Raw genomic sequence first — 57,671 nt, 5'->3', positions numbered from 1 at the left:
GCCTGAAGGAATCGCTCGAGGGTGGCCGCGTGCCACTTTACCGTGCGTTCAACAAGGTGTGGTCCAGCGCATATCTGGATGTGCCCGCCGATCAGGGCGGCGAAGGACATGAGGCCGCAGCACAAGACCGGTTGAAGGCGATCACGCCGCTTAACCGTCAGGCACTGCTGCTGACCACGCTCGAAGACTTCACGGTCGAAGAAGCGGCAGAGGTCATGGAGATCAGTGTCGCCGATATCGAAAGCATGGTTCAGGAAGCGGTCACGGAAATTGACAGCGAAACCTCGACCAGCGTGCTGATCATCGAAGACGAGCCGCTGATTTCGATGCAGCTGGAAGATCTGGTGACCTCTTTGGGTCACGAGATTTGCGGCACCGCCGCCACCCGGACGCAGGCACAGGAAGTCGTTGCCAAGCGTACCCCGGGACTGGTGCTGGCCGACATCCAGCTGGCTGACGGGTCTTCGGGCCTCGACGCTGTGGACGATATCCTGTCCATGAACAGCGTGCCGGTGATCTTCATCACTGCCTATCCAGAGCGGCTGCTGACCGGCGACCGTCCCGAACCCACCTATCTGGTGACCAAGCCGTTCCAGGAACAGACAGTGCGCGCGGCGATCAGCCAGGCGCTGTTTTTCGGGTCGAGCCGCCCGCTGGGCTAAACCAGCTGCCACAGACAAACACAAGGGCCCGTCCGGTGAAAGCCGGGCGGGCCTTTTGCTATGTCAGGTCAGGAGGGCCGTGAGAGCCGCTGAGAAGCCACGTGATTGGCTTTCGCTAGCTTTGACTACCACCAACCGCTCAGTGCGCGTGAGCGGCGGGGTTGGCCTTGCGCAGTTCGAACTCGCTGCGTTCGCGGATCGGCAGCAGCAGGCTGCACCGCACACCCTCGGGATCGAAACTTATCTCGACCGGATGACGCAATTCATGCGCGACAATCTTCTCGATCAGATCGGTGCCAAAGCCGCGCTTCGAAGGCGCTCCGACTGTCGGGCCACCGCTCTCGACCCAATCGACACGCGCCAGTGCTTCGCTGGTCCGCTCCCATGATATCGTTACCGTCCCGCCGGGCCTGCTGAGTGATCCGAATTTGGCGGCATTGGCGGTGAGTTCATGCAATGCCAAACCCAGCGACAGCGCATCATTTGGCGCCAGTTCGACCTCTGGCCCAGACATGGAAACCGTGTGATCGGCATCGTCGGCATAGGATGCCAGTTCAGCCTCGATCACCGAACGGATCGGAGTGGTCCCCCATTCCGATTGGGTCAGCAAGTCATGCGTGCCCGACAACGACCGGATGCGCCCGTCCAGTCCTTCGGCAAACTCGTCCAGCGAGACAGCGCGCCGCCGTGTCAGCGACAGGATCGACAGCACATTGGCCAAGGTGTTCTTGACCCGGTGGTTAAGCTCACGCGTCAGTGAATCGCGGATCGAGTTCTGTTCGGCAAACCAGTTGATCGACCGGCGATCTTCCAGCGCCTGCTGCGTCAGCAACCGCGCGACCAGCATTAGCAGGCTGGCCACGGCGATGCCGAACAACAGCGTTACCATCGACATTGACGACAGCGTTTGCGCCTGTCCCGAGCGCACGACCAGCATCATCGGGCGATTGGCGAGATTGACCTCACGCTCCACCATTTCACCCTGTTCGCCCACCGGGTTAATACCGGCCAGCAGGGTGCGTTTGCCGTCATTCAAATCATACAGTTCTGCCGCCATTCCTTCGGAGTTTACCAGAGCGGCTGCGGCTTCAATAAATTGTGGGGCATTGAACGGGCTATAGATAAAACCCTTGAGACGGCGCTGCCCCCCCGCTCCGTCGAAAACCGGCATATAGATCAGGAATCCAGCGTCGCCTTGTTTTTCACTCCCCTCCTGTACCAGCACGATGCGACCGCTGGCCGATGGTCGCATCGAGCGCAGCGCCTCATCCATAGCTGCGCGCCTGACAGGATCTGAATACATATCATAGCCCAACGCCCGGCGGTTTCGCAGGGTATCGGGCTGGAGAAACAGGATCGGCGTCAATTGGCTACGCGGGGCTTCGCTCAGGCTGGGACGCACCTTGGCGTCATCTATCCATTCACTTTGCAAACGCGTTTCGAAGGCTGGCAAATCATTCGCTGAAATAACAGGTGCCCAACCGATCCCTTCTGCCCCGCGATAATCGGAATCCAGCCGCAGTTCAGACACAAACCGGCGGAACAGATCAGCATCGATTTTTTCCTGTGTCGTGAACAATGCCGCCCCGGCGCGCAGATAGGATGAACTGGTAAAGGCGCGGCGTTCGATTGCCGAAGCCATCGCCTGGGAATGACGATTCAGATCCGCCGTTTCGCGGCGCCGCTCACCCTCTTCGATAGCAAACACGCTCAGCATGGTGATCGCTGCGACAAGCAGGAAAATCACCACGGGCACAGCTATCGGGTATTCCAGCAGCCACCGCCGTCTGCGCGAATTGTCCTGATGTTCTTTTTGAACCAAAACTTCCTCAACAATCCGGTCGCGACCCGAGCTTAGTATGTCGGGAGCGGCGAATAGTTCCGATGGACAGCCTGCAAAACTGCGGGAACCATCGGGCACCCGCGCCGTTACGCCTGCACCAATGGGATCACGTGCGCGCGGCGGCTTCCGGGCCGACTTACGCGACATTACGAATAGGGAAGTATCAGTCTCGATATGATGCCAGACAGGTTCAAGACCAACGATCAGGCTTCGCCTGCAGTTCGTCCAGGTGATAAATCTGAGAAAGACAATCCGGAGTGGGCCAATGGCCTGCGCCAGCTGTATGATTCGGTTGTGGAAGAACCTCTTCCCGACACCTTCAAGGATTTGCTATCGCAATTGGATGCGAAGGCCTGATGAGCGAATCTGAGCGTACGGCCTCCGAGCAGGCCGATTTCAAGCGTGAGCTGACGGGCGTAGTGCCGCATCTGCGTGCCTTTGCCCGCGGCCTGTGCGGCCGTGCCGACATGGCTGACGATCTGGTGCAGGAAGCCTTGCTGAAGGCGTGGGCTGCGCAAGAGCGTTTCCAGCCCGGCACCAGCATGCGCGCGTGGACCTTCGTCATCCTGCGCAATGCCTATCTCACCGATATGCGCCGCAATCGTTTCCGCGGCGAATATGACGAAGGCGTGGCCGAGCGTATCCTGACCGCACCTGCGGGCCAGGAAGAGCCGATCCACCTGTCCGATCTACATCGCGCATTGCTGACGCTGCCTGCTGAACGGCGCGAGGCCTTGCTGTTGGTTGGCGCTGGCGGGTTCTCTTATGAAGAAGCGGCAAATATCTGCGGCTGCGCAGTCGGCACGATCAAAAGCCGCGTCGGTCGTGCCCGCGCCGCACTGAACGCAATGCTGAGCGATGGCGACATTCCGCAGCGCTCGCTGGACGACGATACCGCACACCGCGCGATCCTCGAAGAACTTGACGAGGTCGCGGCGGGCAATGGCGTCGCGTCGCGCAGCTGACCACTACCGCTTCGGAGGCGATCTCCGCCCGCTTGCGCAGCATCGCCGCGCACGGCAGATAGGGTAACGATGGCCGCGTCCGAAAACCCTGCCCCGCCCAGCGAAACACCGCCGCCCGCGCGCGCGCGGCATAGTCGGCGTGCGGCCTTTGCCGAGCAGGAACTGCGGCTGATTTCCTCGTTGGTGCTGCTGATCGGGCTGGGGCTTTTTCTGGCATTGCCATTCGTTCTGTCCATCGGCTCGGTCGTTTTCCTGCCGCTGGTCACTGCCTTGGTGCTGACCGTGATCCTGTCGCCGCTGGCGGACAAGCTCAACGGTTGGGGACTGCCCAACGCGCTGGCCTCGCTGCTGTCGCTGCTCATTTTCTTCGCCATCCTGATTGTCGCGATGGCGCTGATCCTGCAACCGGCTGTGGCGCTGATCGACGGGATGCCCGAAATGGTCGACCGCGTCGGTCTGCGGTTTGCGCAATTGCGCGAAGAATTCGCGTGGATCGGCCAGATCAACGAAAAGCTCGCCGAGCTGATGGACCGGGAGGGCACCAGCCAAGTCGTGCTTGCCAGCCCCAGCCTGCTGGAAGAACTGGCCTTTGCCACGCCAAGCTTCGTGATCGAGACCATCCTGACGCTGCTGATGACATTCTTCATGGTGGAAGCACGGGTGCGCCTGCGCCAGCGGTTGCTGTTCGGACGGACCAACTTCGGCACCAGCCTCAAGGCGGCGCGCGTGTTGCGGGAAGTGCAGGACCGGGTCGCATCGTATATTCTGACCGTCGGCATGATCAATGTGGCCGTTGGCATCATCGTGGCCACGGGCGCCTGGGCGCTGGGCGTCGATGCGCCGATCATGTGGGGCGGGCTGGCCGCGCTGCTGAATTTCCTGCCCTATGTCGGACCAATCCTGATGGTCGCCCTGCTCTCGCTGTTCGGGATCGGGACAACCGAGACGGTGTTTATCGGACTGATCCCCGCCGCCGCCTATCTGGGACTGCACACGGTGGAGGCCAATGTCGTCACCCCGTCGATCCTGGGGGCGCGCTTCACCATGAACCCGGTGCTGATCCTGATCGCCCTGTCCTATTTCTCATGGGTCTGGGGTGTGTTCGGCGCGCTGCTGTCAGTGCCCATCCTGCTGATGCTGACCGCGCTGTTTGATCATGTCGGACGGCCCAATCTGGTGGGCTTCATCTTTGGCGAACCGCTGTTTGCAGGGACATTGCTGGACACGGACAGCACCGACGAGGCCTCTCCCACGTAAAAGCCCGCCGCAACTGGAGTTGCGACGGGCCCGAAATTTGCCTTGGCGTGGCTTAGCAGGGGTATTCCCAGCAAGTCCCACGCGCCAGATTCTCGCTGGCGAAGCTCCAGTTCAGCTTGCCATTGACCGCTTCGAGATATTTCGGACGGGCGTTCTGATGGTCGAGGTAATAGGCATGTTCCCACAGATCGATCACCAGCAGCGGGTTCACACCCTGATCGGCCAGCGTGTCGCCGTCATGCGTTTCTTCGATCGACAGCTTGCCATCCTTGACCGCCAGCCAGACCCAGCCGCTGGCAAAATGCCCTGCGCCCTTTTCCGACAGCTTCGTCTTCAACCCGTCAATCGAGCCAAAGGCGTCGTCGATCATGCTTTTCAGCTCATCCGACGCGCTGGTTTCTTCGCCGCACATCGAATGCCAGTAGAACCCGTGATTCCAGCTCTGCGCCGCATTGTTGAACAGGCCCTGCTCGCTGCCGCGGGCCGCCTTGATCACGTCTTCCAGGCTCTTGCCATCGTGATCGGTACCGTCGATCGCCGCGTTGGTTTTGTCGATATACGCCTGGTGGTGCTTGCCGTGATGGAACGACAGCGTCTTGGCCGAAACGGCCGGTTCCAGAGCGTCGTCATTGTAAGGCAGGTCGATAAGCTTGAAAGCCATAAGGGGTCCCCTGTGGTGCGTGTGAAAAAACCTGTGTGCTTCCCTAACGCCGCGCACGGCGATGGGTTGCACCTAGTAAAAAATACCGACGCGAAAAGGGGTGTGTTGCCCTTTTCATAAGGCGGTTTCGGCGGCACAAGCGGCAGGGCAAGGAGGCAATCGCATATCATGGCTCGCAAATTCTTTGGTACCGACGGCATCCGCGGGCGCACCAACACGGGGGTGATGACCGCCGCCACGGTCATGCGGGTGGGTCAGGCCGCTGGCACGCACTTCCTGCGCGGGGGGCACCGGCACCGCGTGGTGATCGGCAAGGATACCCGCCTGTCGGGCTATATGATGGAAAGCGCGCTGGTCGCCGGCTTTACCAGCGTGGGCATGGATGTGGTGATGACCGGCCCGCTGCCGACCCCGGCCATCGCGCTGCTCACCCGCGAAATGCGCGCCGATCTGGGCGTGATGATTTCCGCCAGCCACAATCCTTACGAGGATAATGGCATCAAGCTGTTCGGCCCGGATGGGTTCAAGCTGTCCGACGAATCCGAAGCCGCCATCGAATTGCTGCTGGGGCAGGAGCCGCTGCTGGTCGGGGCAGAGCGGATCGGCCGCGCGCGCCGGATCGATGATGCACGCGGCCGCTATATCCACGCGATCAAGCAATCGGTGGCAACCGACATCCGCTTTGACGGGCTGAAAGTCGTGGTCGATTGCGCCAATGGTGCTGCCTATCAGGTTGCCCCCTCGGCAATCTGGGAATTGGGCGCGGAAGTCATCGCGATGGGCGTCGAACCCAATGGTATCAATATCAACCGCGATGTCGGCTCCACTTCGCTGGACGCGATCAAGGCGCGGGTGGTCGAAGAAGGCGCGCATATCGGCATTGCGCTGGACGGCGATGCCGACCGCCTGATCGTGGTCGATGAAATAGGCCGCACTGTCGATGGCGACCAGATCATGGCGCTGATCGCCTCGCGGATGCTCGACAAGGGCGTGCTGACGGGCGGCGGCGTGGTTGCCACGGTAATGTCCAACCTCGGGCTGGAGCGGTATCTGGAAAGCATCGGCCTGACGCTGGAGCGGACCAAGGTGGGCGACCGCCATGTGCTGGAGCGGATGAAGGAAGGCGGCTTCAATGTCGGGGGCGAACAATCGGGGCATATGATCCTGCTCGACCATGCCACCACTGGTGATGGCACCGTTGCCGCACTGCGCGTGCTGGCCAGTCTGGTACGTTCGGGCAAGCCCGCCAGCGCGCTGCTCCATGTGTTCGACCCGGTCCCGCAAGTGCTGAAGAATGTCTGCTATGCGGGCGGGCGACCACTGGATAATGCCGCCGTAAAGCAGGTCATCGCTGAAGCCGAGGCCGAGCTGGCTGGCAAAGGCCGTTTGGTGATCCGCCCCTCCGGGACAGAGCCGGTCATCCGCGTCATGGCCGAAGGCGACGATGCCGCGCAGGTCGAGGCGGTGGTTGACCGGATCTGCGCTGCGGTCAGGGATGCCGCCTGATGCTGGCCATGCGGCCCGATTGCGAGCGTTGCGGTAGCGAGCTCCCCGCCGAGGCGTCCGGCGCGTTTATCTGTAGCTTTGAATGCACATTTTGCGCGACCTGTAGCGAGGAACTGGACGACACCTGCCCCAATTGCGGCGGTGAGCTGATGGACCGGCCCACCCGCGCGGCAAAGCTGCACGCCAAATTCCCGCCTTCGACAAAGCGGAAGTTTACACCATGAGCGTCCCCCCTCCCCGCATCCTGTCCATCGCCGGGTCTGACAGTTCCGGCGGCGCCGGTATTCAGGCCGATATCAAGACCATCGCCATGCTGGGCGGCTACGCCATGACAGCGATCACTGCGATCACTGCGCAGAATACGCAGGGTGTGACGGCGGTGGAGGTGCTGTCTGCCGAGCTGGTGCTGGCGCAAATCGACGCCTGCCTGTCCGACATCGGCGCGGATGCCATCAAGATCGGGATGCTGGGCTCGCCAGAAATTGCGCACGCTGTGGCCGACCGGCTGGACAGTTTTGCAGGCGCTATCGTGTTCGATCCCGTCATGGTCGCCACCAGTGGCGCAGTGCTGGCCGATGAGGCGACCATTGCAGGCTTTGACCGGCTGATGGACATTGCCACAGTGGTGACGCCCAATATGCCCGAGCTGGCCGCGCTGACAGGTCAGGACACCGCTTCGCTGGATGGTATTGTCGATGGCGCCCAGAAATTGGCGGTTCGACATGGCACCATCGTCCTGGCCAAGGGCGGGCACAGCGAGGGCGACGAGATCATGGACCGCGTGTTCTCCCCCACGGGAAAGGCCGCCAGTTTCGGCCATGCGCGGATCGCCACGCGGCACACACATGGCACCGGCTGTACGCTGTCCGCTGCGCTCACAACGCTGCTGGCGCATGGCCAGCCCATGACCAATGCAGTGCGGCTGGCGCGCGGCTTTACCTTTGCCGCCATCGAAAACGCGCCCGGGTTTGGCAGCGGCAATGGGCCGCTGGGCCATCAGGCAGTACGCAGCCTGTGACCTAAACCGCGCGGCGGTTATTTATCGAGGTCGTAGAACGCAGCAATGTGATTCCACGCATCTTCGGCGGTTTCGCACCAGCGGAACAGCTCAAGATCGGCATGGTTGATCGTGCCCTCATCGGCCAGCGCTTCGAAATCCACGATCCGGGTCCAGAACTCCTTGCCGAACAACAGGATCGGCATGGCTTTCATCTTGCCGGTCTGGATCAGCGTCAGCAGCTCGAAAAACTCGTCAAATGTCCCGAAGCCGCCAGGGAACACCGCGACTGCCTTGGCGCGCAGCAGGAAGTGCATCTTGCGCAGCGCGAAGTAATGGAAATTGAGCGACAGATACGGCGTCACATAGCTGTTGGGTGCTTGTTCGTGCGGCAGAATGATATTCAGCCCGATGGATTCCGCACCGGCATCGCTGGCCCCTTTGTTGGCCGCTTCCATGATCGACGGACCGCCGCCCGAACACACCACAAACTGGCGCTTGCCATCTTCGATGATCGATTTCTCACTGGCGATCTTGGCCAGCTTGTACGCCTCCGTGTAATATTTCGATTTCTTGACCAGATTTTCTACCACGCGCCGTTCACGCTCGGGCAAATCCCTGGCGCCTTCCAGCGCAGCCTCGCCCGCTTCGGGCGGCGGGATGCGGGCAGAACCATACATCACAAGCGTCGATCCGACGCCGGCTTCGTCAAGCAGCATCTCGGGCTTCAGCAATTCCAGCTGGAAACGCACCGGGCGCAATTCTTCGCGCAGCAGGAACTCGCGGTCCTGAAACGCCAGCTTATACGCCGGGTGCATGGTCTGCGGCGTCTGCGGCGATTGCTGCTTGGTGAATTCGGCTTCCTTGTCCGCCGGATAAAACTTGCGGTCGGTCAGATCGTGTTCGTTTTTGTTTTCTGTCATGCCAAGCGCGATAGAGTCAGCGCCCCCTGCCCGCAAGCGTGAACCGCATCACTGTGCCGGGCATTGCCCGAAGGATGGAGTTTGGCATCGCAGCCGCGCCACTCGGCAAACAAAAAGGGCCTCCGGCGCGTGCCGAGGCCCTTTTGTTATCCTGGCGCCATCACCATCGGTTGGATGGAAATGGCAGGGGCGCGCGGACTCGAACCGCGGGCCCTCGGTTTTGGAGACCGATGCTCTACCAACTGAGCTACACCCCTATGGCCAAGGCGGAGCGCATTAGTATGCTGCGGCGGCGATGGCAAGCCGCGTATCGCCGCGCTCCGCAAGGTGCTAAGGCTGATGCTGTCATGCACGCCCCCGCACCTGAGATCATCCCGGCAGAGCTGCTGCTGCGCGCCTATCGCAGCGGTATATTCCCGATGGCTGATCACCGCGACGATCCCGATGTCTATTGGGTCGAACCGCGCGAACGGGGGATCATCCCGCTTGACGGTTTCCGGGTCTCGCAATCCTTGCGCAAACAGCTGCGGCAGAATCGGTTCCGCGTATCGTGTGACGAAGCCTTCGACGCGGTGATCGCCGAATGTGCCCAGCCGCGCGAGGAACTGGCCGAAAGCTGGATCAGCCGCCGGATCGAAACCAGCTACCGCGCGCTCCACCGCTCCGGGCACGCCCATTCGATCGAATGCTGGCACGATGGCGAATTGGTCGGCGGGCTGTACGGCGTCGCGTTCGCCCGCGTGTTTTGCGGGGAAAGCATGTTCAGCCGCCGCACCAACGCCAGCAAGATTGCCCTGGCATGGCTGGTCGCGGCAATGCGGCGTGCGGGCTATGCCCTGCTCGACTGCCAGTTCATGACCGATCATCTGGCCAGCATGGGGGCGGCGGCGATCCCGCAGGCAGAATATATGGACCGGCTGCAGGCAGCGTCAGGCTCGCCGCTATGTACGCTCCCGAATGCTTTCAGCGGGTTCTATTCCGAGGCTGGAGCCTTGGGCGCATCTTCTTCGCCGGGAAAGGTCATCGCGCATTCCTTGATCCAGACGTCGTAGATCGGGTGTTCCACCACATTGAGGCTGGGCGAGTTTTTGAACAACCACCCGGAAAACACCTTGGCGAAATTCTCTGCGTCACCGCGCTGCGCCACGAGCACTTGGACGAAGGCGCCGGTTTCCTTGGGCATTTCCCACGGCGCAGTGCGCTCGCAGGCTTGCAGCCGCACGATCACATCGCCGACCCGCTCCGATTCGCCGGGCTTCAGCGTCAGATCCTGGCTCACATTGTTGCGCTTGTTCAGCAGGCCGATGGTCGCGACACGCTCTTCCATAGGCGTGCCGATCCCGGCCTCTTCCGCCGGAATTATCGGCGCGGCATCCTGTTTCACGCTCTCGGGAATTTCGGTGCGCATCACATCGGGTTCGCGCTGCTCGTCATTACAGCCCGCCAGCAATGCCAGCGCGGTCAGCAGGGCCGGCACGCCGCGCATCGTCACGCGTCGGGTGACCATGCTTCGTAATCACCGCCAGCGCCCGCACGGCGGCCGCCCTGCTCCAGCGCGCCCTGCGGACGGTAAGCCGCCTGCGTGCCGGTGGCGTTGGGGGTGTATTCGGTTTCCCATATCTTGGCCGGAGGCAGGAAGCTTTCGGGCACATCGTCGAACGATCCATGCAGCCAGCCATGCCATTCGGCAGGCACGCGGCTGGCGTCATTGGCGCCTTCGTAGATGACCCAGCGCCGCTGACGGCCAGCGCCGGTTTTCTTGTTCGAAATGTAATAGCGATTGCCCTGCGCATCGGTGCCGACGTGATCGCCGTGCCGTGCCGTGTCGAGCATGGTGCCAATGGTGGCACCGTTCCACCAGGTGAAGATCTTGCCGAAGAAGCTCATGGCCCGGGCGGTTAGCCGATTCCTTTCTGCGGGCCAAGCGCCCTTGCGACGGTTACCATTCGACCAGATCGCCCGGCCCGATGCCCAGCGCCGCCGCCCGCCCGGCATTCAGTTCCAGCACATTGGCGGTGATCCCTGCGGAAGACACCGGTTCCAGCTTGTAGGGCTCGCCATATTCCACATTGAGAATGCGCCCGTCGGTGCCGATAAAAATGATGTCGAGCGGCAGCGGTGTGTTCTTCATCCAGAAACTGCGCGCGCTGGGCACGTCGCTGGGGAAGATCATCCCTTCGTCCGGACCCATTTCGGTGCGAAACATCATGCCCTTGCTTTGCTCAGCATTACTCGCCGCCACTTCGACGCGGAAGCGGTGCACCGCACTGCCGCTGGTGACTGTGAGTGGAATGACCGCCAGCCCGGATACTGGATGCACTGACGCTGCGCTTTCGGAAGCCGGAGTGGCCTGCGCGGCGGGCTGCGGAGAACACGCGGCCAGCGTCAGTGCGGCAGCGGCCGCTGCCAGCCCTAATGAGCGCCTGAATCCTGTGCTTCTGCGACCCATTGCTCGATCTCCTCTACGCTGCCTGCGCCGATCACCAGTCTTGCGCTGGCAAAGTCATGGCCTGCGCGCAGCACCGCCGCAAGCTGCTTTTCGCGGCGCTTGGCAGCGGACTGGACATCTTCGTCCTGCTCCCGCGAGAACGGGCCGAACCTGCGCTTTCTTACATAAGTCAGCAGGGCCTGGCGTCGGTCGAATTCACCGGGCTCGAACACCGCGCGTGTCTCATCGTTCAAACCGCCTGCATGAAGCGCTTCATTGACACGCCGCGCGCCATAGCCGCGGGCCAGCAGATCGCGCGATTTGGCCCGGCCCCATGCCGCATCATCGACATACCCCTTCTCCGTAAACCGCGCGACCAGCGCCGCCACATCGGGCGCCTCCTTCCCTTCATCCTCACCGGCAAACCCGCGCTCGCGCAATTTGCGCTGCAGATAGGTCTGGAGCTTTGCCGAAGTTGTGGCGAAGCGGGCGACATAGGACAGCGCCAGCTCTTCCAGTCGCGCACGGTCGAGCGGTTGTGGCTTGCGGCGGGGAGCCCCGCGATTTGCACCTCGTGGTCGCATCGGTCATAATCGTGCCACAGTCCTTGCCAAATGGGAAAGACTGCCGGGCCGTATGTGTGGGAAGCATGCGGTCAAATCATATGAGAGTGACAGCAAGTCACTGTAACTTCACGGGTAACGCCAAATATATGACCGACGCCGCTCTGACGCCGACGCCGAATGATTGCGATCTGCCGCGCCGCAGATCCGATTTCGCGACCTTTAACGAGGCGATCGACTACGCCGCGCGAAGCCAGAAAGGCCTTAATTTTCACGATATGCGCGGGGAACTGGAAACAGTTTATCCCTTCTCGCAGATGCGCGAAGACGCGCTGAAGGGCGCCGGCCAGCTGATTGCTGCCGGTTTCCAGAAGGACGACCGCGTGGCGCTGGTTGCCGAAACCAGTGCGCAATTCGCCGCGATGTTCTGCGCCTGTATCTACGCCGGTGTGTGGCCCGTGCCGCTGCCGCTGCCGACCACCTTTGGCGGCAAGGAAAGCTATATCGATCAGCTGTCGGTCCAATTGGATAGCAGCGATCCCAAGATCCTGCTCTATCCCTCGGACATTGCCGAAATGGCAAAGGCGGCGGCGGATCGGCAAGGCTGTGAAGGCCAGACGTGGGAGGAATTCTCCGCGCGGCCCGCAAGCGATTGCGAGCTGCCCGAGGCGCAGCCAGACGATATTTCCTATCTGCAATATTCTTCCGGCTCGACGCGCTTCCCCACTGGCGTGGCGGTGACGCACCGCGCGCTGCTGCACAATCTGTTCGGCCATGCCACCGCAATGCATATCGGCATGAACGACCGCGTGGTCAGCTGGCTGCCGTGGTATCATGATATGGGGCTGGTCGGCTGTTTCCTGTCATTGATTTCGAACCAGGTGTCGGTCGATTTGCTGCGCACCGAACATTTCGCGCGGCGCCCGCTGGCATGGCTTGACCTGATCAGCCGTAACAAGGGCACCACGCTCTCCTACTCACCCACATTCGGCTATGACATCTGCGCACGCCGCATTTCCAGTCAGAGCCATGTGTCCGACCGCTTCGACCTGTCGCGCTGGCGCACTGCGGGCAATGGCGCGGACATGATCCGCCCCGATGTGATGCAAAGCTTTGTGAACGCCTTCTCCGAGGCAGGCTTCAAGGCCAAGGCCTTCACCCCCAGCTATGGCCTGGCCGAAGCAACCTTGGCGGTCACTGTGATGCCGCCGGGCGAAGGTATTCGGGTCGAACTGGTCGAGGAAGAGCGCCTGTCAGGCTATCCGCGTGATCTCAGCAAACCGGCGCGTTACCGGGCAATAGTCAATTGCGGAAAACCTCTGCCCGGTATGGATGTGGCCATTCGTGACGAACATGGCAGTGCCAAGGGCGATCATCAGATCGGCAAAGTCTGGTGCCGCGGTACCAGCGTGATGCATTCCTATTTCCGCAATCAGGAAGCGACCGAGGACTGTCTGGTCGATGGCTGGCTGGATACTGGCGACATGGGCTATATGGCGGATGGCTATCTGTTCATTGTCGGACGCGCCAAGGACATGATCATCATCAACGGCAAGAACCACTGGCCGCAGGATATTGAATGGGCGGTAGAACAGCTGCCCGGCTTCAATCACGGCGATATTGCCGCCTTTTCTGTCGAGACAGAAAATGGTGAGGAAGCCCCCGCAGTACTGGTCCATTGCCGCGTATCCGACCCTGAAGAGCGCGTTCGCCTGCGTGACCAGATCGCCGACAAGGTGCGCTCGGTCACCGGCATGAGCTGCGTGGTCGAACTGGTCCCGCCACGCACTTTGCCGCGCACCAGTTCAGGCAAACTCAGCCGCGCCAAGGCAAAGCGGCAATATCTTGCAGGTGAAATTCAACCGCTGGATCTGGCCGCCTGACGCGAAGTGTTGCCATTGTGGAACATTAACATTTAGCAATTTCAACGCCTTCTCGGATTGTCGCGAAACTCCTTCGCTTTAGCGTTTAGCGGCGGAACCCCGCGATTCCCCAACCGTTTAGCCCTCATACGCAAGGGTCGCACCTTGTGATGATTGTGGTGCTTTATCATGTTGCAGAAATTAACCGGGAAACGCGTTCTCATTGTCGAGGACAACCCCGTACTCGCTTACGACATTGATGATTTGCTTGTGGACCTGGAAGTCGAGACAGTCGGCCCAGCGCTTGATCTGACGACCGGCTTGCAGCTTGCCCGCCAGAACCAGCTGGATGCCGCCTTGCTCGATGTCGATCTGGGCGGAGAACAGGTTTGGCCACTCGCACGCGAGCTTCAACAGCATCAGGTGCCATTCGCCTTTATCAGCGCACGTTGCAGTCTGGATACCTTGCCCGAACAGTTTCGCGCTTATGTGTGTTTGGAAAAGCCTACCCCGCGCGGAAAGATTGTCGAAACTCTCCACGGACTAGCTACATCCGAATAAGCGAGTTTCCTGTCAGCTTACTACGCGAATGTAGAAGTCGAAGGCTGGGCCATTGTCGTGCCAATGGATCTTGGCGCGGTGATTGCTGGTCGAACCCAGCCGCTGCATCAGCAAAAATCCCGAACCCTCTTTTTCCGGCGGCGACATTGGCGCTCCGGTGTCCTCATGCCAGTGAAGACACATCACCGCATCCTGCAGCGTCGCGCTCAGCGTGATTTGCCCTGCATCGCTGCCCAGCGCACCGTATTTGAGCGAATTGGTCTGTAATTCGCCTAGGATTAGCGCCAATTGCTGGATAGCGTCATCGCCCAGCCGGGCGTCAGGCAGGGCCGCAACAGTTACCTTTTCGCCTGCGCCGCTCGCATCAAGCACCTGCTGGATTGCAACCGCGGCATTGACCGGCTGATCGCGGCTGATCGTCAGTAAATCCTGGGCATGCGCCAAATTCTGCAATTTGATTTCCAGCCGGTCGATCACTTCGCGCGGGCTGGTCGCATGGCGCGATATCAGCTTGGCGACCGATGACACGACCGCCAGCAAGTTCTTGAGCCGGTGCCGCATCTCGCGCGCAACATTGTCAGACCGCTCGGCCTCGGCCTCTGCGGTTTCGCGCCGCATCCGGTCCTGCATCCGCTCCTGCATCGACACGGTAATATCGCGCGAGATGGCCAGGACATGCGTCATTTTGCCGTCGCCATTCATGACCGGGGACAATTCGACATCCCACCAGCGCGGCTCGCCATCGGCACCCGGGCAATAGCCTTCAAAGCGCCCCCGCTCGCCACGCACGGCCCTGGCCAGCGCGGCATCGAGCTTGGGGCGGCTGTCGTCTGGCCAGATATCGGCCCAGCTTCTGGAAGTAAGCGCAGCGAAGTCGCCGCCCGCCAGCGCCTGGCAGCCATTGTGGTTCACATATTCGACTTCGCCGGAAAGGCTGAGCAGCTTGATGCAATCCTGAGATTTGTCGAGGATGGCCTTGAGCACATCCTGCGTCTGATCGGCAAAGCGCGCTACAAAATCACCTGACATATCCGCGCTCCCCACCAGTCGACCAGTCGACCCTGAAATTACCAGTCGACTCCTTCGGCGCTAACACATAACGCTTTTTTCTCCGAATCCTACCTATGATAGTCTAGGCTAAGCTTGAAAGCCGTGTCTTACGGCACTAATACAGACTGAGGCCCTGTCACGGGCTCGAAGATCGAAACGGGAGCATTTCGGCACCATGAGCGACAGCCAGACCAAGACCGCCACCGCAACAGCGAATGATTTCGACCTGACGCCGCCGGATCCGGTGCCAACTGTCGCACCGGAAAAGGCCGCCGGGCTGGTCCCGGTGGGTGATGAGGTGAAGAGCAAGCTGGACCAGAAGGTTGATGGCTTTGTTACCGATCTGGTCACGATCGACGCCAATTCTCCCGAATTCGGCAAGAAGGTCGATCAGCTGACCAATATGGGCCGCAAGGAAATCATGGCGGCAGCAGGCATGTCGAACCGCTTCCTCGACCGGCCGATCCGCGCGATGGACAAGGACGAAGGTGTCGGCAGCGATCTGGCCGAACTGCGCCGCGTGGTGGAGGATCTGGACCCCGGCAAACGCGGTAAGCTGTCTGGCCCGCGCAAGATCCTGGGCATCATCCCGTTCGGCAACAAGCTGACCAATTATTTCCGCAGCTATCAAAGCGCGCAGACGCATATCCAGTCGATCCTGGGCAACCTTGCCAGCGGCAAGGACGAACTGATCATGGACAATGCCGCCATCGACGTCGAACGGCAGAAGCTGTGGGAGGCGATGGGCAATCTGGAACAGATGATCCATATCTCCAAGAAGCTGGACGAGAAGCTGGAGGAGAAGGCGCTCGAACTGGACGCAACCGATCCGGCCAAGGCCAAGGCGATCCGCGAGACCGCACTGTTCTATGTCCGCCAGCGTACGCAGGATTTGCTGACACAGATGGCGGTTTCGGTTCAGGGTTATCTGGCGCTGGATCTGGTCAAGAAAAACAATGTCGAACTGGTCAAGGGCGTCGACCGCGCCAGCACCACCACAGTGGGCGCATTGCGCACGGCCGTAACGGTGGCCGAAGCGATGACCAACCAGCGTCTGGTGTTGGGCCAGATCACTGCGCTCAACCAGACCACCGCCGGGATCATCGATTCCACCAGCACGATGCTGCGCGAACAGACCGGCAAGATCCACGAACAGGCGGCATCCAGCACCATCCCGCTCGAAACGCTGCAGCGCGCCTTCCAGAACATTTACGACACTATGGACGAGGTCGATTCCTTCAAGTTGCGCGCGCTCGACAGCATGAAGCAGACCGTCAACACGCTGTCCGACGAGGTCGAGAAATCGAAGGGCTATATCGCCCGCGCCGAAGGCCAGTCACAGGCGCAGCAGCAACTGGGCGAAAGCGCGCTGTTGACGGTGGAGAGCTGACTTGAGCGATCTGACCCAGCAAAGCGACCGCCTGCTTCAGGAGGCCCGGATCGTGCGCGATGACAACCGCGCGGGCGGGCGGCATCGGCGCGCGCTGTCAATTGGCGAGGGGTCGGCCAAGCTCAAGAAAAAGCACCTAACCCGCAAGATCCGCAACATCGCATTGGTGCTGTTCGGGATTTGGGTCGCCACGGGAATGATTGGCGTAATTCTAAACGGGATCGGCGTGGTTGGCGTGATGGCGCTGATTCTGGCCAGCGTCGTCGCGGTGGCAGTGCTGGGCAATTATCCCAAGCTCAAGGTTCCCAAGCGCGCCGACCTCAATCGCGGTGATGTCCAGCAGATGGTCAGCCGCACCGAATTGTGGCTGGAGGCGCAGCGCCCTGCCCTGCCGCCGCCCGCGGTCACTCTGGTTGATCAGATCGGGGTCCAGCTTGATGGGCTGGGTCATCAGCTCGACGGGCTTGACCAGAACCACGTCAAGGCGCGCGAAATTCGCAGTCTGGTGGGTGAGCAGCTGCCGCAGATGGTCGAAAGCTATCGCAAGATTCCGGCCCATCTGCGCACCGAGCAACGGGCCGGTGCCACGCCCGACGAACAGCTGACCGACAGCCTTGGCAAGATCAGCGGCGAAATCGATTCGATCACCCGCCAGCTGGCCGAGGGCTCGCTGGACGATCTGGCGATCAAGAACCGCTATCTCGATTACAAATTTGGCAGCGGGGCGCAGACCGCCCCGGAACTGGAGCACAAACCCTGATGCGCGTCCCCATTCCCCATTCACTGCCCAAAGAAGAAGTCCGCCACCGCCTGGCCAGCCGCAGCGGCGATATCGGCAATTTTGTCCCTGGCGGCATTGCGCAGGTCACAACCGCCTGGCCGGGCGAGGATTGCATGACGCTGAACGTCAAGGCGATGGGGCAGACCGTCGATGGCCGCGTGCTGATCGAAGAGGGTCAGGTGGTGTTTGAAATCGACCTGCCGCCCGCGCTTGCGTTCGTCGAGCCGATGGTGGCTGGCGCGATCCGCCAGCAGGGGCAGAAACTGCTCACCTAAACTGGCCATAATGACGACCGGCGCAGTGCCGGTAACGCCATCCTAATTGCGGGAAGGGAACAGCCCTTGGGTCGCAATGCACCAATTCATCGCCAGATAAGGCGAGCGATTTTCGTGCGCTTGACTGCCACCCGTTGCATCAAGAGTGATTTGACCGACAACCGGCATTCCCGGACGGTTTCTGTTGCCGGTGGTGTAAGGGCCAGCCTGTGTAGCAGGCATAGTGGCCAGAGCAGCACCGTTCGGATCATTCGTGTCCGGAGCCCCAGTACTGGTCCGCAAGCTTAGCGACCCACTGGCAATGTGCGTATGCGCAGGAATGGTGGCTTCGGTCAGCGTGACAGTTTCCTGTCCACCTCGTTGGCCAATCAAATAATTGGACAGCCCGCCACCTTGTCCGTACGAAATTGTTGCCCGCCCGCGCAGATCAGGCAATGCAAAGGTCGTCCTGCCGTCGCCGCCATATTGAGTGCCAAGCAGGCTAAATAGCGCCGTATTCTGGCTAATTGCGAGAAGCTGACCCGAGGCCGAGGCCCAACCGCGCGGGCAAAAATTCATCCCGAAAATCACCGTTTCGCCGAGATAAGGTGTGGCTTGTGCATGGGCGGGTGGGGCACTGCTCGACATCAGCGCGGTACCAATCAGAAATCCTGCAAATTTTCCGTTTCCAACCATAATCTGTCTCCCAAACCTGCCTCTGCAGTATCGCCATTAAATGTGGTGAATGCCTAGTTCTAATTCCGCGAAGGATAGATACCGAACAGAGCGATGCACCAGGTCAACCCCACGTAAGGCTGGCGGTTCTGATGCGGCTGGCTGCCGCCAGTATTGGAGATAGTGACCTGACCAACCACAGGCATCCCCGGCCGATTGCGTGCGGCAGTGGTGTAATTGTTCTGACCCTCAGGTGCGGTCGCCAGCGCGTTGCCATTGGGATCATTGGTATCTGGCCCCGACGTGCTGGTCCTGAGATTCAGGCTACCCCCGACATTATGCGTATGCGTGGGCATGGCAAGCGGGGTCAGGGTAATCTGTTCCGCCCCACTTCTTTGGCCAATAGAATAGGATTGGAGACCAGGACCTACTCCATAACCAATTGGCGTGCGTCCTCTCAAATCCGGCAATGCAAATGTCGTCCTGCCATCACCGCCGTAAATGGTGCCGACCAGGCTGAACAGCGCATCATTCCCACTAATTGCCAGCAATTGCCCCTCGGCCCGGGCCCAGCCACGCGGACAAAAATTGGCGCCAGTCGTAATGAGCTGACTGATATATGGCTCTGAGGCCTGCGCCTGCGCGGTTTGCGCGCTGCCGCTCACCATTGCCGCCGCCATCACTGTGCCCGCAAATTTCTTGCCGATCGTCATATCCACACTCCCAAACCCGCATTGCCGCTATTTATGTTACCGATCTTTTTCCGCCTAACTGCGAGAAGGGTAAGTTCCCTGAATCGCAACACACCAGTTCATCACCAGAAAAGGCGGGCGATTTTCATGCGCCTGACCGCCGCCGGTATTGGCAAGTGTAATCTGCCCCACCACCGGCATACCCGGCCGGTCTCTCGCGCTGGTTGAATAAATGTTCCGATCGCTGGGAAATGTCGCCAGCGCCGCACCATTAGGATCATTGGTATCAGGAGCGGACGTACTTGTCCTGAGACTGAGTGACCCGTTGAGTGCATGCGTGTGTGATGGCAGTTCTGGCGCCGTCAATGTGACAGTCTCTAACCCACCCTGCTCTCCGAGCCGAATGTCGGAAAGACCCGGCCCCCTGCCGTCGCCAAGCGGCACCCGGCCGCGAAGATCGGGCAATTGGAAAGTCGTCCGCCCATCGCCGCCAAAAGTCGTCCCATACAGGCTGAACAATGCAGTGTTTGATGAAATTGGCAAGATTGCGCCATTTGCCGCCGCCCAGCCGCGCGGACAGAAGTTAAAACCGTAATTGGTGATCTGCCCAATAAATGGGTCATCACCAGCATGGGCGGGCTGCGCAACGCCGCCTGCCATAGCCCCGGCCATCAACAATCCGACGATTTTCTTGTAGCTTTGCACTGCCAACCTCCCAGTCTTCGCAACTTGGTTAGCTTTCTAGCACATTAACGGAAATTAACAATCATCCACAACCTGTCGGCAGGCTAGGAGGCATGAGCAGAGTTCAGCCAATTAAAAATACGGTCCGCTGCTGGAACGGTTTTCGGGTTCAAGCGCTTTTGCTGCGTGGAAATCCTATCATGCGGCCAACGTACAGACGCCGCGCGTTTCGGAAATCCACACAACAAGGGTCGCTTCGGCGAGGGAACAGGGGCGTCTATTTGTCAGCCACCAGGGGTCGTAGCCTGAGAGAAATCTTGCGGCAAGAAACACGCGCGGCGCATGATGCGCTGGACGCGGGTCTTGGCGCGTTTGCGATCGGCGGCGATGGGGATTTCGGCGCGTTCCTGCGTGTGCAGTATGCAGCGCGTTTGCCGATCGAGAATTGGCTGGCCGTACAGGATTCCGGCGCGATCACACCGCCGCCGCAGACCCATTTGATAGCCGCAGATCTTGCCGAGCTTAACCTGGCGGCACCGCCAGATTTTGGCGCTTTCCCGCTGCAGCATTCCGGCGCGCTGACCGGGGTTGCGTGGACTCTGGCGGGCTCATCGCTGGGCAATCGCGCGATGCTGGCGCAGCGGCGCAAATTGGGGCTGAACGGTGCCGACCGCTTCCTGTCTGACGATGCGATGCCGCAGTTCTGGAAGGCGCTTCGCCCAACTCTCGACACCATTGCATCGCCCGAAGCGGCGCATCATGCGGTTACCGGCGCCAATGCAGTGTTCGCATTGTTTCGTCTGGCCGCCAATCACTACACCATCAAGGAAGTCGCATGAACGAGCAGGTCGATCTCAGCAATTGTGACCGGGAGCCGATCCATCAACTTGGCCAGATCCAGGATTTTGGCGCGCTGGTGGCGGTCAATGGCGATTGGCTGGTGTCGCAGCGCTCTGCCAATCTGGAAGCGATCATCGGCCTTGACAAGCCGATCAAGCTGGGCACCAGACTCGCACCCTATCTGAATGCTGCCGCAGTAAATGCCCTCCGCAGCGCTGTCAGCGAATTGGCCGAAGACGATCAGGTAGAGCGGCTGTTCGGTGTCGATCTGGCCGGCAATGGCCAGCTTTTCGATTGCGCGATTCACACGTCCGGACCGAACCAGATTATCGAGATCGAACCGCATGTCGCCGGGGAGAGCGACCGCCAATTTGCGCGGCTTCGCCCGGTCATGTCGCGGCTGGACAAGCACGATACCGTCGATGCGCTGACCGAACACGCAGCGCATGAATTGCGCGAGACGCTCGGCTTCGACCGGGTCATGGTTTACCGCTTCCACGATGATCTGAGCGGCGAAGTCATTGCCGAGGCGCGGCGCGATGATCTGGAATCCTTCTACCAGCTACGGTACCCCAAATCGGACATCCCCGCGCAGGCCCGCGCGCTGTATGTCCGCAACCGCATCCGCATCATCAGCGACGTCAATGGCACTGCCGTTCCCATCGAGCCGGGCGTCAGCGTGGAAGGCGAACCGCTCGATCTCAGCATGAGCACGCTGCGTTCGGTATCCCCGATCCATCTGGAATATCTGCGCAATATGGGGGTCGAGGCATCGCTGTCGATCTCGATTATTATCGGCGGCAAATTGTGGGGTCTCTTCGCCTGCCATCATTATGCCCCCCGCGTGCTGCCCTATGCCCAGCGCACCGCGACAGAGCTATTTTCGGAGCTGTTTTCGCTGCTGCTCGAACGCTCGCTATCGCTGGAAAATTCCAAGCTGCGCGAAGTGGGACGCACTGTTCATGACCGGCTGATGCGCGACATCGTTTCTGGTACGGCGCTGGCCGAAAGCCTGCCGACACTGGACCCGATCATCGATCAGGTGATCGCGCATGACGGGATCAGCGTCTTTGTCGAAGGCCATTATGAAGCGCGCGGGAAGGCTCCGAACGAGGAGGAATTCCGGGCGATCCTGCCAGCGCTGAACGGCGCGGCGACCAGCAGAGTGCTGGCCAGCACCGCGCTGCCCGACCGGATTCCCGAGGCCGCACGTTTTGCCGACCGCGCTGTGGGTGCACTGGTCATCCCGATCTCGCGCACACCGCGCGACCATCTTGTGTTGTGGCGCCGAGAGCTGAAGCAGACCGTGACCTGGGCCGGCAATCCGCAGAAAGCGGTTGATTTCGGACCCAATGGCGCACGACTGACTCCGCGCAAGAGCTTTGAAGCTTGGCAGGAATCGGTCGACGGTACGAGCAAGCAGTGGTCGCCCGCAGAGCTGCAGATCGCCGAAAGCCTGCGCGTCACGCTGCTGGAAATTATCCTGCGGTTGACCGATGAAGTGGTGGAAGAACGTACCAAGGCGCAGCAGCAACAGGAATTGCTGATTGCCGAGCTCAATCACCGGGTTCGTAACATCCTCAATTTGATCCGTGGCCTCATCAACAAATCACGCAGCGAAGCCAGCAGCGTGGAGAATTTTGCTGAGATAGTGGGCGGACGGATCAATTCGCTCGCCTCGGCACACGACAATATTACCAAGGGCAACTGGTCGCCCGCACCCTTGCGCGAATTGTTCGAGACCGAGGCGGAAGCCTACATCTCGGAGCAGCGGGAGCGGATGGTGATCACCGGCCCGTACGTCATGATATCGCCCGAAGCATACACTGTGCTGGCGCTGGTCATCCACGAGATGATGACCAATTCCGCCAAATACGGCTCGTTAAGCGACCAGTCGGGCCAGCTTGATGTGACCATCATGCGCGGATCGGGCGACGAAATGCTTCTGGAATGGCGCGAAATTGGCGGCCCGCCGGTCAAACCGCCCAAGCGGCGCGGCTTTGGCAGCACGATTATCGAACGCTCAATCCCGTTTGAGCTCGAAGGGAATGCGTCGATCGACTACAAGCTTAAAGGTGTAGAGGCCGCATTCTGCATCCCCAGTCGCTTTATTACCTGGGTGTCCAAAGAGGATGCGGGTGCAAATGAGCGCGAGAAGAAGGCGGTGTTGATGTCAGAATTGTCCAATGTGCCCGCAACTGTCCTGCTCGTCGAAGACAGCATGATCATCGCGCTGGATACCGAGGATTGCCTACGCGAGTTAGGCGTCAAAACAGTCCAGCTTGAAAGCACGGTTGCCGGTGCGCTCGATGCGCTTGGCAAGGACACGCCGGACCTTGCGCTGCTCGATTACAATCTCGGCAAGGAAAGTAGTGAGCGCGTGGCCGAAGAGCTGAAAGCGCGCGGCATCCCCTATTGGCTGGCGACCGGATATGGCGAAATGGAAGACCGGCTGGAGGAGATGGGCGCGCGCGGCCTGTTGACCAAGCCCTATGGCAAGGACGATCTGGCACGCATTCTCAAGGCCTTTGGCGAGACCAGCTAAAGCGGCGCGGCGATCAGGCAGCGCCCTTCCGATGCGAAGGTCACATCCTGAAACCCGCTGGCCCAGGCCGATTGGCCGGGCTCGACGGTCAGATCGGCGACCCGGACGGAGCCGCTGAGCGGTAGCAGCTGGGCTGCTCCGGTAAATTTGCCAAGGATCGCTGCGGCGCCTTCAGCGTACCCCGCGATTTGGGCCAGACGGAATTTCGGGCCGTCGACCAGCAGCCTGGTCTCGTCGGCGGCGATTGTGCTGGCATAGCGCCCCGCGTCGAACACGCCGCCACTGGCAACAGCAATCGCCTCGTCCAGATGCAATGCGCGCGGGCGGCCATAGTCATACAGGCGGTAGGTTATCTCGCTGTTCTGCTGAATTTCGACCAGCGACAGGCCTGCACCGATGGCGTGGACAGTCCCGGCAGGGATGTAGAAGAATTCGCCTGCGGAAACGTCCCGCCAGTCGAGCAGATCCTCGATGCTGCCGTCCAATGCCGCCGTACGCATCTGCTCGGGATCGACAGGCGCGGAGAAGCCCAGCGCCAGCCTTGCGCCCGGTTCGGCGGCGATCACCAGCCAGCATTCTTCCTTGCCGCTACCCGCGCCGCCAAGATCCTCGTCGCGCGGGTGGACCTGTACAGACAGCTTGTCGCTGGTGAAGAGGTATTTCGCCAGCAGACGATCAAGCGCTGGCGGCGGGTCGAACCAGATCTCACCGATCCGCTCGCCAGCGGGCGCGGTAAAGGGCGCTGGCAAGGTCTCGCGGCCCCATATTTTCGCCACGGTCTTGGTGGGGAGGACAGCCTGCGTCATTGCGAAATTGCGCCGGGCAATTTGCCGACATCCTGCGCCGCATCGCGTGCAGTCACCAGCACTTCGTCACCATCGACCACCACGATGATGTTTGACAGTCCAACCACCGATACGCGCGGGCCGTCGCTTTCAACCATCACCCCGCTGCCGCCGGTGATGTCAGCACGCCCCGCCAAGGCATTGCCTGCGTCATCAACGCCGCGCGCCGCCATCAGCGCGCTCCAGTCGCCAATGTCCGACCAGCCCATATCGGCGGCGACCACAGCAGCACGGTCGGTGTTCTCCATCACTGCAAAGTCGATCGATTCCCCGGTGATGCCCGCGAACGCCGCGGCATCAGGATGGAAGCGCTGCCCGACCGCCCTGCCCGCAGCAACCGCTGCATGGACTGCGGCGGCCATGTCAGGGCGATGGCGGGCCAGTTCATCAAGGTAATCGCCAGCGCGAAACGCGAAAATTCCCCCGTTCCAGACGAAATCACCGCTATCGAGAAACGCCCGCGCGCGCTCCGCATCAGGCTTTTCGACAAAACGCGCCACCCGCTGGCCACTGCCCAAGGCGTCGCCGCATTCAATATAGCCATAGCCGGTTTCGGGCCGGGTTGGCGTGATGCCGAAAGCCACCAGATAGCCTTCGCGCGCCAATGCTGCCGCCTTCGCCACGCCGCTGAGAAACGCCTCCTGATCGGCGATATAATGATCGCTTGGGCACACCAGCATCACAGCATCACTCGGCAGGCGGTGCGCCGCCAGGGCGATAGCAGGCGCAGTGTTGCGAGCAGCCGGTTCGACAATCAGCGCGGCTTCGCCCGCCTCACCCAGCTGGCTCTCGATCACCGCGACATGCGCCTTGCCCGCCACCACTGTGGCAGGTGCAAATAGCTGCGCATCGCTGGTCCGGTCGAGGCCCTGCTGGAACAGCGTGAGCGGCCCCAGCAGCGGGAGAAACGGCTTGGGCAGCGCCTTGCGGCTGCGCGGCCACAGCCGTGTGCCGCTGCCGCCGCACAGGATTACCGGATGTATGCGCTCTGCCAAACCGCCTGCCTTCCCCAAATATCCTGCATCATTAGCCTGCGTTGGGCATCCTGTCAGTTGAAGAAACGCTGCTGGTAATAGAACGGCGCGGCAACCGGCTGCCCGGCGGCATTGGTAGCCGGTTTGAAGCGCACCTGATCGATGGCTAGACGGCAAACAGTGGCGTCCGTTTCGGGGAACGGACTGGGGCGGTGGATGCGGCAGCTGGTCGCACGGCCTTCTGTGGATACCATCAGCCTGACGATGACCGACTTGCCGATCCGTGCCTTGCGGCCGCCCTCCGGCACTGGAAAGGCGCTGGCATCGCTGATGGTTGCGATCAGGACAGGTTTGGTGACCGGCCCGCCGCCGCCGCGTCCTGTACCGGCATTGCCGCTGCCCGTGCCCTGCCCCTGACCGGCGGCCCCGGTGCCCTGACCGCTATCGGTTGCGCCAGCGGTGGTGGCCGCGCCGGTCGAGGCGACCTTGGGCGCGGGCGGGTCTTTGCGGATTGGGATCTTTGGGGTGGGCGCTGTGACGGGCTTGGGAACCGCATCACGCCCCGGATCGCCTTGTGCGCCCTCGTCTTGTGGTGCGGCCTCGGGCGGCGGCGGAGGCGGCGGTTCAGGCGCAGTGACCGTGACGGTGAATGTCGACAGCACGCTGCGTTCAACGCTGCTGACCACGCCGGGGGCCAGCGCCCGGATCAGCACATAGAATATCCCGATGTGGATCAGGACAATCACAAACACGACCCACGGATTGAACCGCTTCCTGGTCGCGCTGAAATTGGTCGCCGGTTGAGTCATGCCGGATCAACGATGCGCACCGCACCCGCGTTCCGCAAGACCCCCCGCAACACTGCGCACAACGAAAACGGGCGGCCCCGAAAAGACCGCCCGCAATTCTTGGCAGGTCGTGAAGGCTTAGTAGCCGAAGACCAGCGACAGGCTGGCAGCGCGGGGTGCACCGATCTGCGCAAAGCCGAAGCTGTCCAGCGAACCACCGAAGAAGCCGACATAGTATTCGTCGAGCAAATTGGTCACATTAAGCTGCAGAGCGACGTCTTTGCCGAACGGGTTTTCAGCAATCGTCCAACGGATGTCGAGATCCACGAGCGTGTAGGCAGGAGCCTTGGCGCCATAGTTGTATTCAACGGTCGTGCCATTGACCAAGAATTCGTCGGTCACATCCAAGTTTGTATCGTTCAGGAACCGCGGTCCAGTACGCTTGACCTGCGCACCAAACTCAAAGTCGCCGAGAGCAATTTGCCCGCGCGCGCCGAAGGAGAACTGCGGTGAACCCGATTCCGACTTCCCGCCGGTTGGCAGGAATTGAATGTCGTTGAGAGCGTTGCAGCTATAGAACGCATTATCGACTTCAAACTGATTGCATGTGCCATCGGCCACATCTTCCTTGATTTCGGAATCGTTATACGAACCGAAGAGGTAGAGGAGCGTGGTGGAGGTCGGACGCCATGCGATCGAACCATCGATGCCGTATTTGTTCACACGGCCAAGGTTGCGATAAACAAATTCACCTTCACCATCGTTGGCTTCGGGGTCGAATGCTGTTGCCAGACGATTGTCATACTGTGTGTAATACGCGCCAAGCTGTGCCTGGATGTTTCCGCTCTGGAAACGCAGGCCCAGATCGAAGCTATCGGTAGTCTCGGGAACCGGACGGGCAAATGCATTGTCAGCAAAATACAGCGAATCGTACAGCGGATCCGTTCCGGGGACCGAAAGGCCCTTAGCATAGTTGCCGAACACCGAAGCAGCGCCGAAGTCATAGGTGAAGCCAACGTTGGGCAACAGCTCGTTGTATTTATAGGTACGCGTCTGCGGCGCAGCGTGATCGGCGTTGAAAGGATCGTTGATGTAGTTCGAAAGATCCTGACCCGCAGCCGGGCAATCGACAAAACCGCCAGCCGACGTGGTGAAGCAGTTCTGTGTCAGTTCACGCGTGAAGAACGGTGCGCGCAGGCCCAGAACCGCCGTCAGGTCGCCAAAGCGGCCGCGGTATTCGCCCGAAACCTGATGCAGGATTGCGAATGACAAGCGGTCACGCTTGTTGACTTCATTGCCATTCACGTCGAGCAATGGCGCATCGATTGCAAACACGTCAATCGGCTCACCATTGGGCAGCATCGTGCTGATCTGGCCGGTCTGACGATGACGCGCACGGTCCCACGTATAGGCAACACGGACACGGTGATCGTCGTTGATGTCGTAAATCAGGTTTGACACAACGCCGTAACGGTCAGTCTTGGTCTGGCTGGGGTCATTGCCTGCCAGACGATCGCTCAGGTCGCCGTCGCCGTTCAGGTCGCGGCCGAAGTAGTAGCCGCCATTGAACGCGCCAGTGTACGAACCGCCATTGACGGTGAAGAACGCTTCACGAAGATCGTCAGGACCGCCCCCGTTGGCTTTCACGAACTGATAGCTCGGGTCCAGCGTAAAGGTCAGGCTGTCGGTGATCGAGAAACGCGATGCACCGCGAATGTTGCCGGTGTCCGACGGATTATAGCGGCGGTAGAATGCGGAGCCACAACCGCCACGGTCGTTATAGCGATCCGAAACGCCCGCATTGCCGCCATTGCCGACAACCTGACTGGGATCGATCGTGCAAGGATAGTCGCCCGACAGTTGATAGAGGTCGAAGCGCGAACGCTTGCCGCTCGTGCCTAGCGTGGCCTCGACCACGTCCGTCACACTGTCATCACCCAGGATGATCAGATCGCCAATGCTTTCCGAACCGGCAAAGTTGTTGCGGTTCTGGTTGTAGTGCCCCGATACGGAGACAAAATCACCGTTGGAGCCAATGTCCTGCCAGATGCGGCCATTGAACTGGGTCTTATTGATCTTGCCATACGGGTTATAGGGAACGCCGTATGTGGTGTAGCTGGCCGAGACGAAAGCCTTGGTGCCGAAGCCGGTGAAGTCACCGGTGTCGATCATGCCGAAGCCGCGCATATAGAGCGTGTCCGAAGCACCCGCTGCAAGCACATCACCAACAGTCATCGTTGCAACAATGCCAAACTCGTCACCCGGCTCGCGGGTACGAATGTTGATCGTGCCGCCGGTTGCCGAAGCGGTCGGACTGTCGACGTCGGTGGTGCCGAGGTTGACGTTAACCGACTGCAGCACTTCAGGATCGACCTGCTGGTTGGTGTAAAGGGCATAATTGCCCGAATCGTTTAGCGGCAGGCCGTCGAGCGTCTGCGAAACACGATCCGCGCCAAAGCCGCGAATGGTGAAACCACCACCCGACGAACCCCAGGGGTCGTTGTTCTGAAAGCTCACGCCAGGGACCAGATTGACGATGTCATTAACCGTCTGGCCGGGGCGCTGGCGACGGATGATTTCCTCGGTGAGAACTTGCTTCGCTTTGGTCGTGTCGGGGATATCGACCCCGCCGACGTCAGAGGCGCGTGCGCCGCTAACGACAATCACATTCTCATCGTCAAAATCGACCGAGCCGGTCGACTGGGCGGCGGCGGGAACGGCCAGCGCGGCGGAAAGGCCGGCGACCGAGACTGCCAGCAGATACTTGAACTTCATCGAGGAGACCCCTTCACTCGTGGTCGGAAAAATTTGAATGTCTGTGCAGAGCCCGCACGCCGCGGACACGGCCTGCCCAAACGGTCGTTTTGTTACAGAGTCAAGACTGCCCGGCGGCGCGTGTGCACATGAAGCCACTGATGCTCGATTTCCGGCAATAAACCAGACATTTACCGCTGTTGCGAAAACGCCACAGCAGCAAAAATTTCGATTCTATTGCGTTCGCGCCACAGCTTTGCGCGCCCTACAATCGGATCACGCCAGATTGATCTCGCGCAATCGTTGCAGCAGGAAATCATGGCTGGAAATTGGCTCGGGATGATCGTCGGGCCGCGCCGGATCGATGCATTCGGCCAGTGTTTCGATAGTGTAATCGGGCCGGAAATGCAGGAAGAAGGGCATTGAATAGCGTGCCCGGTACGCCGCCTCGCCCACCGGGTTTATCACGCGGTGTGTGGTGGAGCGGAGACGGCCATTGGTCAGCCGGTCGAGCATATCGCCAATATTGACGACCAGCGCGCCCGCTGGCGGATCGATTGCCAGCCACTCGCCCTGCCGGGTCAGCAGTTCCAGCCCGGCCTCCTCTGCCCCCAGCAACAGCGTGATTGTGTTGATATCGCCATGAGCCGCCGCGCGGATCGCGCCCTCTGCGGATTTATCCTGCAGAGGCGGATAATGCAGCAGCCGCATCACTGAATTGCCGTCCTCGACCGTCGGCGCGAAGAAACCTTGCGGCAGGCCAAGGTGCAGCGCGGTGGCCTCGAGCACGCGGGCCCCGGCGGCCTCGAAGGCGGCGTAGAGTGCGGAGAAAGCCTCCTCGAAACCTGCAACTTCATCCGGCCAGACATTGGGTGCCATGAATTCGGCCAGCGCGTGGCCTTGCGGCAAGTCGCGCCCGACGTGCCAGAACTCCTTGAGGTCGTGGACTTCGGCACCCTTGGCACGCTCAACCCCGAACGGGGTATAGCCGCGTGCGCCGCCGCTGCCTTCGATCTTGTACGCCTGCTTGGTGGCCGCTGGCAGCGCGAAGAACTGCTTCGACAGCGCTTCGGCCCGGTCGATCAGCTCCTGCGGGATGCCATGGTCGCGGATGACCGCGAAGCCGTACTCCTCGAAGCTGCGGCCGATTTCCTCGGCAACTTCATTGAGCGGGCGGGCGATTGATACAGAAGCAATGTCAGACATGGGCGGGTTCTCAATAGGGGAGGAACAGGCCCGCCAGCGCCGCGCTCATCAGGTTCGCCAGCGAACCCGCAGCCAGCGCGCGCAGGCCAAGCCTTGCAATAACGGGCCGCTGGTTGGGTGCAAGCCCCCCGGTCACTGCCATCTGGATCGCGATCGAGCTGAAATTGGCAAAACCGCACAGCGCAAAGGTCACAATGGCGCGGCTACGTTCGCTCAGCGCCGCAGCGTCCAGCGCGCCCAGATCAATGAACGCGACGAATTCGTTCAGCACGATTTTGGTGCCGAACAGGCCGCCAGCCGTGCCTGCCTGCTCCCATGGAATGCCGATCAGATACATCACCGGCGCAAACACCGCGCCCAGGAGCATCTGGAACGACAGATCGTCACGCCCGAACCAGCCGCCGATCCCACCAAGCAGGCCGTTGGCCAACGCCACCAGCGCCACAAAGGCCAGCACCATCGCGCCTACGGCCACCGCCAGCTTAACACCGGTCTGCGCGCCTTGGGCTGCAGCCTCTATGACATTGGCGGGCTTGTGCCCTTCTTCGAAAGTTTCGGCGACTTCGACCTCATGCGCCTTGCCGCCCTCGACCAGAGCGGCAGGCCCTTCGGCGCTGATGCGGGCCTTTGGCAGTGTGATATCATCTTCTGCCGCGTTCGCCTCAGCTTCATCCTGATCATCCGGCATGATAATCTTGGCCATCAGGATGCCGCCAGGTGCCGACATGAATGCGGCGGCGAGCAGGAAGGGCAGGTAGTCCGACCCCAGTAGCCCGGCATAGGCAGCCAGAATGGTGCCTGCGACGCCCGCCATACCAACCGTCATCAATGTGAACAGCTGGCTGGGCGCGAGCGCCGCCAGATAGGGGCGTACCACCAGCGGGCTTTCCGACTGGCCAACAAATATGTTCGCTGCGGCGCCCAGCGATTCGACCTTGGACACGCCGGTCACCCAGCCAATTGCCCCGCCGACCCAGCGCACGACGCGCTGCATGATGCCAAGATGATAGAGGATCGAAACCAGCGCAGCGAAGAAAATGATCACCGGCAGCGCGCCCAGCGCAAAGGTGTTGGCGAGCGGGTTGGTTTCGTTCGGACCGAACAGGAACTGTGTCCCCTGATCGGCATAGGAAAGCAACGCCGCCACGCCGTTGGACATCCCCTGGATTGCCGCACGGCCCCAACTGGTCGCCAGCACCAGAAACGCCATCAGCGCCTGAAGCGCGAAAGCCGCCCCGACGATTCGCAGACTGATACGCCGCTTGCCAGTCGACAACAGGAAAGCGATCAGCATAATTGCGAGGATACCGAGCAGGCTGGTAAGGAAGGGCGGCATGCGAGCCTTTCGGTAGACAGGAGACTAATTGCGGATGAAAGCGCGCGCTGTCTTGCGCGTAGCGCGGCGTTAGTCAATTTTCGCAGCCCCAAGCCGCCCATCCTTTGAACAGTTCCAGCGAACGGACCTCCCTCCGATCATGACCGATACCCCCACCAACGATACCCAATTGGCCGCCGCCGCAATGCCGCGCGGCCTGTTCGTCTATATGCTCCTGTACGGGGGGATGACGGTGCTGGCGGGCGTGCTGGCGTTCAAGCAGGTACAATTGCCACCCACCGATCTGTCGGTCGAGGCGGGGATCTTTGCTTTCCTGTTGCTGGTCGTGATTTCCAGCACGGTGGCGCAGCTTTACGGGCAGAAAATCGCCAATCGCATCATCTGGTGGGGCTTTATCCCGCTGGGGGTGGCAGCGGCGTTGATGCAACTGGTACTGGCGCTGCCCGCCTCGACCGAGATGATCAGCATGCGCCCTGATGATCTGGCCGCCTTCGGGCGTGTCCACGCATCCACCTGGCGGGTCTGGCTGGCGGGGCCGTTCGCTTATCTGATCTCTTTGCTGCTCAATGTCTGGATTTTCGAGCGGCTTCGCGGCGGGGGCGAGCCCAGTACCACTGGCTCGCTGATGCTGCGCGGGGCCATCGCCAGCGCGCTGAGCCAGGCGGTCGATTCGGTGATCTTTGTCACGCTGGCCTTTTATGGTGAGTTCGACATTACAAATCTGCTGATCGGGCAGGTGATCGCCAAGGTGGTGTTGAGCCTGGCGCTGGTGCCGTTCCTGATTACCGGCGGCGTGGCACTGGCGCGGTGGCTGGACCGGTCACGCTGACCCTGACAGCTGGCTACTTGGCCAGTCGCTGAAACAAAAAGCCGGGGCGAAGCACTGCGCTTCGCCCCGGCTTTTGATTCTGGTCTGCAAACCGATCAGACGATTGCGAAGATATCGACCCCGTGCAGCGATTCGAGCGGCGCGAACATTGCATCGCCGCCCTTGGCACCTGAGCCCGCTGCTGCGCTGGCCGAGAAGGCTGCGAAGTCGCTGGCGCTGAGCACCATCCCGGCATCCACCTTGGCAAACAACACCGCGTCGGCCCCACCAACGCCATCGGCGTCATAGAAGATCTCTCCCGTGCTGCGCGTGTAGATGATGCGATCATCCGCGTCCTGCGCCGCAGTGCCGACCCGGAAGGCCGAACCTGCCAATGCGCCGTCTGATCCGATGCCTGTGAAGATAGCGCGATCAAGATTGATCGTGTCAGAACCGCTGGTGAAATCGGTGATCTGGTCGATATTCGGACCGCCCAGCAGGCTGTCGAAGACGAACAGGTCATTGCCACCGCCGCCTGTCAGGATGTCTGCTGCAAGACCGCCAGAGATGCGGTCGATTCCCGCACCGCCGTCGATGGTATCGGCGCCATTATTGCCATTGATGGTGTCATTGCCGCCGTCGCCATAGAGCGTATCGTTGGCATTTCCGCCCGATATCGAATCATTGTCCGCACCGCCATAAATGGTGTCGGAGCCTGGCCCGCCGAGCAGCGTGTCATTACCCTCGTCACCAAAGATGGTGTCAGCGAACGAGCCGCCATTGATGGTGTCTTCACCAAGGCCGCCATGGATCACATCCAGGCCATGCCCTCCACTGATCGTATCGTCACCGTCACCGCCAAAAATTTCGTCGGAGCCGACACCGCCATTGATGGTGTCGTTGCCGGCACCGCCGTCGATGTAGTCGTTACCATTTGCGCCAAGAATAGTGTCGTTGCCGCCTTCGCCATACAGCAAATCATTGGCGCCGCCGCCATTGATGGCATCAGCGCCGCCGCCACCATAGACGGTGTCGAGGTGCTGGCCGCCGTTCAGCGTATCATTACCGTTTCCGCCTTGAAGCGTGTCGCGGCCACCGAAGCCACTGATCACATCGGCTCCGGCCCAGCCAGTCAGTGCATTGTTAAACTGGTTGCCATTAATCGTATCGGCGCCAGAACCGCCAATCGCATTTTCAATGAAGGTGCCACGGCCAATCATGACGTTGCCGATTGCAGGCCCGATATTCATGAAATACTCGGGCCGCAGATCGATCAGCTGGTCCTGTGAAAACCCGCTGTAATCCAGTGTATCAATGCCGCCGCTGTCGACGATGGTATAGGCCGTGTCGTTAAACACAGTGGCATCGAACGCAGTGCTTCCGGCGTTAGAATTGAAGCCGTAGGTGGTGTTGCCCAGCCGGGTATCCGAGGACAGGCCATATAGAACCCGCATCGCCACAACGTCCGCATTCATCGGCGTGGTGACCGAAGCACGGGTGAAGCCCTGGTCAGCGAAATAGTCATTTTCGGTCTGGCTGAAATACGACATTACCGTGGTTGCCCAACTATCGTTCTGATAGGTGGCATCATCCGGATATTCAGCGCTGCCATTGTAGTTGCCGCCGTGGCCAAGGCCCAGTGCATGACCAATTTCATGGATAAAGGTCTGATACGAATAATCGTCCAGAGCGGTGCCATAATTGGCGATCCACTGCGTCGAAACGTTTACCGTCGAGCTGACGATGGCGCCGCTGCCGTTATAGGTCGAGCTTGCGAAGGCACCGGACTCATGGTCCTGAAAAGTAATTTCGGCAGCGCCGTTTGTTTCGACAAACTGGATTCCGGTTACATCGGTCCAGCTTTGCAGCGCGGCACGGGCCAGCCCCTGACCATCTGCATTGATGCCGGTGAGATTGACCGTCAGGCTGTTGTCTGCGCCCACGACAAAGGCATGCTGCTCGCCGCCCCAGAAAGTGTTGGTGAGCTGGTTGGCAATCTGGTCGAAAGTGAAGATCGGCAGCGGCGGAGTTACTTCGATGAGATATTCGCCCGTGCCACCACTGAAGGCCGCGCTGGCGTCGATGTAATAAGTCCCGCTGGTCGTCGCAGTGAAGGTCACCGCTGAATCGAGCCCATTGGTGTTATCGTTTTCCGCAACGATGTTGCCCGCCGCATCACGGACGATCAGGTAAGGGTTGTTCAGCGCATTCGGGCCAGCACCCGACAGGTCAACCTGATATTCAGTTCCAGCGACCAGTTCGATCGCTACCCAGTCGTGATCAGAGGGGGTTTCGATAACGCCGTGGAACGGCGCACCAACCAGCATGGATGCAGTGGTGGAGGCATTGGCCGTGATTGCATCGGTCGTCGCTTCGGAATCAAAGATCTGCAGCTGGTAATCACCGGCATAGCCTTCGTCCCACGCGCCTACGTCGATGTAATAGGTGCCTGCGGTCGTAGCCTCGAAGTCGATACGTGAATTGCGGTCGCTGCCTGGCGTGACATCGTCATTTTCGGCAACCAGATTGCCCGAGGCATCGCGCAGGTAGAGATAGGGATCGATCAGGCTGTCGTCGCCATAGCCGGTCAGGACGATGCTCAGCGTCTGGCCAGCGGCCAAGTCGATACGGAACCAGTCATGGTCGCCAGCCACTTCGAGCATGTCATAGACCATGTCACCAATGGTTACGGTCACGCCGGTGCCGCTGTCGCCCGGAACATCTGCAGCCAGATCAACCGGTGCCTGGCTGGAAGTGCTGTCAGCAAACAGGCTGGCAGTCATCTTAAAATGATCGTGGCCATCATGATGGCTTACGCCGACATCGCTCCACATCGCCGCGCGCGAACCGGCGCGCCCGAAGTTGAGCCCCATGTCCGCATCGAAGCGGTTGAACTGGAAAGAACGTTGATCGAACAAATAACTCACGCAAAATACTCCCGTGCCGTCCTGTGCGCGCTCATCCCGAGAGCGGCGTCGAACCCAAAACCAAAACCGTCATAATTTCGCCGCGCCTCACTGCGAGCCGCTGCTAGAAACCTTATCGAAAATTAAGAAATCACCGATTCTCTGCATCTTAGCATAAAATGTGTCATTTTTGTGAAACCTGCGCCAGCATGTCGCGCGCCAGCTGGTCCCAGGTGCTACGGCTCAGCTTCCGGTCCATGCTTGCCACCATCAATTCTGCCAGCACACTGCCGTCAGGGGCGGTGGCAATCGCAGCGGCGCGGTAGCCCCCTTCGGAAACATCGATTGTCACAGCCGTAGCCCTGCTGTCACGAAACGCCTCTTGAAAAAGCGCGCAAATTTCCGCCTCAGGCATCGTGCCGGTGTCGGAGCCCTTCACGGAGCATGCGAGAGAAGATGTGGTCAATATGTTCGCCTGTTCGCTGATCGGGCCGGGGTCCGGATGCGCATCTGTTGCGCTCGCGCCACTTCTGGCGGGAATCGTGCAAGCCGCGCACATCAGGGCCATTCCGGCAAATGTCAGAAAGTTCATCCGCCTCATCCGCCGGTGCCACAAAGAACACTTGGTCAGCCATGGATCACCTATGACCCCCGCCCCAAGCTTTGTATTGGTGTAATCCGACACGCTTTAACGCAAGCTGACTGGCGCAGCTACTCGCGGAAGGCGCCTTGGCCGAAGCGCAGCAGCGGGCTGAGGATATATTGCAGCACCGTGCGTTTATCGCCCAGCAGGCTGACATCGGCGATCATGCCGCTGCCGATTTCAAGCTCACCGCCGACGCTAGGGATAGACGCCAGCTCTGTCCGGACGCGCACCAGATAGAACACGTCACCGCTGCGTTCATCGACAATAGAATCTGGCGAGATTGTCACGACTTCGCCGTCCAGGCTGCCATAGACCGACTGATCGAATGCGGTAATGCCGATCTTGGCTGGCTGGCCGATCCGCACTGATCCGATGTCCTGCGGGCGCAGCCGCACCTCGATTAGCAATGCATCGTCTGCCGGAGCGATCTCCACCAGCGCCATGCCCGATCCCACCGCACTGCCGCGAGTGGTGACCAGCACGCGATTGACTGTGCCGGATGTCGGGGCGCGGACCACTGTGCGGGCGAGCCGTTCCTCCAATGCGGGCAGCGATGCGGAGCGGGCGCCCAGATCGGCCTGCGCCATAGCCAGTTCAGTGGCGGCCTGCGCGCGCCAGTCCTGCTGGGTGCGCGCCAGATTGGCCTGCGCTTCGGTAACGGCGGAGCGGGCCCGAGCGGTGGTCGCGCGCCCTGCGGCCAGCTGCGCCTCGGCGCTTGAGGCGGCACTTTCCGCACGCACCAGCGACAGGCGCGGTTCGATCCCCTGTTCGACCAGCGGGCGCAGCAATTCGGCTTCGGACCGGGCGGACTGGCTGGCGCTGGCCAGCGCATCGACTTGCCGCTGCGCCTCGGTCACACCCTGCCCGGCGCGGGCCAGCTGCGCGCGGGCGCCTGCCAGCGCGCTCGACAGATTGGCCTGACGCGAGGAATACAGTGCGCGCTCGATCTGCAACTGGCGCGCCGCCTCGGCATTTGCCGGGCGCGGGAATGTCGGCGCGCGGCCAGCCACTTCGGCGCGCAGCCGCGCGACTTTCATGCCCAGCGCATCAGCAGCGGCGGTATTGCTGCCCAGCGAAGAATCGCTTTCGGTCGGATCGAGCCGGACCAGCGGATCACCCGATTTCACCTCCTGCCCGGTGGTGACGAAGATATCCTCGACCACGCCGGGCTCGAGACTGGAGACGACCTGCAGTTCCGAGCTTGAGATCACTCTGCCCTGCCCGCGCACGGTCCGGTCGATTTCGGAGAACGACGCCCACAGCAGGAACAGCGCGAAGAATATCACGATGCCCCAAAACAGGAAGCGCGATGCAGAGCGGGGCTGGATCCGGCCGACCAGACTTTCGATCCCGCCGGAGGGTTCTTCCTCGACAAATTCCAGGTTTTGTTCGGTCACGTCTGGCGCGCTCCCTTGGCCAGCTGCGCCAGCACCGCGTCACGCGGTCCGTCAGCGCGGATCTTGCCATCATCGATAATAACGATCCGGTCGACCAGCGTCAGCAGGGGCTGGCGATGCGTCACCACCACCAGCGTGCGGTCGGTAAATTCCTCTTTCAGCCGGCCAATCAGATCGGCCTCGGTCTGGGCGTCCATTGCGCTGCTGGGTTCGTCCATCACCAGCACCTTTGGCTGTCCGGCAAGCGCGCGCGCAATTGCGATCGACTGCCGCTGGCCGCCTGACAGGCCCTCACCGCGATCGACCAGCATCAAATCATAACCGCGCGGCACTCGCGAGGCGAACTGGTCTGTGCCCGACACGCCTGATGCGCGCAGCATCTCCTCGTCATCGATATAATCGCGGCCCAGCGCGATATTTTCGCGGATGGTGCCGGAAAACAGCGAGGGTTCCTGAAGCACCGAGCCAACTGCACGGCGCAGCGAATTGGGGGCGAGCTGCGCGATGTCGATTCCGTCGACCAGCACCAGCCCCTCTTCAGGCGGATAGAGACCGAGGATCAGCCGCGCGATAGTCGATTTGCCTGACCCGATCCGCCCGATCAGCGCGATTTTCTCACCCGGCTCGATCTTCAGCGTAACATTGTCCAGCGCCCGCGACGCGGCACCGGGATAGGTAAAGGACACGCCCCGCAGCTCCAGCGCGCCGCGGGTTTCGCGCAAGACGATGGGATCATCGCCGGGTCCCTCTGGCGGGCGCTCCATCAAAGCACGAACCTGCCCGTAGGCGGTGCGCGTGGCGGTCATCCGCGACACCAGCTGCGAGATTTGGGCAAGCGGCGCAATGGCACGCCCCGCCAGGATCGAACAAGCGATAAGCCCGCCCATCGTCAGCTTGTTTTCCGCCAGCGCAAACACGCCCACGATAATGACACCGGCATAGCTGATGGTGCCCGCCGATGTCGCAAAGGTTGTGCCGATGGATGAAATCATCCGCTGGCGCAGCGACACATCGGCGTGGCTTTCCACCGCATCGGCCCAGCGGTCCCTGAACATCCCGTGCGCGCCTGCGGTCTTGACCGCTTCGATCGCGCCGACGGTTTCAACCAGCACCGATTGCTTGTGCAGCCCTTCGTTCATCGCCTTGGCCGACAGGCGCTGCAATGCGGGCTGCGCGCTCCATCCGACCAGGATAACCAGCGGCACCATCAATGCCGGGACCAGCACCACCCAGCCGCCGATCAGCGCAACCACTGCCAGCGTAATGAAGATGAACGGCAAATCGACAATCGCCGCCATTGTCGCCGAGGCGAAGAAATCGCGCAACGTTTCCAGCTCGCGCATCAGGCCGGTCAATTGGCCGGTCGATCCCTTGCGCAATTCCAGCCGCATTTCGAGCAGGCGCTGAAACACCGTCTCACCCACTTCGCGGTCAATCCGCATTCCGGCAAAGTCGACGAAATAGGCGCGTAGCAACTTCAGCGCGAAATCGAAGATCACGATGATCCCCAAACCGATCGACAAGGCGGCGAGCGAGGTAAATGCCGAATTGGGCACTACCCGGTCATACACCGTCATCGTGAACAGCGAGGAGACCAGACCGAAGATATTGATCAGCACCGCCGCAATCGCGACCTTGGAATAGGTGCGCCAATTGTCGCGGATGGGGTCCATCAGCCAGTCGGCCAGCCGCTTGCCCGGCATTTCCACCATCGGTTCGGCGCTCATGGCTGCGCCACACTATCAATCATGGGATTGGCCGGGTCCTCGAACAGGGTAAGCAGGCGGTCGGTGCGGGCCAGCAGGATATAGCGCGCCGCATCAAGCTGGGTCAGCCCGTCGATATAGGCGACGGCGGCGGAAAGATAGGCACCCTGCGCATCGGAGATATCGAACACCGAACCGCGCAGCGCGGCGAACCGCGCAAACACCACATCGCGCGACTGGCGTGCGGCGCGGTAAGCATCCTCCAGCGCGATTATCTGCGCCTCCAGCGCCTGAACATCGGCCCAGGTTATCGCCGCATCACGCGCGGCCTCCTGCCGCACGCGGTCGGCAGCGGCTTCAGCCGCATCGGCGCGCGCTTCGCTGGCTTCATTCCGCGCTTTGCCGCCGCCGCCAAACAGGCGGTAACGCAAATTGACGCTGGCACGCACATCGTAATCTTCACGTCCCTCGAACACGCCATAGCGCCCGGCATCCACCCGCGTGGTGATCTGCGGCAACTGGCTGAGGCGGGTGAAATCGGCATCCGCCGCTGCGGCGCGCGCCGCGGCCCTTGCGCTTTGTACAGCGGGTGCCTGTTCAGCGGCGCTGATCGCATATTCGCGGCTGACTGCGCCCATCCCCAGCACCGGCGCGCGCAGCAGCAATGGCGGCGGCGGCACCCCGGTCAGTTCACGAAAGCGCGCTTCTGCACTGGCCAGACGGCGGCGGAATTGCGCCAACCGGACCTGACCATCGGCGCGCAATGAGGCGACGCGCGTGCGGTCACTGCGGGAGGACACGCCCCGCTCGATCCGGGTGTCGATCGCCGCTTCAAGATCGTCCTGCGCGCTGATGAAGCCTTCGGACAGCCGCACCAGCGACTGATAAGCGAATACCGAATACCACGCAGTCACCACATCGGTGACGATCTGCGCCTGTGCGGCTTCCTGTTCGTAACCAGCAGCGCGCAGCCGTGCCTGACCCGCTGCAACAGCAGCGGCAACGGCACCGAAATCGAAGAATTTGTATTCCAGCGCACCCAGCACATCGGTGCGGCTGCCGGGCCGCGAACGCTCGATCAGATTGCCCGGATCATTGTCGAACTTGCGCGCCAGCGTTTGGTACGAACTGGCATTCAAATCGATCGTCGGCAGATATCCCGCCTCAGCCTCATCAAGCCGGGCAGCGGCCACGCGTACTCCGGCCTCGGCTTCGCGCGTGCGGGCGTTTTCGCGCAATGCAGAGGCGACGATGCGGCGGAATTCCTCTGGGTCGGCAATGCGGTTGGCCAGCGCCAGAATTGGGTCATCGGCGAAATCGGCGGTCAGCGGGCTGGGCACCGGCTCGGCCAATTCCGCCGCAACGTCACCACTGACGGAAGTGTTCGCGTCCTGCGCCGCCGCAGGGGCCGACAGGATGCATAGCAAGGGCACTGCTGCCGCCCAACTCCGCACACTTGTCACTGACGCGATCCCCTGCATTCCGAAGTGGGCCTCCTAGCATGTAAAGCGCCGAAAACCATCCGTTTCGTTTCACGCTGGCGCAGCAAGCAAGGTGCTGCCACGGTGCACCCGGAATTGTCAAAAGGACCTTGAGTGATGGACTTCCAGCTTAGTGAGCGGCAGCGCGAACTTCAGGACGCCGCGCGCCGCTTTGCCCGTGCCGAATTGCCGACACTGGCGCGCGAGATGGAAATTGGCGACTTTCCCGTGCCCGCCGAAATGGTTCGCACTTATGGCGAAATGGGCTTTCTGGGCGTCAATCTGCCTGAGCAATATGGCGGTCTGGGGCTGGGCCATCTCGAGGCGCTGCTGGTGCTCGAACAGTTCGCAATGATCTCCAACGCGGTCGCCTTTCCGGTGTTCGAAGCACTGGTTGGGCCAGTGCGGGTGATCGAACGGTTCGGCTCTGACGCGCTCAAAGCACGGATCATTCCGCAAGTTGCGGCGGGCGAGGCGACAGTGGCGGTGTCGATGTCCGAACCTGACGCTGGCACCGCGCTGACCGATTTGACCACCAGCGCACGGCTGGACGGCGATCATTACATTCTGGATGGCACCAAACGCTGGACCAGCGGCGCGGGGCATTCGCGCTATTACGTCACCTATTGCCGCCTCTCGGACGCGCCGGGGGCCAAGGGCATTGGTGCCTTGCTGGTCGACCGCGAGATGCCGGGCGTCAGCTTTGGCAAGCGCGAGGAGCTGATGGGGTTTCGCGGTATCCCCACCGCCGACATCGTGTTCGATAACGTCCGTGTGCCGCGGGAAAATCTGGTGGTCCCGGCGGGCAGCTTTGGGCAATTGATGAGCGCCTTCGGGCTGGAACGCTGCGGCAATGCCGCGCAGAGCCTGGGCGTGGCCGCTGCCGCTCTGGAGCAAGCACTGGCCTATACGCAGGAGCGCGAGGCGTTCGGCAAAGCGATTGTCGAGTTTCAGGCCGTGCAGTTGAAATTGGCCGAAATGGCAATGCAGGTGGAGGCGGCACGACTGTTGATTTATCGCGCCGCCGCCAATGCAGCGCAGGCGGACAACGGCCTGCCCAGTGTCTATGAAAGCAGCGTGGCCAAATGCTTCGCTAACGAGATGGTGCGCACGGTCACGGCACTCGGCGTGCAGGTGATGGGCGGCTATGGCTATCACAAGGATTACGGGATGGAGCAGCGCATGCGCGACGGATTTGCCTGGGGCATCGCGGGCGGCACCACCGATATCCAGAAAACCAATATTGCTGCCGCAATGGTCGGGCGGCGCTTCGACCAGCGGCGTTAAAAGCGCAGCGCCTGCACCGTTGCGCCCGCCGCCAGCGCGCTCTGACCGGGCGGGCAGCGGATCAGCCAGTCGGCCCCGGCAAGAGCAGCTTGTAACCCACTGTCCTGACGGATCAGCGGGACCAGTCCCGCGCCCTCCCAGCGCGCCCTTGCGAAGGTCTCACGCGCAGCGGTGGCGGGCAGAGGCGCGGCCAGTGGCAGCGTCATCCAGCCCAGCGGATCGGGGTGAAGCTGCCCCATCAGCGCCACGATCAGAGGCGTCAGGAACAGCCGTGCGGTTACCATTGCAGAGGTGGGATTGCCCGGCAGGCCAAGCACGATCCTCCCGCCCGCCGTGCCCAGCCACACAGGTTTGCCGGGCTTGATCGCGACTTTCGAAAAGGTCAGCGCAAGGCCGTGCGGATCGAGCATCTCCCGCGCGAAATCACGGTCACCTACCGATGCCCCGCCGATCACCACCAGCACATCGCAGGCTTTTAGTAACTCGCCGGCAATTTCGGACAAAGCCTTCGGATCATCCCCTCCCCGCCTCAGCGCTACCACGGCAGCGCCCGCACCGCGCGCCAATGCTCCCACACCGGGGCTGATGCTGTCGGGAATATTGTGCGGATGGCTGGCGGCCACTCCGGGTGATACCAGTTCGTCGCCGGTGGCCAGCAGGGCGAGGCGCGGGCGTTTCGTCACCGTCACCGCATCCACATCGGCGCTGGCCGTCGTGACCAAGGCGCGAGCGCCAAGCCGTGCGCCACGCGCCAGCACGACATCACCGGCGGCAAAGTCACTCCCCTGTTTGCGGATATGCGCGCCCACATCGCAGCTTTCAACAATGCGGACACGGCCACCTGAAGCCTCGGCATTTTCCTGGATCAGCACGCGGTCGCCCCCAGCGGGCAGGAACGCGCCGGTTAAGATACGCAGTGCCTGACCACACTTCAGCGTGCCATCCCACGGTGCGCCCGCCGCGCTGTTGCCGACAATTGAAAGTTGCGCCCCCGCATCATGCGGGCCAGCCAGCGCATAGCCATCCATTGCCGAAACATCCGCGCGCGGCGCGTCGATCCGAGCGGTGAGGTCATCTGCCAGCACCCGGCCCTGCGCCAGATGCAGGCAGACCCGCTCGCTGCCGAGCGGGTCTGCCAGCTGCGCCATCAGGCACTGCGCTTTGTCGAAGGAAATCATCACCGCGTGCTAGGCGAAAAGTCCCGCCACCGTCCAGCGGTGAGGCGGCGGCGAGCAAGAAGCCCGCCGCCGCTTGTCCGGTTCAGCTTAGAAGCGACCGCGCACGGTCACGCCATAAGTCCGCGGTTCGGCGAGGAAGGCCGAATAGGTCTGCTGCGGTGCGATGAACGGCGTGTTGAAGGCCACCTGCGTGTAATCGACATCGAACATATTCGACACCCAGCCTTCAATGCCCCAGCGGCGATCAGGTCCGGTGATTCCGATGCGGCCATTGACGATGGCAAAAGCATCCTGCTCCTTACCGTACAGAAGGTCGGAACCGGTGTTATAATCGCTGACCAGACGACCGTTGATATAAAACAAGCCGTTAAGGCCACTGTTACCCAAGGGAGGCGTCCAGGTGAGCGACGCCGTGCCCACCCATTCCGGTGCGTTCGATAGATTGTCACCGGGCAGCAGACGGAGCGCTGGATCAAGGGGTGTTCCGCTATCATTGCCGATCAGATTGTTTTTATAGCTAGTGTCCGTGTAAGTGATCCCCATGGTGGCCGTCAGGTCACGCACAGGCGAAAGCATGGTCTCCAATTCGAAACCTTGTGCCACCACACCCGGAATAACATTATCGGCCAGACAAGCACCGGTTGCCGCGCTGGCATCACTGTCTGCGCCTGCCAGATCGGTACTGCAAGCATTCACATTCTGCACCAAGAACACCGAACCGTTAAAAGTGTTCAGCTGAAAATTGCTGAATTCCTGACGGAAGGCCGAGGCGCTGAGAGAGAAACGGCGCGAACCGTATTTCACACCGATCTCATAAGCGTTGACAGTTTCCTCATCGAACTGGAGGTTGCCGACATCTAGGTTGTTGACGTCCAGGAACAACGGATTGGACAGCGCCGAGCGGTCAAGGTTGAAACCGCCAGCCTTATAGCCGCGCGAATAGCTGGCGTAGCCAAGCCAGTCGTCATCAAATTTATAGGACAGCACTGCAGTGCCGGTGAACTCGTCTTCCTTGCGTTTGTCGGCAATCGAAACGCCGTCAAGCTCCGACGTCGAATTGCCCTGACAAGACAGCGACAAAATGCCAGCAAAGAACGGCGAAAGCCCGACGAGCGGCCCGATTATCGCACGGTTTGCCGGGCAAACAGTATTGTCGTTACCAAATGTTCCGTTGAAGTCCTTTGTTTCGTTTGTATATCGAAGGCCGAGAGTCAGATCGAGCTGATCGGTGATGTGGAAGATATTGTGCGTGAAGAGCGCGAAGTTGTTGCTCTTTTGGTTATATACATCACCTGTTCCGCCAGCATCACTGATCGAGGCAAGGTTGTTGAGCGATGCGACGACCGCCGGGGTAGCCGCACCAAACACCGCGCCGCTCTGAATCGCTCCAAATGCGGCAGGGCTAAAGCAATTGGTCTGACTGGGATCGGGCACAGTAATGCCGAGCGGACCCAGCGAGGGCTGGAGCGCGATCGCTAGTCGGCAAGCGACAAACGTTCCATAATCATCACCGAAGCGCAGATTATCACGCACTTGCAGCTTCTCATTGGCGTAGAAGCCACCGATAAGCCAATCGAGCTTATCGTTGAATGCACTACCGTTGAAGCGAACTTCCTGCGTAAAGGTCTTGAAGTTGCGCGCGCCCGCATTTTCTCCGGGGGCGCGGTATAGGATGTCAACCGTAGTATAGTCCGTGTCCGAGCCCTGGTTGTTATCGTATTCACGATAGGCAGTGATCGACGTCATCGTCACACTGCCGAAATCCCAATTCAGCTCGCCAGACAGACCGTAATCTTCGGTCTCGCCATCGAAACTGCGGCCCGGCGTATTGTAGATATTGCGGTTAAAGGTCGACTGATTAAGGGCGCGCGGATCCTGGCCGAGCCCTAACAAGATCGGAACAATCGGATTTCCCGTGCTGGTTAGAGCTGGACCGTCAGTTGGGCGCGTGAACGGATCGAGACCAGGGGATACGCGGGCAAATGGCGCAAAATCGGGCTGCACAAAGGTAGCCGCGCAGCACGCCTCATCCTTTTTGGAATAATCGCCCACCAGGCGGAAGCTGATGTCGTCAGTCGGCTCAAACAACATTTGCGCGCGGACCAGATAGCGGTCACGATCGTTGATTTTAACGCCATTGGTGACATCGTTGTAAAACCCATCACGTTCGAAATAGACGCCGTCGATCCGTGCCGCGATAGTGTCACCCAGCGGCGCATTAATACCCGCCTCAACCTTGATCGCGTCATAATTGCCGTAGGTGAACGCGCCGTAGCCTTCGAAATCGAAGCTGGGCGGTGCGGTATAAATGCTGATCAAGCCAGCCGAAGCGTTACGACCGCCCAGCGTGCCTTGCGGGCCGCGCAGGATTTCAACGCGGTCGAGCGGGCCGAGTTCTGACAAGGCGTTGCCCGAACGTGACCTGTAAACGCCATCGACGAACACCGCGACCGAGCTTTCCAGACCAGGGTTGTCACCCACCGTGCCGATACCGCGAATACGCGCCGAGCCGTTGGCTTCATTTCCGGTGGACGAAACCAACAGCGAAGGCGCGACCTGGTTGAGTTCGCGGATATCGCTGGTGCCGGAATTTTTCAGCGTTTCGGCAGAGACTGCGGAGACCGCGATCGGCACGTCGGACAGTGACTGCGACCGGCCCTGTGCCGTCACGATGATGACGTTCTGGTCATCGACATCGGCAGCATCGGTGATCGATCCGGTGTCTTCGCCTTCCGCATCCTGTGCGAGGACAGGCGATGCGCCCATTGCGAGCGCCGTAATTAGGGCCGCCTGCGCTACTGATCCAGTCCAGGTCCGCTTCATCATCTCTCTCTCCTGATCTTTAAAAATCTGCGGGAGAGGTTTGTATTATGGCAGCACTAACGCGCCGATTGCCTGTATTTGCAATCACCGCCGGACCACCACTTCCTCATTCCCGAACCAAGGCATACTGCCTTTGCCAAATCCAACGCAAGCGCTTTTTGGCGAGCCGCCGGGCTATGCCAGCCCGCGTGTCAAAAGGGCGACATAGTCACGCGCAGCATCTCCAGGCTGGCGTTCGCTCAATATAGCCGCCAAATCGGATGCGGCATTCAGCGCGATAAACAGCATCTGGCTGGCCACAAACGGATCAAGCGGGCGGATCGTCCTTTGCGCGATCCCGGCGGCAAACTGGCCAGCATACCAGCGCGTGATCCGCCGCGCGCGCGCCAGCGACTGTTCACGCTCATACGGCGGCAGAATGATATAGGCCGAGGTTCGCAGGAACGGAAACCGCCCGGCAAACTGCACCGCCGCCGCCTCTGTCGCAGCCCGCAACAACCGCGCCGCTGCATCGCCCTCCTCGCCATCGGCCAGCCGCTGGATTTCCGCCATCTGCTCGTGCGATCGGGCAAAGCATTCGCTGACCAGATCGTCCTTGTCTTCCAGATGATGATAGAAACTGCCCTTGGTGACGCCCAGCTCTTCGGCCACACGTTCGACCGAACTGCCGCGAGAGCCATAGCGATTGATCAGCCGTGTCGCCGCGCGCAGGAAAGCCTCACGCGGGCTGTCGTCATCTTCCGCCGCATCACCAGACAGCGCACCCGTTATCGGTATTTCGGCTGCCCTGGCCAGAAACCCGTTCTCAAGAAAACGCACGATTTCCTCGACCAGCGCCGCGTGCTCCCAATCGGAATATTCGCCCACCCAGGCGCGCAGCCAGAACAGCGATTCCAGCACATAGCTGGCGCTGATGCGTGACTGCCAATCGTCGTGGCTATCACCCTCATCGCGAAACCATTCGCGGATCGTCCGGTTCACTTGCAGATAGGCATCCGTTAGCGGAGCCCGCATTTCCCGCCGCAAGGCGCGGATGTCGCCGATCAACGGCTGTTTGGGAGTGCGCCCCGCCAGCATCGCGGCTTCGTGTTTCAGCGCCACTGTGAACAGCGCGCGCAAGCGGGCGCCGGTGGTCGGTTCGCGCCCGGCCTGCTCGACCATCTCCGCCAGACCCGCCAGAACGTGGCGGTACACCTCTGCCGCCAGCGCGTCGCGATTGGGGAAGTAATAGGAAAAGCTTGAAGGCTTCAGCCCGACAGCCCGCGCGATTTCGGGCAGTTTCAGCGCCTCGACACCGTGTTCCTCCAGCTGCACCATGGCGGCCCCGACGATGGCCGCGCGGCGGTGCCCGGAACGCGCCTGCGTCCGGCCATTGCCGTGTCGCCCCGGCGCGTTCGCTGACGCCATCGACCTCTCCCATGTCCCCCGGCGCAAACCGGACTGGCCCTGCGGCATACGCAGTTTGCCAAAAAGGCATTATGCTGTAGATCGCACTGCATGGGAAGAGGCTGCGCTGGCGACACCGGCTGACGCATCGCGGCCAAGCAAAGGACGCCTGTCATGAACCTGGAATTCTCGCCCGAGGAAGAAACTTTCCGCGCCGAAGTGCGCGCCTTCCTGAAAGACAAGCTGCCCGCGCGGCTGGCGGACAAGGTCCGCACCGGCCAGCGGCTCAGCAAGGTGGACATGGAGCAGTGGCACGCCATCCTCAACGAACGTGGCTGGCTCGCCAATCATTGGCCCGAGGAATATGGCGGCACTGGCTGGAGCGTGATGCAGCGCTTCATTTTCGAAACCGAAACCGCAATTGCGCACGCCCCGCGCATCATTCCCTTCGGCCTGTCGATGCTGGCCCCCGTGCTGATCAAATACGGCACCGAAGAACAGAAACAGCATTATCTGCCGCGCATCCTCGATGGCACCGACTGGTGGTGCCAGGGCTATAGCGAGCCGGGCGCAGGATCCGATCTTGCCAGCCTCAAGACCAGCGCAGTTCGTGATGGCGATCACTATATCGTCAACGGGCAGAAGACCTGGACCACTCTGGCACAATATGCCGACTGGATTTTCTGCCTCGTGCGCACCAGCAATGAAGGCAAGCGCCAGCAGGGCATTTCCTTCCTGCTGATCGACATGAAAACGCCCGGCATCGACGTGCGCCCAATCAAGCTGCTTGAAGGCGATCACGAAGTGAACGAGGTGTTCTTTACCGATGTGAAGGTGCCCGTGGCCAATCTGGTGGGTGAGCAGGACAAGGGCTGGACCTACGCCAAATATCTGTTGACTTACGAACGCACCAATATCGCGGGTGTCGGTATGTCGATGGCGCTGTTTGATGAATTGCAGGACATCTCGCGCTCCACCTGGCGCGATGGCCGACCGGTGGCCGAAGACCCGCTGTTTGCGCAGCGGATGGCCAAGCTGGAAATCGATCTGGAAAATATGAAGACCACCAATCTGCGTGTGCTCGACGCGGCGGGGGCGGGCCATGCACCGACAGCTGAAAGCTCTATGCTGAAAATTCGCGGCACCGAGATCCGGCAGGAAATCAACGATCTGATGCGCCGCGCCGCTGGCCGCTATGCCGCGCCCTTTATCGACGAGGCGCTGGACGAAGGCTGGAACGGCGAGCCGGTTGGGCCCGAATGGGCAGGCCCCGCCGCCGCGCAATATTTCAACAATCGCAAGCTCTCGATCTTTGGCGGATCGAACGAAGTGCAACGCGAAATCATCACCAAGACCATTCTGGAGCTCTGAGCCATGGATTTCACGATTGGCGAAGACCGCCAGATGCTGGCCGACAGCCTGTCCCGCACGCTGGCCGACAAATTTGACTGGAAAACACGCGAAGCGGCCATCGACAGCGACGCAGGCTTCTCGCGCGAGGTCTGGAACGCGCTGGCGGAACTGGGTGTGATCGGCGCGCTCTTTGGCGAAGACACAGGCGGCTATGGCGGCAGCGCGTGGGATGTCGGCGTGGTATTTGGCGAACTGGGCAAGGCGCTGGCCACCGGTCCATTTCTGGGATCGCTGATGGCGGGCAAAATGCTCGAAGCGGCCGGTGATGAAGCCGCGCTGGCCCCGGTCATCGCGGGCGAGACCATGCTGACCTTCGGGCATGAAGGCGCGGTAGAGGCCAATGGCCGTCCCTGTCCGCCCGCCACGGCAAAGCGCAATGGCGATCAATGGATCATCTCTGGCCGCAAGGGAGTGGTCGAATATCTTGGCAGCGCTGATCAGGTGCTGGTCACGGCGCAAACCGATGCTGGCTTGTCTGCCTTTCTGGTGGATATGAGTGCCAGCGGCGTCGAAGCGCGCGACTATCCGGTGATCGACGGCGGGTCGGCGGGCGAACTGACGCTCACGGACACCCCCGCCACATTGGTGGGCGAAGACGGCGGCGCAACAGAGGCGCTGGCGGCAGCCACAGCCAGCGGCCTTGTCGCCACTTGCTGGGAATCAATAGCAGTGATGGATGTGCTGCGCGATCAGACACTGGATTATCTGCGCACCCGTAAACAATTCGGCATCCCGATCGGCAAGTTTCAGGCCTTGCAGCACCGCATGGCGACGCTGGCGCTGGAAATCGAACAGGCCCGTTCGTCCGCAATCAACGCAGCGGCCAATTTCGACAAGGACGCAACCACCCGCGACCGCTTCTGTTCGGCGGCGAAATACACCGCAGGCAAGGTCGGCAGGCTGGCGGCGGAAGAATCGATCCAGTTGCACGGCGGCATCGGCATGACGTGGGAATTCCCGCTGTCACACTATGCCAAGCGTCTGACGATGCTGAACCATGTGCTGGGCGACGATGACCACCATCTGGCCCGCTACATGGCGCTGGGCCAAGCTGCGGGCTGAGATTTGCGGTAAGGAAAAAAGGTGGTGAGCCCTGCTGGGTTCGTCACCAAGGCCGTTTGACCCCACGACCACTGCAGACTACTGGAATTGCAGTATTTCTTTGTCTCGCAGTGCGAGACAATGCTGTGAGACAAAGGGGGTCAGATGGCGAACCATGTGCGTTACATCCGCAAGCGTGCCAACGGCATGTATTACTATGAGCGCCGGCTCCCCAAAGCGGCCCAAGATAGACCAACCGAGTATGATGCCCTGTTCGGCGGAAAGGCGCTTTTTCGCGAATCACTGCGCACCCGCAATCAGTCGGAAGCACTTGCAGCAAGTGAGCCTGTGCACGCCGACTTCGAGCGTCGGCTACAGTTGGTGCTTGGTGGCGAAGCTTTGCCTCCATGCGCGTCGGACAATGCTACGCGCCGAGTGACCCCTGCGCGGCTTGTGAAGATCACAGAGGAGGCGTGCGAGCGTGTCGCCACACCGTGGCGACAGGCCCTGATCCGCGCCGAATTAGGGCCTGCCGATCAGGCAGAACTTGAACGCATGGTCGAGCAGCGCGAATGGGATGCGGAACACTTGCGCGCGGTTCTTCTAGACCGCGCCCAAATTGACGACGCACGCCTACCAGACCTTACCGCTGACGTTGCCAGATTGATCGAAGATGAGCGGCTGGACGCACCCGCTGGAAGCAACATGTATGCAATCATCATGCGGGCAGTGAGAGAGGGTCAGCTCCGCGGTCAACGCGAGATCGACGCCATGCTTTCGGGGAGTATATCGGCAATACCCCAAGAGCGACCAAACGCACGTCGGCCTCGTGCGCCTAAGATTTCTGAAGTGCTAGACGCATACATCGGTCAGCTGCGCGCACCGAGGACTATTCGAGAAGCCAAGGAGGCGCTGTCCTCATTCATCAGTGTGATCGGGGACATTCCTCTCGACGAGATTTCACGCGCCGATGTAGTCGAGTTTTGTAAGGTCGAGGGGGCGCGGGTCATCGGCGGTAAGACCAGCGGAAGCGTCTCGCGCCCGATGTCGCCTAGCACTCTCAAGAAGAAGATTGGCCTCCTCCGCGCTGCGATCAATCATGCGACCCAGGTCGAAATGTATGCAGGGCCGAACCCCGCTGCGAAGATTGATGCGCGGCATTTCACGAAACCTGTGCCGAAGGCGCTTATGCCGGACAAACGGCCATTTACGGTTCACGAGCTTCAGCTGCTAGTGAATCACCCATGGTTCACCGGCTGCGAGAGCGACAAGCGGACGCATGAGGCAGGAAACCACCGTCTCGACGGCATGCACTTCTGGGTGCCGATCCTCGCGATGCACACCGGCTGTCGTGCAGGTGAGCTCGGTGGCCTGCGAGTAAGCGAGATTCGGCTCGACCATCAGCACCCTCATGTCGTCATTCAGGATAATCGGTATCGCACAACGAAAGGCTCATATCGTCGGAGCGTGCCACTCCTCGATGTTCTGCTTGACCTCGGCTTCGGACATTTTGTGGAACGGGTTGCGATGGCTGGCCATGATCGCCTCTTCTTCGACTGGCAGGCACCAGCCGGTCGTGTCGATGCCGGTGCGACGGCATGGGCGAACGCCAGCCTAATCCGGTCATTTAATCGCACAGTGGTCCCGCAGCAGCTAGGATCGCTGCTCATGGAAGGCGCGCGGCAGGAGGTCACCTTTCACAGCTTCCGAGGCGCGTTCAAAACGCTGCTGGGTAGATCCGAATATAACCTGCCCGAAAACTACAAGCACGAAGTCATCGGGCATGCGAAGAGCGCGCTAGACAAGCGCTACGTGCAGGAAATCCCTCTGGCCGACACCTATCCTGCGATCAAGGAATGTGCGTATCGAGGGCTAGTGCTACCACCTGCGCCGGGAAGTTGAAAAAGTTGATTCGTTCAACCACGGTGGTTTTCGCGAAGACAGGCAACTTGTTGTATTAGAACGATTTATACACGCCTCGGTGTATGGCTAGGAATCACCCGCGGTTTTCGTCAACAAAACCATTACTTTTTTCAACTTTCAGGGTCGGCGCTGCCGCCTGAAGCTTCCCAAGCTGACAGCAATCGCAGACTTTTGCGGTTTCCGCTGTAAACTCTGCAAAATTCGGCGTGTTTCTTATCAATAGCTTACAAGTCAGCTGTAAACCGAGTCAGCGAGGGTGGCCCAAGCTGGCTGGCGGACACTGCCACCCCTGTGCGCCGCTTAATTGAAAGAGGCATGCATAGCCGAGTTCTCTTTGACTTTTAAATAAGTAGCCCTGACAGCGTCCGCAGAAGCTCCTTCAAAACAGGGTGTTGAGGCATGAAGAGTCGATTGGGATGTGCGGTGCTTTTTTGGATGCTGCTGAACGTCGAGGCTCCAACCGTTTCCGCTCAAAACCTACAAGAGGACATTGAAGAAGCAGCGAACGAAGTAGCCGAGGAAGCTGCACGAGCGGCATCAGAAGCGGCGAGCCCAAAGAGGATGGAGGAACAGCGTCGAAATGACAGCAGAATGGTCGATAACGCTATGCGTCAAATCGCACTTTCTGGCGACCGCTCGATCGCTAACGAACTTCCTCTCCCAGATTATCCCGGACTCGTTGCGATCCAAGCGGCTCTCGCTCACGAGAACGCTTGGGAGGCATCGAGTGCAGAGAGGCACCACAACACTGCTCTGATAGATGCCATAGTGCATTTATCCTTCGATGCTGGTCACTTAATGTGGGCAGAATGGGCGTGCGATAATAGCCGAATGCAGGGTGTCGCGGCTCAATACATCGACATCGTTGACAGCCTCGTCACGGTTTATCCAGAACGTCTTTTGCTAAAAAGCGCAATCACTTCGCGTGAAACCATTGGGTATCCCTTCGACAAGAAATGTGATCGCCAATTCCTCGAACTCTCTCGATCAAGTTATCAGGAGAGCTTGAGCGCCGTGCTTAATTTAAGCGCGTCCGTAGCCGACTAGCGCATGACCGAGCCGGTGGATGGCTAGGCTCGGCGATAGCTGCCTGATTGGCAGCAATAGGGTCAAGCGCTCCGGCGATCCCTTGGACTTCTCAAAATTGCAGCGCACTTACGATGCAATCGTGAGCGGGTCGTCTTTGAGCGCGCGATATACGCTCGCTCGTGCGATGCCCAGCTTCGTCGCTATGTCGGTCGCTCCGAACTCCTGTTCACGCAAGGAGCGCACCTGCTCGACATTAACGGTAGGCTTGCGCTCCTTGTAAACACCAGCCGACTTGGCGCGCTCGATGCCTTCACGCTGGCGTTCCTTGCGGATGTCGGTCTCGAACTCGGCGACAGCACCGAGGATGCCGAGGATCAGCTTCCCCATGGAGGTAGTCGTATCGACCGCACCTTGCTGCAAACACCGGAACCCGACCTGCTTCGATGACAGTTGGGCGATGATGTCGTGCAAATCGCGACCAGATCGAGCGAGGCGGTCGAGGCGTGTAACGACTAGGGTATCACCCTCTCGCACCCAGTCGAGGCACTCGGCGAGCGCTTGTCGGTCGCTGCGCGATGTCCCAGTCATCTTTTCAGAGAATACCTTTTCGCAACCCGCGTCGGCTAGCAGTTGCAGTTGAAGGTCAAGGTTTTGCGAATTGCTGCTAACGCGCGCGTATCCGACGATGCTCATATGCTGGTTCTCGCTGTCTCGTTGAAGTCTAGAGTCAGCGCAGATTAGCGTCTCACAAACGGGATCGAAGTCTAATGAGACGCTCCGTGGACGCCGTGAGACGCCTCGGATGGGTATACCCTAGAGGACTGCATGCCCTACCAAGCACATTGCTGGCTAACAGTCTCCATTCGGCATCTAACCTCTCAAGATTCTTCCTTTCGCTGGCAAAATGCGGCACCCCCATCGAACTAAGGATGAGGATTCGAAATTGCCCTTCACTGTGCCGACAATCACCAAGCCGTTTGCTGATTACAAATGGCGTTGGATGGAATTTACTCCTGTAGAGTCATTTAATCGGATCGACATACTTCTTGGAGTAGCTCGCGCGATCCAAGACGTTGAAGGTGAGCTTGCATCAAGTAATGCATTTAATGCGAGACTTCAAAAGGTTCAGACCGATCTTCTACCCACTGGTTCCCCAAGTCTTACTTCAACAAATACAGATAGAAATCTTATAAGACGACAGGGGCGTTATTGGCGCGGTCTTGATATTCTTGCACCGGTGGGTGCTGGTGAAGGTCATGGAATGACACTGACGCCGATGGGCAGGTCGTTCGCCAATGGGTCGGTCTCTCCTGACGACTTTGTGCGGCATGCGATAGCAACCCACCGGCTGCCAAATCCATCCATTGACACAGCTAAGCGAGTTCAAGAATGGCATGGAGCTGGCCTTTCAATGCGCCCTTTGTCGATTATCGTATCCGTCCTAACTGCGCTGGCAGCGCAAGCTGGCCCAAACGCGGCATACCTGACCAACGAGCAGCTGCACCGTGTGCTTGTTCCGCTTTCAATCGTCAATAAAGATCCAGACTTTCTCGCCGAAGCAGTCTTGGCGTTCCGGCAGGACAAATCTCCTTTTGCGTTGCTTCCAAATTGTGCGCCTGGGGCGAACGATCGTCGCATGCTTCGTGAGCACCTGTTATTCTTGCATTACGGCGATGTCCTAACCCTTGAGGATGTCGGGGAAAATTATAGGGATCGCTTTCGGCTCCGAGAGACGGATGCTGCAATTGCAGTCGAGGCGATCCAAGGACTGCATGAAGCGTCGCTAGATGAGCGAGAAAATGCTGTTGCCGACGCAATTGTAACCGTCCAGCGCAATAGGCGTTCAGTGGAAGTTCTCGATCGCCCTAGTCAGGCCAAATTTCGCCGAGACGTGCTGGGCGCTTGTGACAGCAAATGCCTCATAACCGGCGAGACGCTACAAGATGTGCTGATCGCATGTCACATCCATGAGGTTAAAGATGGCGGCTCGGATCACGTCTCAAACGGGATCACCCTGCGAGCCGACTTGCATATTCTTTTCGATAGCCAAAAGTTGCGTATTGGTGACGAAGGCCAAGTTACCTTAGCCCCAGATATTGCAGAGTTTCCTAGCTACTCCGCACTACCGGCGAATATCGAGCTCCCCGAACACCTTAACAAGGCGGCGCTTAGGATAAGATACGAATATGGGATCGTAAGCTAAGCTCACAAAATCAACACGAGATCGGGTCGCACTCCCCGATCATCAATCTTTTCTTGGACTGCCGGAACTCCATCCAACAACATCTTACCAATCGCCATGCCGAGCAAAGGTGGAACCGCATTTGAGATTTGGCGGTAAGCGTTCGTTTTTGAACCAGAGAAGACAAAATCATCAGGGAAAGACTGGACGGCTGCAAGTTCGCGCGCGGTCATGCGCCGATGATTGTTTGGGTGATGCAGAACAACGACACCACCTTTGTTATCTCCTCGCGAAGTTACCGTCGGCGATGGTCTGTGGGGATCTATTCTCCGATGGCCTAAGTGTCCATTAAAGCGCAGCTTATACTGAGAGCATTCATGGTTAGGTATGTCCGTTCCATCTTCCGGTTCAGGATAATGGCTAAGTGCCTCCCCAACAGTGAGCCAAGGTTTTAACCCCTCACGCGAAGCAACGATGGGCTCAGCATGGGTCACCTTCGGCGGGAACTGTCCCTGCCAGACGACATCTTCTCTGATCCCAAAAATAAGGACACGCATGCGAGCTTGAGGCACGCCATAGTCGGCGCAGTTTACCAGAGCATATTGAACTTTGTAGCCTGACTCTTCGATATCTCTGATGATGCTACGGAGGGCTTCACCGTTTGCCATGGACAACAGACCCTTCACGTTCTCGCCAAGGAAGAACTTCGGCCTCTTGGCACGTAAGATTCGGATCATCTCGCGGTAGAGCTGATTACGAGGATCCTCGGAATTTCGGCCCCAGTTAGCAACCGAAAAGCCCTGACAAGGAAAGCCTCCCACCAAGACGTCGCAGTCGGGAATTTCTTGTTCATCGATGTCGATAATATCACGAGTGTCCACATGGGCGTCGATATTTGCCCCGTAAGTTTCGGCCGCCTCTTTGAAAATATCGTTGGCCCAGACGATTTCAAGACCAGCTTGTAGGAGCCCTAAGTCAAGGCCACCCGCACCAGAGAATAGTGAAACCACTCGCATTATGCTACCAACCTTAGCTTTTCAGTTTTCACAATCATGCTGCCGAGGTGCTCTCCAAATAGAACTGGGACAGCGTTACCTACTTGACGGTAACAGGAGTTCATCTTTCCCACGAACTCAAACCCCAAAGGAAACGTTTGTATGGTCGCCTGTTCACGGATCGACATCCTACGATGGTTGTTCGGGTGTTGAATTGCGCAGACACCTCCTTTGCCATTGCCTCGCGCAAGTATGGTTGGCGAAGGTTTATCTGGATCAGTCCGGCGGTGCCCGGTGAAGTTCCGGTTGGTGACCTTATAGAGCGAGTAAATATGATTTGGGAGATTGTGGCTCCCGTCGGGATCTGGAAAGGCTTCCAGAGCTTCGCTGATCGTTACCCAAGGCTTCAACCCTGTTTTTGCACAAAGCGTCGGCTTACAATGGGTGGCGGCTGGAAATTGGAAATCGAGCTCCTGGTCCAGATCATTCCTCGTGCCTGCAATGATCACTCGCTGGCGGGTTTGTGGCACGCCGTAGTCCGCTAAGTTGAAAAGACGGACTTGAACCCGGTAACCAGCCGCTGCAAAATCGCTCTTAATCTGCTCTATCGCCTTCCCTCCGGCGAGGCTTAGGATACCCTTCACATTCTCGGCCAAGAAATACAGCGGCTGCTTGTCACGAACAACGCGCCTGAATTCTTGATACAGGCGATTGCGAGGATCAGCGTCAAATCGAAGCCGATTGGCTTGAGAAAAGCCCTGACAAGGAAATCCACCCACAATTACGTCGGCATTCGGAATTTCCGATGATTTGATATCACTTATGTCACCAAGCGTGATGTCCTTCGAGATGTTTTTGCGATACGTTTCGACGCAATCAGCATCGAAGTCATTGGCCCAAATCACCTCGTGCCCCGCCTGGACCAAACCTAAATCGAGGCCGCCAGCCCCTGAAAACAGTGATGCAATTTTCATAGTGACCTCTTTTGTAGATGCTAAACGCTGTGGCTCGCGGGGTCTACCAGCGGCCCATAGAAATCATCAGATTTCATTGTCCTGTGGCTTCGGGGACTCAGTCACCAAAAAGCTTTGAGTTGGCAGTGGTCATCCGTTTTACCCAATATAGCCTTACGCCGGCGACCAGCCGATTTCATCGTGCCAATGCACAAGTCCTATGGGCCCAAATTCAAGAAGCGCAGGCAACCCACGCAGCCCTTCGTTTTTGAGGCCGATGGTTCCGTCTTGGACATTGAAGATGTTGCCTTCGCCTTCTTCGAGTTCGACTCAGTCGCAGTAAACGGCCACAACCACATCTCCGGTAGGTGCGATGACAAAGTGTGTGTCGCCCTCAAGTTCCTCGATCCGATACAGATGCAGCTTCGGAGCAGGGATGGCATGAGCAATCCAGCCGATGGGTTCGCAATAGCTCGCCAGACCCGCTGGAGCGGCCTCTAGAAGCGCATCGAGGCCATTGCGCTGGTTAGGTGGCAAAACCTCGTCCACACGCTTCAGCGTGAAGCCTTGGTTCTCCTCGTTGAGATTGAATTCGTTGGCTATCACGATCTCCGAGGCGCGCTGTTCCTCTGGCGCGACGATGAAGCCTGTGACCAGCCGGTTGGCTCGATTAATCTGACATTTGAATAACTGAAAACGCATTATGCACTACCTTTCTTGTTGGTGGTGCATTCTGCGTAGTTGCGTCCCGATTGGGTGTCGGGTGGGCAATGCGGTGGGCGCGGTGGGATCGTCTGTGAAGCTGTGATCGTGTGCAGGAGCGGCATGACCTCGCGATCAGGTAGGTCGATCCCACATTGTTTATGAATCAACCGAACCCGAATTTTTCCACCGCGCAGAAATGGCAAAAATTCGCGTTTCCTGCAATTCGCCGGTGATAGGCAAAAGCTCTCCGGCAAAGTTTTATATCGTGTGCGCTCTGAAGACGGCCCGCGTAAAAAGCGAGAATCCACTCAACAACCTTGCTACAAAATTCAACTTACGCTCGCTTGTGCGCGATGTCGTTCCAGAACATAGATGCTGCTTGCGTCATGGGTCGTGACATTACCAGCCGCCGATCATCAAGACGTGGATCGTCGCGTAAGGTAAACTTGAAGAGGTAGTTAGGATAAGCAACCTGCACCAACTCGAACCATGCAGAGTGGACCGAGCGTGCAACCCGCCGGCTTCCTCGAAGCTCCTGACCAGCCGCTCTGGCCAAGGCCGCTTCGATTCGCACCCTCTCGCCGGGATCATGGGAAGCAATGGCGCCGTGCATGTGGAGATAGGTTTGCGCACCCGTTCTGTTGCTATGCCCCTCGACCACGAAGAAGTATTCGCGCCCCAGACCGATCTCCCTGCCCAAATGCTTTCGCACCCGCTCGGCCAAACTGGACCTCACGGTGGACTTGTAACGGTTTTGTGCCGGTCACTTG

The 57,671-nt window shown here is 60.0% G+C and carries 52 protein-coding genes and 1 tRNA gene (1 of these 53 running past the window's edge); 22 read left to right on the top strand and 31 right to left on the bottom strand.

The features are described 5' to 3' along the window. Positions 1-662, top strand: the 3' portion of a protein-coding gene (locus tag FEV51_RS11995; RefSeq protein ID WP_138619251.1) for a response regulator. Its footprint begins 130 nt before the window's first position; the window shows 662 of its 792 coding nt (coding positions 131-792); the start codon falls outside the window, past its left edge; it ends in the stop codon at positions 660-662. Between the two features lie 139 nt (positions 663-801). On the opposite strand, the gene FEV51_RS11990 is transcribed toward FEV51_RS11995, so the two are convergent. Next, entirely contained in the window at positions 802-2,484 is a 1,683-nt protein-coding gene (locus FEV51_RS11990; RefSeq protein WP_246034555.1) for a CHASE domain-containing protein, read from the bottom strand. Between the two features lie 195 nt (positions 2,485-2,679). Here FEV51_RS11990 and FEV51_RS11985 point away from each other — a divergent pair, with 195 nt between their 5' ends. The 3 genes from FEV51_RS11985 (at position 2,680) to FEV51_RS11975 (ending at position 4,727) form a co-directional block, all read left to right on the top strand. Then, on the top strand, positions 2,680-2,862 hold the full coding sequence (locus FEV51_RS11985) for a NepR family anti-sigma factor (RefSeq protein WP_246034554.1): 183 nt from the start codon (positions 2,680-2,682) through the stop codon (positions 2,860-2,862). Further along, positions 2,862-3,470, top strand: a complete 609-nt coding sequence (locus FEV51_RS11980) for a sigma-70 family RNA polymerase sigma factor (RefSeq protein ID WP_138619249.1) — start codon at positions 2,862-2,864, stop codon at positions 3,468-3,470. The genes FEV51_RS11985 and FEV51_RS11980 overlap by 1 nt, the downstream gene beginning before the upstream one ends. Positions 3,471-3,539: 69 nt before the next feature. Then, entirely contained in the window at positions 3,540-4,727 is a 1,188-nt protein-coding gene (locus FEV51_RS11975; RefSeq protein ID WP_138619247.1) for an AI-2E family transporter, read from the top strand. A 52-nt stretch (positions 4,728-4,779) separates the two neighbouring features. Here FEV51_RS11975 and FEV51_RS11970 read toward each other — a convergent pair whose 3' ends face one another. Continuing rightward, entirely contained in the window at positions 4,780-5,388 is a 609-nt protein-coding gene (locus FEV51_RS11970; RefSeq protein WP_138619245.1) for a superoxide dismutase, read from the bottom strand. Positions 5,389-5,556: 168 nt separating this feature from the next. On the opposite strand from FEV51_RS11970, the gene glmM reads away from it, so the two are divergent. Genes glmM through thiD form a run of 3 tightly spaced genes read left to right on the top strand, consistent with a single transcriptional unit; the run spans position 5,557 to position 7,912 of the window. After that, a complete protein-coding gene (gene glmM, locus FEV51_RS11965; protein ID WP_138619243.1) occupies positions 5,557-6,894 on the top strand; it encodes a phosphoglucosamine mutase in 1,338 nt (445 codons plus the stop codon). Then, complete coding sequence (locus FEV51_RS11960) at positions 6,894-7,118, top strand: DUF1272 domain-containing protein (RefSeq protein WP_138619241.1); 225 nt, start codon at positions 6,894-6,896, stop codon at positions 7,116-7,118. The genes glmM and FEV51_RS11960 overlap by 1 nt, the downstream gene beginning before the upstream one ends. Continuing rightward, positions 7,115-7,912 (top strand): bifunctional hydroxymethylpyrimidine kinase/phosphomethylpyrimidine kinase, encoded by a 798-nt coding sequence (thiD, locus tag FEV51_RS11955; protein ID WP_138619239.1) that lies wholly within the window; start codon positions 7,115-7,117, stop codon positions 7,910-7,912. The genes FEV51_RS11960 and thiD overlap by 4 nt, the downstream gene beginning before the upstream one ends. A gap of 17 nt (positions 7,913-7,929) precedes the next feature. Here the strand turns inward: thiD and FEV51_RS11950 are convergent, their stop codons facing one another. Both FEV51_RS11950 and FEV51_RS11945 read right to left on the bottom strand, forming a co-directional pair. Then, positions 7,930-8,814 carry an LOG family protein gene (locus FEV51_RS11950; protein WP_138619237.1) on the bottom strand — a complete coding sequence of 295 codons (885 nt, stop codon included), beginning with the start codon at positions 8,812-8,814 and terminating at the stop codon, positions 7,930-7,932. A 181-nt stretch (positions 8,815-8,995) separates the two neighbouring features. Then, a tRNA-Trp gene (locus tag FEV51_RS11945) sits at positions 8,996-9,071 on the bottom strand. Between FEV51_RS11945 and aat the strand changes: the two genes are divergently transcribed. After that, on the top strand, positions 9,045-9,866 hold the full coding sequence (gene aat / locus FEV51_RS11940; RefSeq protein ID WP_138619235.1) for a leucyl/phenylalanyl-tRNA--protein transferase: 822 nt from the start codon (positions 9,045-9,047) through the stop codon (positions 9,864-9,866). The two genes, FEV51_RS11945 and aat, sit on opposite strands and share 27 nt — an antisense overlap. Here aat and FEV51_RS11935 read toward each other — a convergent pair. The 4 genes from FEV51_RS11935 to FEV51_RS11920 are packed head-to-tail and all read right to left on the bottom strand — an operon-like array spanning position 9,788 to position 11,826. Next, positions 9,788-10,321: a DUF2155 domain-containing protein gene (locus FEV51_RS11935; RefSeq protein WP_246034553.1), complete on the bottom strand. Its 534-nt coding sequence runs from the start codon at positions 10,319-10,321 to the stop codon at positions 9,788-9,790. The genes aat and FEV51_RS11935 overlap by 79 nt on opposite strands. Continuing rightward, the gene (locus FEV51_RS11930; protein ID WP_138619233.1) at positions 10,303-10,701 is read right to left on the bottom strand and encodes an NADH:ubiquinone oxidoreductase subunit NDUFA12; all 399 of its coding nucleotides are present in this window, start codon (positions 10,699-10,701) and stop codon (positions 10,303-10,305) included. Before FEV51_RS11930 ends, FEV51_RS11935 begins: the two co-directional genes overlap by 19 nt. Positions 10,702-10,753: 52 nt before the next feature. Further along, on the bottom strand, positions 10,754-11,263 hold the full coding sequence (locus tag FEV51_RS11925; protein WP_138619231.1) for a DUF192 domain-containing protein: 510 nt from the start codon (positions 11,261-11,263) through the stop codon (positions 10,754-10,756). Continuing rightward, positions 11,227-11,826, bottom strand: a complete 600-nt coding sequence (locus FEV51_RS11920; RefSeq protein ID WP_138619229.1) for a regulatory protein RecX — start codon at positions 11,824-11,826, stop codon at positions 11,227-11,229. Before FEV51_RS11920 ends, FEV51_RS11925 begins: the two co-directional genes overlap by 37 nt. 128 nt (positions 11,827-11,954) lie before the next feature. Between FEV51_RS11920 and FEV51_RS11915 the strand changes: the two genes are divergently transcribed. Both FEV51_RS11915 and FEV51_RS13490 read left to right on the top strand, forming a co-directional pair. Then, positions 11,955-13,688, top strand: coding sequence for a fatty acyl-AMP ligase (locus FEV51_RS11915; protein ID WP_138619227.1), 1,734 nt, complete (start codon positions 11,955-11,957; stop codon positions 13,686-13,688). Between the two features lie 168 nt (positions 13,689-13,856). Next, positions 13,857-14,228 carry a response regulator gene (locus FEV51_RS13490; protein ID WP_138619225.1) on the top strand — a complete coding sequence of 124 codons (372 nt, stop codon included), beginning with the start codon at positions 13,857-13,859 and terminating at the stop codon, positions 14,226-14,228. 12 nt (positions 14,229-14,240) lie between these two features. On the opposite strand, the gene FEV51_RS11905 is transcribed toward FEV51_RS13490, so the two are convergent. Then, positions 14,241-15,257 carry a PAS domain-containing protein gene (locus tag FEV51_RS11905; protein WP_138619223.1) on the bottom strand — a complete coding sequence of 339 codons (1,017 nt, stop codon included), beginning with the start codon at positions 15,255-15,257 and terminating at the stop codon, positions 14,241-14,243. A 196-nt stretch (positions 15,258-15,453) separates the two neighbouring features. Between FEV51_RS11905 and FEV51_RS11900 the strand changes: the two genes are divergently transcribed. From FEV51_RS11900 to FEV51_RS11890, 3 genes are read left to right on the top strand one after another with little or no spacing between them, the layout of a single operon-like run. Next, positions 15,454-16,668 carry a toxic anion resistance protein gene (locus FEV51_RS11900; RefSeq protein ID WP_138619221.1) on the top strand — a complete coding sequence of 405 codons (1,215 nt, stop codon included), beginning with the start codon at positions 15,454-15,456 and terminating at the stop codon, positions 16,666-16,668. Between the two features lies 1 nt (position 16,669). Continuing rightward, positions 16,670-17,428 (top strand): hypothetical protein, encoded by a 759-nt coding sequence (locus FEV51_RS11895; protein ID WP_138619219.1) that lies wholly within the window; start codon positions 16,670-16,672, stop codon positions 17,426-17,428. After that, on the top strand, positions 17,428-17,724 hold the full coding sequence (locus tag FEV51_RS11890; RefSeq protein ID WP_138619217.1) for a polyhydroxyalkanoic acid system family protein: 297 nt from the start codon (positions 17,428-17,430) through the stop codon (positions 17,722-17,724). The genes FEV51_RS11895 and FEV51_RS11890 overlap by 1 nt, the downstream gene beginning before the upstream one ends. A gap of 42 nt (positions 17,725-17,766) precedes the next feature. Here FEV51_RS11890 and FEV51_RS11885 read toward each other — a convergent pair whose 3' ends face one another. Genes FEV51_RS11885 through FEV51_RS11875 form a run of 3 tightly spaced genes read right to left on the bottom strand, consistent with a single transcriptional unit; the run spans position 17,767 to position 19,775 of the window. Next, complete coding sequence (locus tag FEV51_RS11885) at positions 17,767-18,399, bottom strand: phage tail protein (RefSeq protein WP_138619215.1); 633 nt, start codon at positions 18,397-18,399, stop codon at positions 17,767-17,769. A 59-nt stretch (positions 18,400-18,458) separates the two neighbouring features. Further along, a complete protein-coding gene (locus FEV51_RS11880; RefSeq protein WP_246034551.1) occupies positions 18,459-19,091 on the bottom strand; it encodes a phage tail protein in 633 nt (210 codons plus the stop codon). A 54-nt stretch (positions 19,092-19,145) separates the two neighbouring features. Next, complete coding sequence (locus FEV51_RS11875; RefSeq protein ID WP_246034550.1) at positions 19,146-19,775, bottom strand: phage tail protein; 630 nt, start codon at positions 19,773-19,775, stop codon at positions 19,146-19,148. Between the two features lie 296 nt (positions 19,776-20,071). On the opposite strand from FEV51_RS11875, the gene FEV51_RS11870 reads away from it, so the two are divergent. Together FEV51_RS11870 and FEV51_RS11865 are read left to right on the top strand one after the other, a co-directional pair. Beyond that, positions 20,072-20,593, top strand: a complete 522-nt coding sequence (locus tag FEV51_RS11870) for a biliverdin-producing heme oxygenase (protein WP_138619213.1) — start codon at positions 20,072-20,074, stop codon at positions 20,591-20,593. Continuing rightward, entirely contained in the window at positions 20,590-23,139 is a 2,550-nt protein-coding gene (locus FEV51_RS11865; RefSeq protein ID WP_138619211.1) for an HWE histidine kinase domain-containing protein, read from the top strand. The genes FEV51_RS11870 and FEV51_RS11865 overlap by 4 nt, the downstream gene beginning before the upstream one ends. Here FEV51_RS11865 and FEV51_RS11860 read toward each other — a convergent pair. From FEV51_RS11860 to FEV51_RS11835, 6 genes are all read right to left on the bottom strand, one after another. After that, on the bottom strand, positions 23,136-23,945 hold the full coding sequence (locus FEV51_RS11860; RefSeq protein WP_138619209.1) for a class I mannose-6-phosphate isomerase: 810 nt from the start codon (positions 23,943-23,945) through the stop codon (positions 23,136-23,138). The two genes, FEV51_RS11865 and FEV51_RS11860, sit on opposite strands and share 4 nt — an antisense overlap. Continuing rightward, a complete protein-coding gene (locus tag FEV51_RS11855; protein ID WP_138619208.1) occupies positions 23,942-24,979 on the bottom strand; it encodes a mannose-1-phosphate guanylyltransferase in 1,038 nt (345 codons plus the stop codon). Before FEV51_RS11855 ends, FEV51_RS11860 begins: the two co-directional genes overlap by 4 nt. A gap of 53 nt (positions 24,980-25,032) precedes the next feature. Further along, positions 25,033-25,767, bottom strand: coding sequence for a TonB family protein (locus tag FEV51_RS11850; RefSeq protein ID WP_138619206.1), 735 nt, complete (start codon positions 25,765-25,767; stop codon positions 25,033-25,035). 117 nt (positions 25,768-25,884) lie between these two features. Beyond that, entirely contained in the window at positions 25,885-28,521 is a 2,637-nt protein-coding gene (locus tag FEV51_RS11845; protein ID WP_138619204.1) for a TonB-dependent receptor, read from the bottom strand. A 255-nt stretch (positions 28,522-28,776) separates the two neighbouring features. Continuing rightward, positions 28,777-29,706, bottom strand: a complete 930-nt coding sequence (locus tag FEV51_RS11840; protein ID WP_138619202.1) for an isopenicillin N synthase family dioxygenase — start codon at positions 29,704-29,706, stop codon at positions 28,777-28,779. 10 nt (positions 29,707-29,716) lie between these two features. Then, complete coding sequence (locus FEV51_RS11835) at positions 29,717-31,042, bottom strand: NupC/NupG family nucleoside CNT transporter (protein ID WP_138619200.1); 1,326 nt, start codon at positions 31,040-31,042, stop codon at positions 29,717-29,719. A gap of 139 nt (positions 31,043-31,181) precedes the next feature. On the opposite strand from FEV51_RS11835, the gene FEV51_RS11830 reads away from it, so the two are divergent. Further along, a complete protein-coding gene (locus FEV51_RS11830; RefSeq protein ID WP_138619198.1) occupies positions 31,182-31,871 on the top strand; it encodes a queuosine precursor transporter in 690 nt (229 codons plus the stop codon). 95 nt (positions 31,872-31,966) lie between these two features. Here the strand turns inward: FEV51_RS11830 and FEV51_RS11825 are convergent, their stop codons facing one another. The 5 genes from FEV51_RS11825 to FEV51_RS11810 form a co-directional block, all read right to left on the bottom strand. Then, positions 31,967-34,777, bottom strand: a complete 2,811-nt coding sequence (locus FEV51_RS11825; protein ID WP_138619196.1) for a M10 family metallopeptidase C-terminal domain-containing protein — start codon at positions 34,775-34,777, stop codon at positions 31,967-31,969. Positions 34,778-34,940: 163 nt separating this feature from the next. After that, entirely contained in the window at positions 34,941-35,222 is a 282-nt protein-coding gene (locus FEV51_RS13190; protein WP_171033130.1) for a hypothetical protein, read from the bottom strand. 245 nt (positions 35,223-35,467) lie between these two features. Next, complete coding sequence (locus FEV51_RS11820; RefSeq protein ID WP_138619194.1) at positions 35,468-36,799, bottom strand: HlyD family type I secretion periplasmic adaptor subunit; 1,332 nt, start codon at positions 36,797-36,799, stop codon at positions 35,468-35,470. Further along, positions 36,796-38,526 (bottom strand): type I secretion system permease/ATPase, encoded by a 1,731-nt coding sequence (locus tag FEV51_RS11815; protein WP_138619192.1) that lies wholly within the window; start codon positions 38,524-38,526, stop codon positions 36,796-36,798. The genes FEV51_RS11820 and FEV51_RS11815 overlap by 4 nt, the downstream gene beginning before the upstream one ends. After that, entirely contained in the window at positions 38,523-39,968 is a 1,446-nt protein-coding gene (locus FEV51_RS11810) for a TolC family protein (protein ID WP_171033129.1), read from the bottom strand. The genes FEV51_RS11815 and FEV51_RS11810 overlap by 4 nt, the downstream gene beginning before the upstream one ends. A 135-nt stretch (positions 39,969-40,103) precedes the next feature. Here FEV51_RS11810 and FEV51_RS11805 point away from each other — a divergent pair, with 135 nt between their 5' ends. Then, complete coding sequence (locus FEV51_RS11805; protein WP_138619188.1) at positions 40,104-41,273, top strand: acyl-CoA dehydrogenase family protein; 1,170 nt, start codon at positions 40,104-40,106, stop codon at positions 41,271-41,273. On the opposite strand, the gene FEV51_RS11800 is transcribed toward FEV51_RS11805, so the two are convergent. The 3 genes from FEV51_RS11800 to FEV51_RS11790 all read right to left on the bottom strand — a co-directional run bounded on the left by FEV51_RS11800 (position 41,270) and on the right by FEV51_RS11790 (position 46,681). Continuing rightward, complete coding sequence (locus tag FEV51_RS11800) at positions 41,270-42,451, bottom strand: molybdopterin molybdotransferase MoeA (RefSeq protein ID WP_138619186.1); 1,182 nt, start codon at positions 42,449-42,451, stop codon at positions 41,270-41,272. The two genes, FEV51_RS11805 and FEV51_RS11800, sit on opposite strands and share 4 nt — an antisense overlap. An 87-nt stretch (positions 42,452-42,538) precedes the next feature. Then, a complete protein-coding gene (locus FEV51_RS11795) occupies positions 42,539-45,274 on the bottom strand; it encodes a TonB-dependent receptor (protein WP_138619279.1) in 2,736 nt (911 codons plus the stop codon). A gap of 174 nt (positions 45,275-45,448) precedes the next feature. Next, entirely contained in the window at positions 45,449-46,681 is a 1,233-nt protein-coding gene (locus FEV51_RS11790) for a TetR/AcrR family transcriptional regulator (RefSeq protein WP_171033128.1), read from the bottom strand. A gap of 153 nt (positions 46,682-46,834) precedes the next feature. Between FEV51_RS11790 and FEV51_RS11785 the strand changes: the two genes are divergently transcribed. The 4 genes from FEV51_RS11785 to FEV51_RS11770 all read left to right on the top strand — a co-directional run bounded on the left by FEV51_RS11785 (position 46,835) and on the right by FEV51_RS11770 (position 52,084). Further along, entirely contained in the window at positions 46,835-48,031 is a 1,197-nt protein-coding gene (locus FEV51_RS11785) for an acyl-CoA dehydrogenase family protein (protein WP_138619182.1), read from the top strand. A 3-nt stretch (positions 48,032-48,034) separates the two neighbouring features. Continuing rightward, positions 48,035-49,135, top strand: a complete 1,101-nt coding sequence (locus tag FEV51_RS11780) for an acyl-CoA dehydrogenase family protein (RefSeq protein ID WP_138619180.1) — start codon at positions 48,035-48,037, stop codon at positions 49,133-49,135. 144 nt (positions 49,136-49,279) lie between these two features. After that, a complete protein-coding gene (locus FEV51_RS11775) occupies positions 49,280-51,016 on the top strand; it encodes a site-specific integrase (protein WP_138619178.1) in 1,737 nt (578 codons plus the stop codon). Between the two features lie 456 nt (positions 51,017-51,472). Continuing rightward, positions 51,473-52,084 (top strand): hypothetical protein, encoded by a 612-nt coding sequence (locus FEV51_RS11770; protein WP_138619176.1) that lies wholly within the window; start codon positions 51,473-51,475, stop codon positions 52,082-52,084. A 108-nt stretch (positions 52,085-52,192) separates the two neighbouring features. Here FEV51_RS11770 and FEV51_RS11765 read toward each other — a convergent pair whose 3' ends face one another. Further along, on the bottom strand, positions 52,193-52,759 hold the full coding sequence (locus FEV51_RS11765; protein WP_138619174.1) for a recombinase family protein: 567 nt from the start codon (positions 52,757-52,759) through the stop codon (positions 52,193-52,195). Positions 52,760-53,009: 250 nt separating this feature from the next. Between FEV51_RS11765 and FEV51_RS11760 the strand changes: the two genes are divergently transcribed. Beyond that, positions 53,010-54,269 (top strand): HNH endonuclease signature motif containing protein, encoded by a 1,260-nt coding sequence (locus FEV51_RS11760; protein WP_171033127.1) that lies wholly within the window; start codon positions 53,010-53,012, stop codon positions 54,267-54,269. Positions 54,270-54,271: 2 nt separating this feature from the next. On the opposite strand, the gene FEV51_RS11755 is transcribed toward FEV51_RS11760, so the two are convergent. The 4 genes from FEV51_RS11755 to FEV51_RS11740 form a co-directional block, all read right to left on the bottom strand. After that, on the bottom strand, positions 54,272-55,258 hold the full coding sequence (locus FEV51_RS11755) for a DNA cytosine methyltransferase (RefSeq protein ID WP_222927459.1): 987 nt from the start codon (positions 55,256-55,258) through the stop codon (positions 54,272-54,274). Positions 55,259-55,263: 5 nt separating this feature from the next. Continuing rightward, positions 55,264-56,217 carry a DNA cytosine methyltransferase gene (locus FEV51_RS11750; protein ID WP_138619168.1) on the bottom strand — a complete coding sequence of 318 codons (954 nt, stop codon included), beginning with the start codon at positions 56,215-56,217 and terminating at the stop codon, positions 55,264-55,266. A gap of 309 nt (positions 56,218-56,526) precedes the next feature. Further along, positions 56,527-56,898: a hypothetical protein gene (locus FEV51_RS11745; RefSeq protein ID WP_138619166.1), complete on the bottom strand. Its 372-nt coding sequence runs from the start codon at positions 56,896-56,898 to the stop codon at positions 56,527-56,529. Between the two features lie 337 nt (positions 56,899-57,235). Then, a complete protein-coding gene (locus FEV51_RS11740; protein ID WP_138619164.1) occupies positions 57,236-57,625 on the bottom strand; it encodes a hypothetical protein in 390 nt (129 codons plus the stop codon). Positions 57,626-57,671: the final 46 nt, after the last annotated feature.

The sequence above is a fragment of the Qipengyuania marisflavi genome (genome assembly GCF_005884405.1).
Lineage (GTDB): Bacteria > Pseudomonadota > Alphaproteobacteria > Sphingomonadales > Sphingomonadaceae > Qipengyuania > Qipengyuania marisflavi.
The sequence above is the reverse complement of the archived record's forward strand: the minus strand, read 5'-3'. Positions and strand labels throughout refer to the sequence as shown.

Bases quoted from the DNA above. Each gene is read 5' to 3' on its own strand.
- FEV51_RS11805 (WP_138619188.1), top strand. From the start codon at position 40,104: ATGGACTTCCAGCTTAGTGAGCGGCAGCGCGAACTTCAGGACGCCGCG.
- FEV51_RS11835 (WP_138619200.1), bottom strand. From the start codon at position 31,042: ATGCCGCCCTTCCTTACCAGCCTGCTCGGTATCCTCGCAATTATGCTG.
- FEV51_RS11770 (WP_138619176.1), top strand. From the start codon at position 51,473: ATGCTGCTGAACGTCGAGGCTCCAACCGTTTCCGCTCAAAACCTACAA.
- FEV51_RS11815 (WP_138619192.1), bottom strand. From the start codon at position 38,526: ATGAGCGCCGAACCGATGGTGGAAATGCCGGGCAAGCGGCTGGCCGAC.
- FEV51_RS11860 (WP_138619209.1), bottom strand. From the start codon at position 23,945: ATGACGCAGGCTGTCCTCCCCACCAAGACCGTGGCGAAAATATGGGGC.
- FEV51_RS11915 (WP_138619227.1), top strand. From the start codon at position 11,955: ATGACCGACGCCGCTCTGACGCCGACGCCGAATGATTGCGATCTGCCG.
- FEV51_RS11800 (WP_138619186.1), bottom strand. From the start codon at position 42,451: ATGATTTCCTTCGACAAAGCGCAGTGCCTGATGGCGCAGCTGGCAGAC.
- FEV51_RS11780 (WP_138619180.1), top strand. From the start codon at position 48,035: ATGGATTTCACGATTGGCGAAGACCGCCAGATGCTGGCCGACAGCCTG.
- aat (WP_138619235.1), top strand. From the start codon at position 9,045: ATGCTCTACCAACTGAGCTACACCCCTATGGCCAAGGCGGAGCGCATT.
- FEV51_RS11985 (WP_246034554.1), top strand. From the start codon at position 2,680: ATGATGCCAGACAGGTTCAAGACCAACGATCAGGCTTCGCCTGCAGTT.
- FEV51_RS11890 (WP_138619217.1), top strand. From the start codon at position 17,428: ATGCGCGTCCCCATTCCCCATTCACTGCCCAAAGAAGAAGTCCGCCAC.
- FEV51_RS11865 (WP_138619211.1), top strand. From the start codon at position 20,590: ATGAACGAGCAGGTCGATCTCAGCAATTGTGACCGGGAGCCGATCCAT.
- FEV51_RS11930 (WP_138619233.1), bottom strand. From the start codon at position 10,701: ATGAGCTTCTTCGGCAAGATCTTCACCTGGTGGAACGGTGCCACCATT.
- FEV51_RS11900 (WP_138619221.1), top strand. From the start codon at position 15,454: ATGAGCGACAGCCAGACCAAGACCGCCACCGCAACAGCGAATGATTTC.
- FEV51_RS11960 (WP_138619241.1), top strand. From the start codon at position 6,894: ATGCTGGCCATGCGGCCCGATTGCGAGCGTTGCGGTAGCGAGCTCCCC.
- FEV51_RS11830 (WP_138619198.1), top strand. From the start codon at position 31,182: ATGACCGATACCCCCACCAACGATACCCAATTGGCCGCCGCCGCAATG.
- FEV51_RS11920 (WP_138619229.1), bottom strand. From the start codon at position 11,826: ATGCGACCACGAGGTGCAAATCGCGGGGCTCCCCGCCGCAAGCCACAA.
- FEV51_RS11765 (WP_138619174.1), bottom strand. From the start codon at position 52,759: ATGAGCATCGTCGGATACGCGCGCGTTAGCAGCAATTCGCAAAACCTT.
- FEV51_RS13490 (WP_138619225.1), top strand. From the start codon at position 13,857: ATGTTGCAGAAATTAACCGGGAAACGCGTTCTCATTGTCGAGGACAAC.
- FEV51_RS11975 (WP_138619247.1), top strand. From the start codon at position 3,540: ATGGCCGCGTCCGAAAACCCTGCCCCGCCCAGCGAAACACCGCCGCCC.
- FEV51_RS11980 (WP_138619249.1), top strand. From the start codon at position 2,862: ATGAGCGAATCTGAGCGTACGGCCTCCGAGCAGGCCGATTTCAAGCGT.
- FEV51_RS11750 (WP_138619168.1), bottom strand. From the start codon at position 56,217: ATGAAAATTGCATCACTGTTTTCAGGGGCTGGCGGCCTCGATTTAGGT.
- FEV51_RS11795 (WP_138619279.1), bottom strand. From the start codon at position 45,274: ATGAAGCGGACCTGGACTGGATCAGTAGCGCAGGCGGCCCTAATTACG.
- FEV51_RS11950 (WP_138619237.1), bottom strand. From the start codon at position 8,814: ATGACAGAAAACAAAAACGAACACGATCTGACCGACCGCAAGTTTTAT.
- FEV51_RS11885 (WP_138619215.1), bottom strand. From the start codon at position 18,399: ATGGTTGGAAACGGAAAATTTGCAGGATTTCTGATTGGTACCGCGCTG.
- FEV51_RS11850 (WP_138619206.1), bottom strand. From the start codon at position 25,767: ATGACTCAACCGGCGACCAATTTCAGCGCGACCAGGAAGCGGTTCAAT.
- thiD (WP_138619239.1), top strand. From the start codon at position 7,115: ATGAGCGTCCCCCCTCCCCGCATCCTGTCCATCGCCGGGTCTGACAGT.
- FEV51_RS11845 (WP_138619204.1), bottom strand. From the start codon at position 28,521: ATGAAGTTCAAGTATCTGCTGGCAGTCTCGGTCGCCGGCCTTTCCGCC.
- FEV51_RS11905 (WP_138619223.1), bottom strand. From the start codon at position 15,257: ATGTCAGGTGATTTTGTAGCGCGCTTTGCCGATCAGACGCAGGATGTG.
- glmM (WP_138619243.1), top strand. From the start codon at position 5,557: ATGGCTCGCAAATTCTTTGGTACCGACGGCATCCGCGGGCGCACCAAC.
- FEV51_RS11745 (WP_138619166.1), bottom strand. From the start codon at position 56,898: ATGCGTTTTCAGTTATTCAAATGTCAGATTAATCGAGCCAACCGGCTG.
- FEV51_RS11840 (WP_138619202.1), bottom strand. From the start codon at position 29,706: ATGTCTGACATTGCTTCTGTATCAATCGCCCGCCCGCTCAATGAAGTT.
- FEV51_RS11785 (WP_138619182.1), top strand. From the start codon at position 46,835: ATGAACCTGGAATTCTCGCCCGAGGAAGAAACTTTCCGCGCCGAAGTG.
- FEV51_RS11935 (WP_246034553.1), bottom strand. From the start codon at position 10,321: ATGGTCACCCGACGCGTGACGATGCGCGGCGTGCCGGCCCTGCTGACC.
- FEV51_RS11925 (WP_138619231.1), bottom strand. From the start codon at position 11,263: ATGGGTCGCAGAAGCACAGGATTCAGGCGCTCATTAGGGCTGGCAGCG.
- FEV51_RS11970 (WP_138619245.1), bottom strand. From the start codon at position 5,388: ATGGCTTTCAAGCTTATCGACCTGCCTTACAATGACGACGCTCTGGAA.
- FEV51_RS11880 (WP_246034551.1), bottom strand. From the start codon at position 19,091: ATGACGATCGGCAAGAAATTTGCGGGCACAGTGATGGCGGCGGCAATG.
- FEV51_RS11775 (WP_138619178.1), top strand. From the start codon at position 49,280: ATGGCGAACCATGTGCGTTACATCCGCAAGCGTGCCAACGGCATGTAT.
- FEV51_RS11790 (WP_171033128.1), bottom strand. From the start codon at position 46,681: ATGGCGTCAGCGAACGCGCCGGGGCGACACGGCAATGGCCGGACGCAG.